The sequence below is a fragment of the Thiohalocapsa halophila genome (assembly GCF_016583825.1).
Lineage (GTDB): Bacteria > Pseudomonadota > Gammaproteobacteria > Chromatiales > Chromatiaceae > Thiohalocapsa > Thiohalocapsa halophila.
Genome location: NZ_NRRV01000005.1, coordinates 57672 through 115342, shown reverse-complemented (window position 1 = coordinate 115342; position 57671 = coordinate 57672). Strand labels below are relative to the sequence as shown.

Below are 57671 nucleotides of genomic sequence, written 5' to 3'. Positions count from 1 at the left end.
CAGCTCTTTGAGCCAGGGCTGCAGCTGCGGCTTGCCGGACACGGCAGCCACCTCAAAGCAGAGCTTGGCGAGGATGGCTATCGCAATGGCGCCGACGCCGCCGCTGGCGCCCGTGACCAGGATCGGGCCCATCTCCGGGCGCTGGTCGTTGCGCAGCAGCCGGTGCACCGCCAGCGCCGCGGTGAAGCCGGCGGTGCCGAGCAGCATGGTCGTGCGGGTATCCAGCCCGTCCGGCAGCTTCACCAGCCAGTCGCCGGGCACGCATAGATGTTCCGCATAGCCGCCGTCGTGGTCGAAGGCCATGCCGTGGCCGGTGGCGACGACGGCATCGCCCGGCGCGAAGTCCGCATGCTCGGAGCGCTCCACGACGCCGGCGGCGTCGATGCCGCCGGTGAGCGGAAAGCGCTTGATGACCTTGCCCTTGCCGGTGCCGCCGAGGGCGTCCTTGTAGTTGACGCTGGCGTAGTCGATACGCAGCAGCACCTCACCGGCCGCGGGCTCGGGGACATCGATGGTCTCGACGCCGGCGCGATAGCCGGTGTCGTCGTTGTGGATGCGAAAGGCGCGTTGGGTCGGCATGGGCTCCCCCTGCTGATTGGCGCAGCCGGCGGTGGAACCGGCGGGGTCGGCAGTATGCCGCATCGGCGCGGGCCATGCTGGTGCTGACGGGTATTGCGACGCGGCATAAGCCCGCACCGCGCTCGACCCCCGCTGCCACACCGGCGACAGGTACGCTCGTGACACCGCTCCCGCGGTGTCACGCTTCGCCAGGCGCTCTGCGCCCTGAAGCACGCGTGCATATCCTAGGCTAAGCTCCATCCCAGTCGAGCACGGAAGGAGTATCGCCATGGCCCGCAGTCGCTATCGCTTCGCCGAGCACGACCGTCCGCACTTCCTCACCGCCACGGTGGTGGAATGGCTCCCGGTGTTCACCCGACCGCAGGCGGCGCAGGTGCTGTTCGATGCCTGGGCGCACCAGCAACAGCATGCCGGCCTGCGGTTGTATGGCTTCGTGGTGCTGGAGAACCATCTGCATGCCGTCGCGCAGGCACCGGACCTGCCGAAGACCTGGGGCGCCTTCAAGTCGTTCACCGCGCGCCGGCTCATCGACCTGCTGCGCAGGCACGGCGCGACGCGGCTGCTGGACCGCATGGCCTTCGCCCACAAAGCGGGCCGGGATGATCGGGCGCATCAGTTCTGGCAGGAGGGCTCGCATCCCCAAGGGATCGAGGGGGAAGCAATGCTGTGGCAAAAGCTGGAGTACATCCACAACAACCCGGTCAAGCGCGGCTTCGTGGACAGGCCGGAGGATTGGCGGTGGTCGAGTGCGCGGAGCTATCAGGGCCGCGAGGGGGTGGTGGAGGTGTTCACGGGCTGGTGAGGCGTCTGGGCGCGGAGCGCCCGGCGGCGCGTGACACCGCGGGAGCGGTGTCACGAGACAGAGAGCATCGCGTCTCGTGGCATCGCTCTGCGGTGCCAGGCGTCGTGCGCCGCTCTGCGGTGAGGGGCGGAGCGGGCGTCGGCGCTACTCGACGGCCACCGGGATTTTGCCGATCCGCGAGCGCCACTCCGCGGGGCCTGTCTGATGCACCGACTGGCCGCGGCTGTCCACGGCGACGGTGACCGGCATGTCCTCGATCTCGAATTCGCGGACGGCCTCCATACCGAGGTCCTCGAACGCGACCAGCCGCGACGACTTGATGGCCTTGGCCACCAGGTAAGCCGCGCCGCCGATGGCCATCAGATACACGGCGCCGTGGCGCTTGATGGCCTCGATGGCGGCTGGTCCGCGCTCGGCCTTCCCGATCATGCCGATGAGGCCGGTCTGCGCCAGGATCTGCTCGGTGAACTTGTCCATGCGCGTGGCCGTGGTAGGGCCGGCGGGGCCCACCACCTCGTCGCGCACCGGGTCCACGGGGCCGACGTAGTAGATGAAGCGGTTGGTGAGGTCGACGCCCTCCGGCAGGGGCTCGCCGCGATCCAGCAGATCCTTCAGGCGCTTGTGGGCGGCATCGCGGCCCGTCAGCAGCTTGCCGGACAGGAGCAGGCGCTCGCCGGGCTCCCAGGCGGCGACGTCGTCGCGGGTGACGCTGTCGAGGTCCACGCGGCGGGCGCCGGCGGTGGGGTCGTAGTCGAGCGCCGGCCAGTCTTCGAGCTTTGGCGGTGTCAGCTCCGCGGGGCCGGTGCCGTCGAGCTGGAAATGGATGTGCCGGGTGGCGGCGCAGTTGGGGATGATGGCCACTGGCAGGGACGCGGCGTGGGTCGGGAAGGTGTTGACCTTCACGTCCAGTACCGTCGTCAGCCCGCCGAGCCCCTGGGCGCCGATGCCGAGGGCATTGACCTTCTCGAACAGCTCCAGCCGCAGCTCATCGACGGCGCTCTCGGGGCCGCGGGCCTTCAGCTCGTGGATGTCGATGTCCTCCAGCAGCGCCTCCTTGGCCAACAGCATGGCCTTCTCGGCGGAGCCGCCGATGCCGATGCCGAGCATGCCGGGCGGACACCAGCCGGCGCCCATGGTCGGGAGGGTCTTGAGCACCCAGTCCACCAGGCTGTCGCTCGGGTTCAGGATGGTGAACCGGGACTTGTTCTCGGAGCCGCCGCCCTTGGCCGCGAGCCGCACGTCGAGCTGGTCGCCCGGCACCAGCTCCACGTGCACCATGGCCGGGGTGTTGTCGCCGGTGTTCTTGCGGGCGCCGAAGGGCGGGCTCACCATGGAGGCCCGCAGCACGTTGTCCGGGTGGGTGTAGGCGCGGTGCACGCCCTCGTCCACCAGCTGCTGAAGCCCCGCATTGGCGTCCCAGTCTGCGTCCCAGCGCAGGTCCATGCCCACCTTGACATAGCCCACCACCAACCCGGTGTCTTGGCAGATGGGACGATGGCCCTCGGCGCACATGCGCGAGTTGACCAGGATCTGGGCCATGGCGTCCTTGGCGGCCGCCGACTCCTCCGCCTCGTAGGCATGGTCGAGGGCGCGGATGTAGTCCGGCGGGTGGTAGTAGCTGATGTATTGCAGGGCGTCGGCGACGCTCTGGATCAGGTCCGATTGGCGGATGGTGGTCATGGGTCGAGCTCGCTGAGTGTCTCGAAATCGATATCGTTGTAGGTATAGGTATCGGTATCCCACTCGGCAATGCCATCCGAGGCGACACCAACAGACGCCATCGACGCTCAGGCACCGTCCCGATCCCCCGTCTGCGCCCGCAGTCGGGCCAGCTCGGCCTCGGCCTCCCGGGCACGGCGCTCGGCCTCAGCGCGGGCCTCGGCTTCGGCATCGGCGCGGTTGGTCTCGGCCTCGGCGCGCTCGGCCTCGGCCGCCGCCCGCTGGGCTTCAGCTTCGGCCCGCTGCGCTTCGGCCTCCGCCCGCTCGCGGTCCTCGCGCCACTTGGGCAGCACGAAGTCCGCATACACCGGGTCATCGCGCAGTGCCTCATCCTCGGGCTGCTCGACGAGGTCGGAAAGCCGGAACTGGAAGCCGGGCAGCACCCGGGAGGCGAGGACGCCGTCCTGCGGCTCGATGGGCGCATAGATGCCCGCGTCGTTCAGGCGGTAGAAGCGCTGGTACTTGGGCTCCCTGTGCAGGATGAAGTACTCGGGCACGCCGGCCGCAGCGTACTCCGCCTTCTTGGTGAGGGTGTCGCGCTCGATGCTGCGCCGGTCCTGATCCGACAGTCCTTCCAGGCAGATGTCGAAAATGCCGTGGTAGCTCCTGTCGTGGAAGAGCAGGGGCTGCAGGTTGTCGTTGTGCACAATGCCGAGGTCCGGCTTGCGGATGACCACGCGGTCGCGCAGGCGCATCCGAAAGCCCATCTCCAGCCCGACATGCCTGGCGATGGGCCGCGTCTTCAGGAAATGGCTCAGCAGTAGCAGGAGCCAGTGGCAGACGCAATAGGTCGCGTAGTCGGACACCGGCTTCTCCTCCAGGCGGCCGTCGTTCCATTCGTAGTGGATGTCGGACTCGAAGTAGTAGTCGCGCCAGTAGGTGTCCTCGGAGACGAGGCGACCCGCTTCCGACTCCGGTGTCGGCGGTGGGTCGTCGGGTCCGGCGATGCGGGGATCGGCGACGGCGGTGCTCGACATGGACTTGATCTCCCATTGCAGGGGCCTGGCCGAGCCTAGCACGGGTCGGCGTGCGATGAGCAGCCTTGGGTGACAGTCACTTGGCGTCGCTGGCCCAAAGCCGGCGGCCTCGCGGCTTGCCTCAGCCCTGATCGCTCGCCGCACAGGGCCCGCGGAACTGCTCCGGCACGTCCGCCGGGCACTCGCCGCAGGCCTCGTTGCCGGGCACGGCGAAGTCGATCTTGCGCGGGTAGGGCAGGTCGAGCCCGTCCATCAGCGCCACGAAGTCTTCCTTGCCGCGGCCGCCGCCCAAGCGCGGGTTGCGCGCCTTCTCCTGGGCGATGCTGGAGACGAAGCGGTGCTCGTAGTCGTGGCCCGGGTAGACCAGGGTCTCGTCCGGCAGCGAGAACAGCTTGTTGTGGATGCTGTTGTAGAGATCCCCCGCGCTGCCGGACTGGAAGTCCGTGCGCCCACAGGCCTCGATGAGCAGCGCATCGCCGGTGAAGACGAACTTCTGAATCGGCGTGTCGATGAGATAGGCGTGGTGGTGATCGGTGTGGCCCGGCGTGAATAGCGGATGCAGGCTCACCGAGCCGACCGCGAAGGTCTCGCCCTCCTGCACGCCGATGTCCTGGCAGGGCAGGCCGAGCATCTTCGGATAGGCCGTCTTGCAGCCGGTGCGGCCCTTCAGGCGCTTGGCGCTGGTGAGGTGGTCCGCGTGGACATGGGTCTCCAGCGTGGCGGTCAGGGTCAGGCCCAGGTCCTTCAGCACCTGCAGGTCGCGCTCCACGGTGTCCAGCACCGGATCGATGAGGATGGCCTGGCGGGTGTCCTCGCAGCCGATGAGATAGGTGTAGGTGGAGGAGTCTGCCTCCAGGAGCTGTTTGAAGATCATGGTCACTGTGCCTCTGCATGGGTTTTTCAATGGATCGGGCCGATTGTCGGGGGCGGCCCGCTGTGGCACAACCGCGGCCAAACCGTCCTTGGGAATGTTCGATGCCAGACACAGGCCCCGCCGGTAGATCTGATGTCCCGCGCTCGCGTCGCCGGTGCTTGCCGGCCTGCGCCCTCGCCGCTGCGCTGCTGGCCGGTGGCAGCAGCGCGCCCGCCGGGCCGCCGCAGCCGCCGCTGTTCGACGCCCACCTGCACTACACCGGCATCGATGTTGCCGCGCTGCCGCCGACGGAGATCATCGCCATCTTCGATGCCGGCGGCGTCACTCGCGCCGTGGTCTCCGGGATGCCCACCAGCGCCGTGGAGCGCCTGCACGCGGCAGCCCCCGAGCGGATCATCCCCTTTCTGAATGTCTACAACGCACCGGGCGCTAAGCGCGACTGGATGCACGATAAGACCCTGCCGGAGCGGGTCGCCGAGCTGCTGGACGCGGCGGGCGGCATCTACCGCGGCATCGGCGAGCTGCACATCTTCGCCGAGGATGCGCAGAGCCCGGTGCTGATGGCGCTGGCCGACATGGCCGCCGAGCGGGGGCTGATGCTGCAGATCCACGGCGATGCTGAAGTTATCGATGCCGTCTTCGCGCGCCGGCCCAGGGTTACCGTACTCTGGGCACACTTGGGCACCAAGCCGAGACCGCAGGCCATCGCACCTGTGCTGGCCCGACACCCAAACCTATACGCGGATACCTCGGTGCGCGATGGGCGCTTCGTGGACGAGCAGGGGCGGCTCAAGCCCGAATGGCGGGCGTTCTTCACGGAGCACGCCGATCGCGTGCTGGTGGGTGTCGACACCTTCTGGACCCGCCGCTGGCGGCGGTTCGACGAAGTCGCTGCGGAGATCCGCGGCTGGCTTGGACAGCTGCCGCCGGCGGTGGCCGACAAGCTCGCGCACGGCAATGCCGAGCGGCTGTTCGACGACGGGGCACAGCCTGGGCCGCTCCGCTGAAGCCCTGCTGCCGCCGCGGGTTGCGCGTCAGTCGCCCTGCGCGTCGTCGAGCCGGGCACGCAGGCGGGCGAGGGCCGCCTCGGCGTCGCGGGCGCGGGCTTCCGCGTCGGCCCGCGCCGCGCCCTCGGCCTCGGCGCGGGCAGCTTCGGCCTCGGCCCGCTCGCGGTCCGCTCGCCAGCCCGGCAACACGAAGTCGGCATACACCGGATCATCGCGCAGCGCCTCGTCGTCGGGCTGCGCGGTCAGGTCTGAGCCGCGGAACCGGAAGCCCGGCAGCACCTGCGAGTGGATGACGCCGTCGGCGGGCTCGATGGGGACGTACAGGCCCGACTCGGTGCGGGTGAAGAAAGCCTGGTGCTCGGGGTCGGCATGCAGGATGTAGTACTCGGGCACGCCGGCGGCGGCGTATTCGCCCTTCTTGGTGACGGCATCGCGCTCGATGTCGCGCCGCTTGAGCTCGGGCAGGGCCTCGACGCAGAGGTCGAACACGCCGTGGTAGCTCGCGTCGTGGGGCAGCAGCGGCTGCGGATTGTCGTGACGGACCACCCCGAAGTCCGGCTTGCGGACCACCACCCGGCCGGGCAGCCGCAGGCGAAAGCCCATGTTCAGCGTCACGTAGGTGGCGATGGGCCGGGCCTTCAGGTAATGCCTGAGCAGCGCCATCAGCCATTGGTAGACCAGGATGGTCGCGTAGTCGGACACCGGCTTCTCCTCCACGCGGCCATTATTCCATTCGTATTGGATGTCGGACTCGAAGTAGTAGTCTTCCCAGTAGGTCTGCTCGGAGACGTATCGGCCGTCTTCGGAGCCCGGCGTGAGTGTCCGGTCGGTGTCTTCCACAAAGTCCGGAGGGTCGGCCAGGTCGGCGCCGGCGCGGCGCTCGGTGGCAGCATGGGCGGCGTTGTCTGCGGCGGTTGTGGGCATGGTGGGGCGTGATTCCCGACGGCCGGCTTGAGTCGAGACTAGCATGCGCCGGATCGGATCGTGCAGGACAGGGCGCCTGTCGCGACGCGCCTCGGAGAGCTCCCCAGGACGCAGTCCTGCCTCACGGGGGATACGCTTCGCTTATCCACCCGATGCGTGACACCGCGGAGCGGTGTCACGAGAGAGCGCGAGCCTAGCGGCTCAGGCGCTGGCCCATGGCTGGCGTGAAGCGTGGGCGCCCTGGGGGTGCCGAGCTTCACTCGGCCGCCCGCCGCAGGCGGGCTCGTGCACAGGCTGCACATCGCCGCCGGCGGGGACTTCCTCAATCCGGCAGCAACAGATTGCGAAAGGGCTCGCGCTGCTTCCAGCGGTAGGCCCGGGAGTCGCGCCGATCCGTGCTCAGGATGCGGCCGTCGCCGAGGTGCTCGGCGAGCAGCACGGCGGAGGCGTCGGCCAAGTCCATGGGCAGTGCGGCGTAGCGGCGCATCAGCAGTGCCGCCCGCGCCGGCGCATCCGGCGGCAGGTCCCAGACCTGGAAGGCGCGTCCGGCGCGCTCCAGCAGCGCAGGCGCGGCATCGGGGCTGACGCGCCGTGCGAGCAGATGGCTGGTCTCGGTGAGGATGGGCCAGGTGGTGATGAGCTGGCCCCGGAAGCGCTCATAGGCTTCGGCGGCAAGCGCATGGTGGCTGTCGCGCCGGAACAGCAGCGCGACCCAGAAGCCGGTGTCGGCGATGATCATCCGGCGGCGCGGCTAGTTTGGCCGTCATCGCCGCTGTCCGGTGCCGAGTCGTCGGCCCAGAGGTAACGCTTGTAGTCCGCGGACAGATCGGTGGGGGCGTCAGCGCTGCCATCGAAGGCGCCCACCAGCGCGTCCAGGCCCGCGGCGTCGCGCTCGGCCCGGTGGCGGACCTCGGCGTAGTAGTGCTCGATGGATTCCCGCACCACGTCAGATAGGCTAAGGCCGGTCTGCTGCTGGAGATAGTCGAGCTTGTCCGCCGCGTTGTTGTCGAGACGGGCGTTGATGCGCATGTTCGGACACCGGTCGGCTGCGACATACGCTGTATGCTAGCCTGATGCTGCAATAGGTGCAAGACGGCCAGGGGGCGGATCATGCGATCATGCCCATACCGTTGCGTGGATGCGCCGGGCCGGGTTATAGTGCGCAGCTTGCAGGCGCGTAGCTCAGCTGGTTAGAGCACCACCTTGACATGGTGGGGGTCGGTGGTTCGAGTCCACTCGCGCCTACCACACTCGGGCCGCCGGCCTCCTGGGCTTGGCGGCCTTCCTTTTTCTACCAAGGCCCCGGATGCAGTGTCGCGCTCGTCGCCTTCATCGGCGGCCCGAGGCGATGGGGGCGAAGCCGAATCACGCGATCCCTCGTATCGATCGCCACTGAACGCAGTCGAGGCAGCAGCCATGCCCCAGATCACCCTCCCCGACGGCTCCGTGCGGAGCTTCGAGCACCCCGTGACGGTGCAGGATATCGCCGCGAGTATCGGCCCCGGGCTCGCCAAGGCCACCCTTGCCGGGCGCGTTGACGGCAGGCTGGTGGATGCGAGCTTTGTGGTGGATGACGACGCCGAGGTGGCCATCGTCACCAGCCGCGACGAGGACGCCCTGGAACTGCTGCGCCACGACGCCGCGCATGTGATGGCCCAGGCGGTGCAGGAGCTCTACCCCGGCACCCAGGTCACCATCGGCCCCGCCATCGAGAACGGCTTCTACTACGACTTCGCCCGCGACGAGCCCTTCACGCTGGAGGACCTGGAAGCCATCGAGCAGCGGATGCACGAGATCGTCAAGCGCGACCTACCGATTCAGCGCGAGGTCTGGGACCGCGAGGAGGCTAAGCGCGTCTTCGGCGAGTTGGGCGAGGCGTATAAGGTCCAGATCATCGACGAGAACATCCCCGAGGGCGAAGACGTCTCGGTCTACCGCCAGGGCGAGTGGTTTGACGTCTGCCGCGGCCCGCACCTGCCGAGCACCGGCAAGCTGGGGCAGGGCTTCAAGCTGATGAAGCTGGCCGGCGCCTACTGGCGCGGCGATGCCGGCAACGAGATGCTCCAGCGCATCTACGGCACCGCCTGGCGCGACAAGAAGGAGCTCAAGGCCTATCTGCACCGCCTGGAAGAGGCCGAGAAGCGCGACCACCGCAAGCTCGGCAAGCAGCTGGACCTGTTCCACTTCCAGGATGAAGCCCCCGGCATGGCCTTCTGGCACCACAAGGGTCGGGTCATCTACCGCGAAGTCGAGCGCTACATGCGCAGCAAGCTGGACGAGTACGACTACCAGGAGATCGAGACGCCGCAGGTGCTGGACCGCTCGCTGTGGGAGCGCTCGGGCCACTGGGAGAAGTTCGCGGACGACATGTTCACGACGCAGCTGGACGACCACGACTTCGCCATCAAGCCCATGAACTGCCCCGGGCACATCCAGATCTTCAACCAGGGTCTGAAGAGCCACCACGACCTGCCGCTGCGCCTGGCGGAGTTCGGCGTCGTGCACCGCAACGAGCCCTCGGGCACCCTGCACGGGCTCATGCGCGCGCGCCGCTTCACCCAGGACGACGCCCATGTCTTCTGCACCGAAGATCAGCTCCAGGCGGAGGTGGCGACTCTCATCGACATGGTCTTCGAGACCTACCGGGACTTCGGCTTCGATAGCATCGAGCTGGCGCTGTCCCTGCGCCCCGATAAGCGTGTCGGCAGCGACGAGCTCTGGGACAAGGGCGAGGCGGCGCTGGACCAGGCGCTGCGCGACAAGGGTCTGGATTTCAAGGTGCAGCCGGGGGAAGGCGCCTTCTATGGGCCCAAGATCGAGTTCACGCTGCACGACAGCATCGGCCGCGCCTGGCAGTGCGGCACCATCCAGGTGGACTTCTCCATGCCGGGGCGGCTCGGGGCCGAGTATGTCGCCGAAGACAACACCCGCCAGGTGCCGGTGATGATCCACCGCGCGATCCTCGGCTCCATGGAGCGTTTCATCGGCATCCTCATCGAGCACTATGCGGGCGTCATGCCGGTTTGGCTGGCGCCGGTGCAGGCCGTGGTCATGAACATCACCGACCGCCAGGCCGATTACGTGCGCGAGGTCACTAAGACGCTGCATGACAAGGGATTCCGCGTGGAGCTCGACTTGAGGAATGAGAAGATCGGCTATAAAATCCGCGCCCACACGCTGCAACGGGTACCCTACCTGCTGGTGGTCGGTGACCGCGAGGTGGAGCAGGGCGAGGTGGCCGTCAGAGATCGCAAGGGGCGGGACCATGGCGCGATGCCGGTGACGGCCTGCATCGACATCCTGAGCGCCGCCGTCGCCGAGCGGACCTGAGCGCATCGCCCCCGGCCCGGGGGCTATTCGGCGACGGCCGGGTGACTATCGCGCCCCGTTCGCTTGCTTGTTTCGAGTTCCGTAAGGAGGAGCCTGCTATCGCTGCACCAAAACGCAATCGCGTCAACGACGAGATCACGGCCCAGGAGGTCCGCCTGATCGGCGCGGACGGGAATCAGGTCGGGGTTGTGGACCTCGGCACCGCCAAAGAAAAGGCCACAGAGGCCAGTCTCGATTTGGTGGAGATCGTGCCGAATGCCGAGCCGCCGGTCTGTCGGCTCATGGATTTCGGACGCTTCCTGTTCGACCAGAAAAAGAAGAAGTCCGAGGCGCGCAAAAAGCAGAAGCAGGTACAGGTCAAGGAGGTCAAGTTCCGTCCCGGAACCGACATCGGCGACTACCAGGTCAAGCTGCGCAATCTGCAGCGCTTCCTGAGCGAAGGGGACAAGGCCAAGGTGACCATGCGCTTTCGCGGTCGCGAGCACGCCCACCGCGAGCTGGGGCTCGAGCTCCTGCGTCGCGTGGAGAGCGACCTCGCGGACATCAGCACCGTGGAGCAGCAGCCCCAGATGGAAGGGCGGCAAATGGTCATGGTGCTGGGGCCGCGCAAGAAATAGCGCCGGCGCATCGCGCCGGTCGCGCCGGTGCGCCAAGCGCGCCGGCAGCAAAGGCTCGCAGGTAGCGCGAGCCCACAACCAGCGGCCCCGGGCCAGGGCTTCCGGCAAGCCGCATCCAAAACCCGATAAGCCGAAAACCGAGCGGCAGCCCGGTTTTGGCTTAATAGACGGAGAATCCAAATGCCCAAACGCAAGACCAACCGCGGCGCGGCGAAGCGATTCGCCCGCACCGCCTCCGGCGCCTTCAAGCGCATCGCCTCGCACCGCCGGCACATCCTCACCAAGAAGAGCAGCAAGCGCAAACGCCATCTGCGCAAATCGCACCTGCTCGACCAGGCCGATGTGCGCGCGGCGCGTCGCATGATCCCTTACTGCTAGCCGGAGGTCCGTCCCATGCCAAGAGTCAAACGCGGCGTCACCGCTCACGCCCGCCACAAGAAGGTCCTGAAGGAGGCCAAGGGTTATTACGGTGCCCGCAGCAAGGTCTACCGGGTCGCCAAGCAGGCCGTCATCAAGGCCGGGCAGTACGCCTATCGCGACCGCCGCCAGCGCAAGCGCGACTTCCGCTCCCTGTGGATCCAGCGCATCAATGCTGCCGCGCGCATGAACGGCCTGTCCTACAGCCGCTTCATGAACGGCCTGCAGAAAGCCGGCATCGACATGGACCGCAAAGTGCTCGCCGATATCGCCTATCACGACGAAGCCGCCTTCTCGGCCATCGCCGAGCAGGCCAAGGCGGCGCTCGGCTAGCGCGATCCTGCGGGGCCCGCGCTCGGCAAGCAGGTGCAGCGCGCCGCACTGGCCCGGCGCTCGGCCTGGGTTGGCCGCGCGCTGCCGGCCCTCACTGACACGGGCTCGACGGCCGGCGAGGCACGCTCCCGGCAGTACCTGCGGCGTTGTACCGGCGTCGCTCGAGGGGGTGGCGTTTGCGCCTGCCCTAGAGCCAAACTCCAGAGCAGTCCCAGCGCCTACTTTTCCAGCGCTACGAATCAGGACCTATGAGCGACGGCAACGCCACCGACCTCGATGCCCTGCATCGCGCCGCTCTCGCGGCCATTGCGGCCGCCGGCGACCTGACAGCGCTGGATAGCGTTCGGGTCGAATACCTCGGCAAGCAGGGCCGCCTGACCGCGCAGCTCAAGTCGCTCGGCACCCTCCCGAAAACGGAGCGACCGGCCGCCGGGCAGGCCATCAACCGGGTCAAGGCGGAGCTTCAAGCGGCGGTGGAGGCCCGCAAAGCCGAGCTGGAGCAGGCGGGGCTGACGGCGCGGCTCGCCACCGAGCGCATCGACGTCACCCTGCCGGGCCGCGGTCAGCGCATCGGCGCCGCCCACCCGGTGACCCGCACGCTGGAGCGCATCGACCAGCTGTTCGCCAACGCCGGCTTCAGCGTCGAGGAGGGCCCGGAGGTCGAGGACGATTACCACAACTTCGAGGCCCTCAACATCCCGGCGCATCACCCCGCCCGGGCGATGCACGACACCTTCTATTTTCCGGACGGCCGGCTGCTGCGCACCCACACCTCGCCGGTGCAGATCCGGGTCATGGAGCATCGGGAGCCGCCGTTTCGGGTCATCGCGCCGGGGCGGGTCTACCGTTGCGACTCGGATCTGACCCACACGCCCATGTTCCATCAAGTGGAAGGCTTCCTGGTGGACGAACAGGCGACTTTCGCCGACTTGAAGGGCGTGCTCTACGATTTCCTGCGCAACTTCTTCGAGGACGACGCGCTGAAGCTGCGCTTTCGGCCCTCGTATTTTCCGTTTACGGAGCCCTCGGCCGAGGTGGACGTGCAGTGCGTCAAATGCGGCGGCAGCGGCTGCCGGGTCTGCAAACAAAGCGGCTGGCTGGAGGTGCTGGGCTGCGGCATGATCCATCCGGCGGTGCTCGGCCACGTGGACATCGACGCCGAGCGCTGGCTCGGCTATGCCTTCGGCATGGGCGTCGAGCGTCTGGCGATGCTGCGCTACGGCATCGACGACATCCGTTTGTATTTCGAGAACGACCTGCGTTTCCTGCGGCAGTTCGCGTAATCGGGCCGGACAGCGGCGTCGCACGCGTCAGCGAGCCGCGGGTGAGTATCGTCATCGTTGTCGATGATCGGGCTCCCTGACACGGACGCTTGCGCCGACGACGACGAAGCGCCGGCAGTTCCAATTGCAGCCGTGCGGAGTCAGGCGCCCAGCGCCCAGCGCCCGCGGTGGAGCGGGCTTCGCCCCCTTAATAGAGCTGCGGCGCCGCGCAGAGCCGCTTGCCTCAGTGGAGATGTGATCCATGCGCTTCAGCGAAGCCTGGCTGCGGGAATGGGTCGACCCGCCGCTCGACACCCAAGCCCTCGCCGATCAGCTGAGCCTTTCCGGACTGGAAGTGGATGCCCTGGAGCCGGCGGCCCCGGCCTTCAGCGGTGTTGTCGTCGGCCATGTGCAGGCCGTGGAGCCGCATCCGGACGCGGCCAAGCTGCGCGTCTGTCAGGTGGACACCGGCGACGGCGAGCTGCTCGGCATCGTCTGCGGTGCGGCCAATGTCGCCGCCGGCCAGCGCGTGCCCGTGGCCACCGTCGGCGCGCGGCTACCGCGGGACTTCAAGATCAAGCGCGCCAAGCTGCGGGGTGTAGAGTCCCACGGCATGATCTGCTCGGCGGCGGAGCTCGGCCTCGCTGAGAGCGCCGAGGGCATCATGGTGCTGCCCGGCGATGCCCCTGTCGGCGAAGACCTGCGCGCCTGGATGGCGCTGGACGACCAATGCATCGAGCTGGACCTGACGCCGGATCGGGCGGACTGCCTGAGCGTCGCCGGCGTCGCCCGGGACGTGGGCGTGCTGAACCGCGTGGACGTGCGCGCACCGCGCATGGCGCCGGTGCCGCCGGCCATCGACGCTGCCGTGCCCGTCGAGCTGACGGCGCCCTCGGCCTGCCCGCGCTACCTGTGCCGGGTGGTGCGCGGCGTGGACCTGCGTGCGCCGACGTCGCTGTGGATGCAGGAGCGCCTGCGCCGCAGCGGCCTGCGCCCGCTCGGCATCGCCGTGGACGTGACCAACTATGTCCTGCTGGAGCTGGGGCAGCCCATGCACGCCTTCGACCTCGCGCGAGTCGACGGCGGCATCACGGTGCGCCTGGCCCGGGACGGGGAGACGCTGGCTCTATTGAACGGCGAGACGGCGACCCTGCGGGCGGACACCCTGGTGATCGCCGACCGCGCCAAGGCGCTGGCGCTCGCCGGCATCATGGGCGGTGCCGACAGTTCCGTCGGCCCGGGCACCTGCGACATCCTGCTGGAGAGCGCCTTCTTCGCCCCCGCCGCCATCGCCGGCAAGGCGCGCAGCTACGGACTGCACACGGACTCTTCTCATCGCTTCGAGCGTGGTGTGGACCCCACCGGCTGCGCCCGCGCCATGGAGCGCGCCACGGCGCTGCTGCTGGCGGCCGGCGGCGGCGAGCCCGGCCCCGTGGTGGCGGCGGCCGCCGCCGATCAGCTGCCCGAGCCGCCGGCGATCGCGCTGCGCCGCCGCCGCATCGAGCAGGTGCTGGGCTTGGGCTTCGAGGACGCGGCGGTGACGGACATCCTCGGGCGACTCGGCATGCAGCTGACGGCCACCGATGACGGCTGGCAGGCCGTGCCGCCGGCGAGCCGCTTCGATATCCAGCTGGAAGTGGACGTCATCGCCGAACTCGGGCGGGTGCACGGCTATGACCGCATCCCGGTCACCCATGCCCGCTCCGCTGCGGTGACCCGGGCGCCGCTGGAGATGGCCTATGACCCGGCGCGCTCGCGGCGGCTGCTGCTGGATCGCGGCTGGTTCGAGGCCGTCACCTACAGCTTCGTGAGCCCGGAGCTGATGCGGCTCGTCGATCCGGATCAGACCCCCTTGGCGCTCGCCAACCCACTATCCGCGGAGCTGTCGGTGATGCGCACCAGCCTCTGGCCCGGATTGCTGCAGGCGCTGCGCCAGAACCTGGCCCGGCAGCAGTCACGGGTGCGGCTGTTCGAGGCCGGGCTGCGCTTTCGCCCGGACGGCGAGGACCTGCACCAGGAGCCCATGCTGGCCGGGGCGGCGGTGGGGCCTGTGCTGCCGGAGCAATGGGGCGCACCGGGGCGCGAGACGGACTTCTTCGACGTCAAGGCGGACGTGGAGGCGCTGCTGGCTGTGGCGGGCTGTGCCGAGGCGGTGCGCTTCGAGCACGCCGAGCATCCGGCACTGCACCCCGGGCAGTGCGCGCGCCTGGAGCGCAACGGCGACGCCTTGGGCTGGGTCGGCGCCATTCACCCGTCCCTGGCCGCGCAGCTCGACCTGCCGGCGACGGTGCAGCTGTTCGAGCTCGCCACGGCGGGGCTCGGCGGCGGACCGCGGCCGGCGTTCGACGCGTTGTCCAAGTTCCCGTCCATCCGCCGGGACCTCGCCATTGTCGTCGACGCCAACGTCACCTTCGAGACTTTGCGCCATGTTGTACAAGCCGCCGCCGGCGATTTGCTGCGCGAAGTGGTGCTGTTTGATGTGTACGTTGGCGAAAAGGTCGATTCAAGTCGAAAAAGCATGGCGTTGGGATTGATTTTACAAGACGTTTCTCAGACACTTACGGATGATGACGTGGCCGCGGTCGTCAAGCGGGTGTTAGCGGCCCTGCGCCGCGACACCGGGGCCGAGCTGCGGGCCTGACGCAGCCGTCGCGGCCCGGCCGCGATGCCCCTGGGCTTGCTGGCTCCGACCCGCGCGCTGCCAGCTCAGCCACGCCACCGCCGCAGGCAGCATTGCAACGAGACGCTCTATGGCATTGACGAAGGCAGACATGGCCGAGTACCTCTACGAGGAGCTCGGCCTCAACAAGCGCGAGGCGAAAGAGGTCGTCGAATCCTTCTTCGAAGAGATCCGTACGGCGCTGGAGGGCGGTGAGCAAGTCAAGCTCTCGGGCTTCGGCAACTTCGATCTGCGGCAGAAGAAGCAGCGCCCCGGGCGTAATCCCAAAACCGGCGAGGAGATCCCCATCACGGCCCGCCGCGTGGTGACCTTCCGACCCGGCCAAAAGCTCAAGTCGCGGGTCGAAGCCTATGCCGGACTCGACCGATAGCGTCGACGATCTTCCGCCGATCCCCGGCAAGCGCTATTTCACCATCGGTGAGGTCAGCGAGCTGTGCGACGTCAAGCCGCACGTGCTGCGCTACTGGGAGCAGGAGTTCCCGCAGCTGAAGCCCGTCAAGCGCCGCGGCAACCGCCGTTATTACCAGCGCCATGACGTGGTCACGGTGCGCCAAATCCGCTCGTTGCTCTACGAGCAGGGCTTCACCATCGGCGGCGCGCGCCAACAGCTCTCCGGGGAGAACGCCAAGCACGACAGCTCACAAAGCCACCAGATCATCCGCCAGATGCGCCTGGAGCTCGAAGACCTGCTGCACGACTTGAAGCGGCGGCAGCACTAGCAGGCCGCGTCCGCGCAAGCGGGCTTTCGCAATATTGCAGATGCCGGGGCTGCTTGCGTATACTGGGCGGCTTCCGGGCGTAGCGCAGTCTGGTAGCGCACCACAATGGGGTTGTGGGGGTCGCAGGTTCGAATCCTGCCGCCCGGACCAAACAAGAACGCGGCCTTGGCTGGCGCCAAGGCCGCGTTTTTTGTGCGCGCCTGCGGCGCTCCGAGGGCCTCGATCACAGCTCCGACCATTCGGGCAGGTGCAGGGCTTAGGTCGTAGGGCGTAGGGTGGACAAGCGCAGCTCCGTCCACCAGTGGCCCGGGGTGGACTTCGCTGTCGCTCGTCCACCCTACCGGTCGCGCTGACGACCAAGCCCCGCGGGCGCACCCTGCGTAGCCGGGGCTTTCAACCTTGATTGTGGCAGGCCAGTATGGCCTGACTACGCAGTCAGCGCCCAAGGCGGTCGGAGTTATGATCAAGGCCGCTGCGAGAGCTTCTCTTAAGCCTGGTAAGAGCAGTTCACCACGAAGCACACGCAGATCACGAAGAGCTCCTGCGATATCGAGTCCGGGAATCATCAGCGCAGCGCGCTGGTCCATAGCGACATGGCGAAGACACCAGCACCGCAGGGCGAGTCCGCATCCGACGACGCGGGCGCGCTGATCCGCGTGCGCGGACTGGTGCAGGGCGTCGGCTTCCGGCCCACAGTCTGGCGCTTGGCCCGGGCGCTCGGGCTCGCCGGCAGCGTGCGCAATGACGGCGACGGTGTGCTGATCCGTGCGGCGGGCTCCGCGCCCGCCATCGACGCCCTGTGCCGGCGGCTGCGGGCGGAACAGCCGCCGCTCGCGCGCATCGACAGCATCGAGCGGAGCGTCTGGGGCGGAGCCGGCGCGGTCGGGGCCGACTTCGTCATCGAGCACAGCGCCGCCACCGGCGTGCACACCGGCGTGGTGCCGGACGCCGCCACCTGCCCGGCCTGCCGGGCGGAGATCGCCGACCCCGCCGATCGCCGCCATCGCTATCCCTTCACCAACTGCACCCACTGCGGCCCCCGGCTGTCCATCGTCCGCGCCATCCCCTACGACCGCGCCAACACCAGCATGGCCGTGTTCCCCATGTGCCCGGCCTGCCAGCGCGAATACGAGGACCCGGCAGATCGGCGCTTCCATGCCCAGCCCAACGCCTGCCCGGTGTGCGGACCCAGGGTCTGGCTGGAGGATGCCGCGGGTAACGCGCTGGACCCGACCGCCGCGGGTGCCGCGGACGCGCTCGCCGCCGCGAGCGCGATGCTGGCGGCAGGCCGCATCCTGGCCATCAAAGGCATCGGCGGCTTCCACCTCGCCTGCGACGCCGCCAATGCCGAGGCGGTCGCCGAGCTGCGCCGCCGCAAGGGCCGCTATGCCAAGCCCTTTGCGCTGATGGCCCGCGACCTGGATGTCATCGCCGGCTACGCCGAGCTGGAGCCGGGCTCGGCAGAGCTGCTCGCGCAGCCGGCGGCGCCCATCGTGCTGCTGCCGGCGCGGGCGCCGGCCGGTCTCGCTCCGGGGGTGGCGCCGACGCAGACGACGCTCGGCTTCATGCTGCCCTACAGCCCGCTCCACCACCTGCTGCTGGCGGACTGGGATCGGCCCGTGGTGATGACCAGCGGCAACCGCAGCGACGAGCCCCAGTGCATCGACAACGCCGACGCCCGCCGACGCCTCGGGGGCATTGCCGATGTGCTCGTGCTGCACGACCGCGACATCGTCAACCGCGTGGACGACTCGGTGGCGCGCATCATGGACGGCGCCCCGCGGCTGCTGCGCCGCGCCCGCGGCTTTGCGCCGGCGCCCCTGACTCTGCCGAAGGCCATGGCGGCGCTGCCGCCGGTGCTCGCCATGGGCGGCGAGCTCAAGAACACTCTCTGCCTGCTCCAGGACGGCCAGGCCGTGCTCTCCCAGCACTTGGGCGATCTCCATGACGCCGCCACGGCGCGGGAGTTCGAGCACACCATCGAGCTCTATCGCCGGCTCTACGAGCACAAGCCCGCCGCGGTGGCCGTGGACGCACACCCGAGCTATCACGCCTCCCGGGTGGGCCGGGGTCTGGGCGCGGAGCTTGGTGTGCCCGTCCTCGAGCTCCAGCACCACCGCGCCCACATCGCCGCCGTGCTCGCGGACAACCAATGGCCGGCGGACGGTCCGCCTGTGCTCGGCGTCGCGCTCGACGGCTCCGGCTACGGCGACGACGGCAGCGTCTGGGGCGGGGAGTGGCTCGTCGGCGGGTATACGAACCTGCTCCGGGTCGCGCATCTGCGACAAGTGCCGCTGCCGGGGGGCAGCAAGGCCATCCTGGAGCCCTGGCGGATGCTCTTCGCCCATCTGGACGCCGCCTTCGGCTGGGATACCTTCGTGCTCGAGCATGCGGACCTGCCTTTGGCACAGGACTTGGCCGCACGCCCGGTCGGGCTGCTCCGACGCATGCTGGCGGGCGACATCAACGCCCCGCTGACATCGTCCTGCGGGCGGCTCTTTGATGCGGTCGCGGCGGCAGTGGGCATCTGCACGGACGCCATCGCCTACGAGGGCCAGGCGGCCATCGAGTTGGAGACCCATTGCGGCCCCCTGGAAGAAGCCACCGGCTATCCGTTCGCATTCACGGATCAGGCCGGTGCACGCGTACTGGACCCGGCGCCCATGTGGCGGGCCCTGTGCGACGACCTCGCCGCCGGCGCCGATGCGAGGCAGGTGGCGACGCGCTTCCACGGGGGCCTCGCCGATGCACTGACCGAGCTGTCGGTAGAGCTGGCGGCGGCCCATGGCGTAGCGACCGTCGCCTTGTCCGGCGGCGTGCTACAGAACCGCACCCTGTTCGAAGCGCTGTGCGCACGGCTGCGGGCAGCGGGTCTGGACGTGCTCACCCACCACCGCGTGCCGAGCAACGACGGCGGGCTCGCCTTGGGCCAGGCCGTCGCCGCTGCACTCCTGATGCACTAGAACGACGGGCCGTGGCCTTGCTGCTGGTCAAGTCGGGCGTTTGTGCATACACTCGGGCTCACGGATATCGACTTCGCGTGGTACGAGATCAAGCGCCAGGCGAATCGGCGCAAGCACGGAGTCGACTTCGCGGATGCGGTGGAAGTCTTCTACGACGACCTGTCCTGCTCAATGCGGGACCCTGACCACCACGCGGAGCAGCGCTTCCTGATCACCGGTACGGACGCCTTCGGCCGCGTGCTGCTGGTGGTCTACGCCCAACCCGACCACCAGATCATCCGCCTCATCTCCGCGCGCCCGGCAACGCCTGCCGAGCGCCGGCACTACGAGCAAGGCTGAACCCATGCGCGACGAGTACGACTTCACCGACAGCCAGCGCGGCGCCATCGTCAAGAGCAACAAGGAGCGGATCACCATCCGTCTCGATCCGGACATCATCGAGTGGTTCCGCGGACGGGTTCGCGGCGGCGGCAACTACCAGAGCCTCATCAATGAGGCCTTGCGCGAGCACATCGAGCGCAAGAGCGGCGCCGACCTCGAGACAACGCTACGTCGCGTCCTGCGCGAGGAGCTGACCGCCGCCAATCTCTGACGCACTCCGTCAGTCAAGCGTCGACCCTGGCGGTCAGCCTATGGCCGGGCTCGCCTCGCGGAAGCGCTCCGCCGCCGACCCCTGCTGTGCTGCCGCCGGCGCTATTGCCCGCCGCCGAGCACCTGGTCGAGCGTCAGCTCGATGGCGTCGAAGGGCGGGATGCGGACGCGGCGGCGGTTCGGCTCCTTGAGCGTGGCGATGACCTGGTAGCTAACGACGGGCTGAACCAAGATTGTTAAAGCGACAAGGGGCAATTTGCCGCGAGAATCCGTATCAGGGGTCCGAGCCCGGCACCGGGGCGATGTCGGTCTGGGAGAAATCTTGGCCTTTGAACAGAAGGGGCAGGCCACGCACCTTGGCCAGAGCGTAGCTGAAGATGTCGCCGAAATTGAGCCTGGCTGGGTGCCCGCTGCCTTTGCCGTAGGCAATGGATGCGGCGAACGCGGCATCCGCTTCCGGCGGTCCGGGCGGAACGATCTCGAAGTCTGGCAGCCGCAGAAGATCGTTCAGCAGCACGACCGCGGGCTCGCCGCTTCGACCGTGTACGACCATGCGGGTCTCCACGGCCGATACGCTGGTGAGCAGGACCTTGTCGGCCTCCTGGATGGCCCTGAGAAAGGCATGGCGGTCGGGCTCGGCAAAGACAATCGCCACCAGCGCTGAGATATCGGCGACGATCACGCCAGCGGCGCTCACTGGGGCAGACCGTGACTATCCCAATCCAACGGATCGAAGGCGTCGGCGCGGTCGGGGAGGCGGTCGATCTGCTGAAGAAGGGCTGCCATCTGGGCGGCCGAATTTGCCGGAGCGACGGTCTCGGCGAGCAACTGGTCGACGGCCCGCTCGACGGCGGCTGTCTTTGACAGGCCGGTTAGCTTCGCTAACTGCTCCACCCTCGTCAAGCAGCGCAACCTAACCTAGCCACCGCTCCGGCCGCGGCCGATACCGATCCGGAATCAGCAGCGTCGGGCTCAGCTGGGTCGCGTCCGGCAGCGGGTGATCCAGGGTGTAGTGCAGGCCGCGGCTCTCGCGGCGGCGCTGGGCGGATTGGACGATGAGGTCGGCGACTTCCACCAGATTGCGCAGCTCCAGCAGGTCGGTGTCGACGCGGAAGTCGCTGTAGTTCTCGATGATCTCCTGGCGCAGCAGGTCGATGCGGCGCTTGGCGCGCATCAGGCGCTTGTTGGTGCGCACGATGCCGACGTAGTCCCACATGAAGCGCCGCAGCTCCTCCCAGTTGTGGGAGATGACGACTTCTTCGTCCGGCACGGTGACGCGGCTGGCATCCCAGGGCGGGGCCGCCGGGGGCTCGGGCCAGCCGTCGGCAAGGGATTCGATGTCCTGCGCCGCCAGCTCGCCGAACACCAGGCACTCCAGCAGCGAGTTGCTGGCCATGCGGTTGGCGCCGTGCAGGCCGGTGTAGCCGGCCTCGCCGATGACGTAGAGCCCGGGGCGGTCGGCGCGGGCGCGCGCGTCGGTGACGATGCCGCCGCAAGTGTAGTGCGCCGCCGGCACCACCGGCAGGGGCTCGGTGGTCATGTCGATGCCGAGCTCTAGGCAGCGGGCGTGGATGGTGGGGAAGTGCTCGCGGATGAATTCTGGCTCGCGGTGGCTGATGTCCAGCAGCACGTACTTGCTGCCGATGCGCTTCATCTCGTGGTCGATGGCGCGGGCGACGACGTCGCGCGGCGCCAGCTCGGCCCGCTCATCGAAGCGCGGCATGAACCGATCACCGTTCGGCAGCAGCAGCCGCGCGCCTTCGCCGCGCAGGGCCTCGGTGATGAGAAAGGACTTGGCCTTGGGGTGGTAGAGACAGGTCGGGTGGAACTGGATGAACTCCATGTTGGCGGTGCGGCAGCCGGCCCGCCAGGCCATGGCGATGCCGTCACCGGTGGCCACGTCCGGGTTGCTGGTGTAGAGGTAAGCCTTGCTGGCGCCGCCGGTGGCGATGACCACGAAGCGCGCGAGGAAGGTCTCCACCTCACCACTGACGCTGTTGAGGCAGTAGGCGCCGATGCAGCGGTGCTCGTCGGCGCCGACGCGCAGGGCGTCGATGAGATCGATGGCGGTATAGTGCTCGAACAGATCCACGTTGGACCGTGCCCGCACCTGCCCTTCGAGGGTGTCTTCGACGGCGCGTCCGGTGGCATCGGCGGCGTGCACGACCCGGCGGTGGGAGTGGCCACCCTCGCGCGTCAGGTGATAGCCCTCGGCGTCTCGGTATTGCTCGCCACGGGTAAATTGCACCCCTTCGCCCAGCAGCCAGCGGATATTTTGCGGGCCCTGCTCGACCACGAGGCGCACCATGGTCTCGTCGCAGAGTCCGGCGCCCGCGCTCAGTGTGTCCTGCACGTGCGACTCCACCGAATCCGCGGCGTCCAGCACGGCCGAGATACCGCCTTGGGCGTAGAGCGTGTTGCCTTCGCGCAGCTCGCGCTTGGATAGAACAGCGACGTTGAGCTCGGGGTGGAGCCTGAGTGCCAGGCTCAAACCGGCGGCACCGCTGCCGATGATGAGCACGTCGTGGCGGTGGGGTGTCGTCATGGGCGGGTCCGAGGATGGGGTTACGGCGATCATCGCACGACAGGGCGCAGCATCGGCAGCCGGGGCCGCACGGTGGGCAGGCGGCTCGTCCTGAGCCGGGGTGCGCGCGGCACAAGCTAGCGTAACTGCTGGCGGCCCGTGGATCGGTCAAGGTCGCGAGGCCTGGCGGCTCAGCCTTTGTTTGGCGGCTCGAGTACTGCGTCTGGTTTCTGGGTAGACAAAGTTTTGACATGTTTCGATATAGCATGGTCAAAGCCTGAAAAACCGCAAGAGACCCATTTTGATGCAATGGTTTGCCCGCATGTAGCTGAGCATCAACTCGGGTGGCGCGCGTCGCTGACGGTGCGCGAGCCTACACGCGACGGGGCGCTGGCTTTGCGCTGTGTCAGTCTGGATGCGGCGGCGTGCGAACTTAACTGTGCTGGTGAGTGTCAATGGCAACATGCAACAGGCGCGGTCCGGCTCGCCGCTCATGCGGTGCCGGGAGGCGCCATGAGTGAGCGGGAAGCGGACCAGGCGCTGGTGGAGCGGGCGCAACGCGGCGATGGGCGTGCCTTCGACTTGTTGGTGCTCAAGTACCAGCAGCGTGTGTCGGCGCTGATCGCCCGCTACTTGCGCGACAGCAACGAAGTCATGGACGTGACACAGGAGGCCTTCCTGAAGGCCTACCGTGCGCTGCCGGGCTTTCGGGGCGAAAGTGCGTTCTACACCTGGATCTACCGCATCGCCATCAACACGGTGAAAAATTATATGGTCGCCCAGGGTCGGCGGCCGCCGGGCGATGACGTCGAGGCCGAGGTGGCGGAGCAGATGGATGTTGGCATCCGTCTGCGCGAGCAAGCGACGCCGGAGCGCGAGCTGCTCACCGACGAGATCGCCGAGAACGTGCAGGCCGCGCTGGACGGCCTGCCGGAGGACCTGCGCACGGCCATCGTCCTGCGCGAGCTCGAAGGCATGAGCTACGAGGAAATCGCGACGGCCATGTCCTGCCCCATCGGCACGGTGCGCTCACGCATCTTTCGGGCGCGGGAGGCGATCGACAAGCGGCTGCGGCCCCTGCTGATGTCCTGAGACGGGGCTGCGCCGGATCAACGCAAATGCAGAGGCCGCCCGCCCGACGCGGCCGGTCCTTGAAGGTCCGAGCGCAGTCGGCATGATGTGCAGCCGACGCAGAAGACCATCGTCACACAACTGAAAGCCTTTTCCGGGGGTTCGATATGAGCACGGAGCAGCAGCGGCAGCGTGTCTCGGCCCTAATGGATGGTGAGGTCGGTCGGTTTGAGGCCGCCGCCGCCGTCAACGATTTGATGCGCTCGCCGGATCTGGCCGGGCGTTGGGAGCGCTGGCACGTGATCGGTCGCGCGCTGCGCCACGAGCCGAACGACATCGCCGCACGGGAGACGGCCGCACGGGTGCGGGCGTCCATTGATGACGACAGTCGGGTACCGGCGGTGTCGTCGACGACGCGCGCCGCCAACTGGATGCGGCGGCCGGTGGTGGGAGCCGTCGCCGCAGGGCTGTTGGTGCTGGGCCTCGCCGTCGTGCTGAGGAGCCCGTTGCTGCCGTATCTGGATACGCCCCGTCTCGCGGCAGCCGATACGGCGGAGCGCTGGCAGCAGCCCGATCCCGCCGTGCGCGCCAGACTCGACCGGCTGTTGGTGACGCACCAAGAGCAAGCCGCAGGAATCGGCCGCTCGGGCGTCGCCGCTTACGCCGCGGTCATCGGCTACGAGCGTCGGCCCTAATGCGGCGAGCGACCATGCCGACGGTCCGAGCACGCGTTGGCGCGCCGATGCGGCTCTGGTGTCGCGTGCGGCGCGAGCTGCGACCCCTGCCACTAGCCGCCCTGGCCTCGCTCTGGCTGCTGTGGACGGCAAGCGCCCATGCCGGCGGCGACCCGCGCCTGTTGCTCGAGCGCATGAATCAGGCGCTGGAGCAGGTCCAGTTCGAAGGCACGCTGGTTTACCTCCACGGCGGGGACCTGGCGGCTTTGCGTGTGAGTCACCGCCTGAACAACGGAATGCCGGGTGACAGCCTGTTGTCGCTGACAGGGCCGGTGCGCGCACTCTCCCGCCATGCGCAGGGGGTCACCTGCATGCTGCCGGACGCCGCGCCGCTCACGGTCCGCAAAGGCCACGGGCACAGCCGCTTCCTGCGCAGTGTGCCCTTGGACTTCCCGCAGCTGCGCAGACACTATCGGATCGAGTCCCTGGGGCGTTTTCGCATCGCCGGTCGCGACACCAGGGTAGTGGGTGTGCACGCGAAGGACGACTATCGCTACGGCTACCGCTTCTACATCGACGAAGCGAGCGGCCTGCCGCTGAAAGTGGACCTGCTCACCGGCGACGGCCAAGCGATCCAGCAGATCATGTTTACGGACATCGATATCGACCTCGACGCTGCCGGCGGCCAGCGAGCCTTTGCGCCCCCGGTGGATGCGCCGTCGCAAGCACCGGCAGCGATGACCGGGTCGGAGGCTGAGGCGCCGCAGCAAGCGGGCGTCGTGGCGACGCAGCTGCCGCCGGGCTTTCGCATCATCTCCCGCGATCGGTTGGTGCGGGACGACGGCAAGGACATCCACCAGCGCGTGGCCAGCGACGGCCTGGCGTCCTTCTCCATCTACGTGGAGCCCCCGATGCACGGCGCTTTGATGGGACAATCCCGGCTCGGCGCCGTCACCGCTGCTGGCGGGCGGGTCGGCGGCCATCAAGTCACCGTGGTGGGGGAGGTGCCACCGGCGACTGCGCAGATGGTGTTGGAGCATATCGAGGTTGCGGATTCTCCGTGAGCGAGGCGTATCCTGCGCTCGGGCGTTGCGCCCGGGTGTTGCGCCCGCCTGGCGCGGTGCCGTCGCCGGCGGCTGATTGCTGCGCATTGCGCGCGCCGCCGCGCCGACCTATCCTGCTGCCATACCTGCTGCCATAGAAGAAGCCCGCCGGGATGAATCGCCCTTGATCGAAGAACAAGCTACAGTCGTGCGCGCGACCCACGGCACTGCATGGGTCGAGGCGGTGCGCAGCAGCACCTGCGGCAGCTGCAGTGCCGCCGCGGGCTGCGGCACGTCGCTGCTGGATCGCTTCCTGGGCCGGCGCCCGCTGCGATTGGAAGTCGCCAACAGTCTCGACGTGGCCACCGGGGATCAGGTCATCGTCGGCGTGCCCGAAGGGGCCATGCTGCGGGCTGCTGCAGCGGCCTATCTCGCCCCGCTGCTCGGCTTGATTCTGGGGGCCGTCCTCGGACGCCATCTGCCGCTGCTGTGGGCAGCGCCCCCGACGCCCGGCGGTCCGGAGTGGCTGAGCCTGCTGGGCGGAGGCCTCGGCTTCTGGATGGCGCTGCGGTGGGTCGCGCGCTACAGCCGCTCGCTGGCGCAAGACCGGCGCTTTCGCCCCGTGCTGTTGCGACGCGCGCCGCCGGCTGCCGTCAGCGTCTCCTTCGGCTGAGCCGCCAGCCGGTCGCGGGGCCGGCATTCGGGGCATCAGCACCCGCCTGATCAAGCCCCAGCGCCAATACCGGGCCGAGCACCAGGCCGAGCACCAGGCCGAGCACCAAACCGAGCACTGGCCCAAGGCAGGGTCGGGGTGCCGGCTCGCCATCCTCGGTCCGCTGTCCAAGCCCGCCGCTCGACCCCGCTGCCGGGCCGGACTGCGGCGCTCGGCGTCCCGCCGCCCCTACGCTCTGTTATCTTTGTCGGTCCGCTCGGGCAATGACCGCCGAGCGGTCATGTCGCTTCCTCATCGCCAGCTCAAGCGAGTGCCAGAGATGCCTCGATGTCCATCGTGATCCGCTCACTGCTGTGTTTGTTGTTGCTCGCGCCCGCCATGCAAGGAGCTGCGTCGGACGAGCCCGGCGTGCCGGCGGTGCGCTTCGGCTTGCCGGACTTCACCGTGTTGGTGGAACGCTATGGACCGGCGGTGGTGAACATCAGCACCAAGCAGAGCGCCCTTTACGGCCCGCAGGACTTCGGCAAGGAAGAGGGACTCGGCGAGGACAGCCCGCTCTATGACTTCTTTCGCCGCTTCTTCGGCGAGGAGGGACCGCTGCCGGAGGACGGCGAGAACGGCCGCTCCCTGGGCTCGGGCTTCATCCTGTCGCCGGACGGCTATGTGCTGACCAATGCTCATGTCATCGAGGCCGCCGATGAGATCATCGTGCGCACCAGCGATCGGCGCGAGCTCATCGGCAAGGTGATCGGCGCCGACGAGCGCAGCGATATGGCGCTGCTCAAGGTGGACGGCACCGATTTGCCCGCGGTGGAGATCGGCTCGGCGTCGGACCTGAAGGTGGGGGAGTGGGTGCTGGCCATCGGCTCGCCCTTCGGCTTCGAGCATTCGGCCACCGCCGGCATCGTGAGTGCCAAGGGCCGCTCCCTGCCCACCGAGGACTATGTGCCCTTCATCCAGACCGACGTGGCCATCAACCCGGGCAACTCCGGCGGGCCCCTGTTTGACCTCGACGGCAAAGTGGTGGGGGTCAACTCGCAGATCTACAGCCGCACGGGCGGCTTCATGGGGCTGTCTTTCGCCATTCCCATCGATGTGGCCATGGACGTGGTGGCGCAGCTCAAGGACAAGGGCCGCGTCAGCCGCGGCTGGCTCGGTATTCTGATTCAGGACGTCACCCGCGAGCTCGCTGAGACCTTCGGCATGCGCCATCCCAGTGGTGCGCTGGTGGCGCAGGTGCTGCCGGACAGCCCCGCCGCGGCCGCCGGCCTGCGCGCCGGCGACATCGTGCTCGCCTTCAACGGCAAGCAGGTCGCCACTTCCAGCAACCTGCCGCCCATGGTGGGCGCCGCCAAGGTCGGCACCGAGGCCGTGCTGACGGTGCTGCGCGACGGCGAAACCCTGGAGCTGCCGGTGCTGCTCTCGGAGCTGCCGGAGGAAGATGCCTTCACCGTCGTCTCCGGGCAGGTGGAGCAGGCGGCGGCGGACCGGTTGGGGCTGGTGGTGGCGGACCTGAGCGCGGACGAGCGCGAGCGCATGGGCCTCGGAGACCGGGGCGTCATTGTCGAGAGCGTCGAGAGCGGCCCGGCACAGCGAGGCGGCATCCGGGCCGGCGACGTCATCATCAGCTTCGACGGCGAGCCGGTGCCGGACACCCGCCGCTTTCGCGAGCTCCTGGACGCCGTCAAGCCGGGGAATGCCGTCGCCGTACTGGTGCAGCGCGGGGATGGTCGCATGTTCTATCCCATCCGCATCCCCGCGGACTGACGCGGGCGCCCAGCACCATCCGCCCAGCACCCTCCGCCCAGCAGCATCCGCCCAGCAGCACCCATCGCCGAGCGGCCCTCGGGCGCCGCGCCAACCAGGACCGAATCCAACCCATGCCGGACCAGAAACATATCCGCAACTTCTCGATCATCGCCCATATCGACCATGGCAAGTCGACGCTGGCGGATCGCTTCATCCAGCACTGTGGCAGCCTCACGGCCCGCGAGATGTCGGACCAGGTGCTGGACTCAATGGACCTGGAGCGCGAGCGCGGTATCACCATCAAGGCGCAGAGCGTCACCCTGGACTATCCGGCGGCGGATGGCGAGCTCTATGAGCTGAACTTCATCGACACCCCCGGCCACGTGGATTTCTCCTACGAGGTCTCGCGCTCGCTGGCGGCCTGCGAAGGGGCGCTGCTGGTGGTGGATGCGGCCCAGGGCGTGGAGGCGCAGAGCGTTGCCAACTGCTACACGGCCATCGACCTGGGGCTCGAGGTGCTGCCGGTGCTGAACAAGATCGATCTGCCCTCGGCGGAGCCGGAGCGGGTGATCAACGAGATCGAAGAGATCATCGGCCTGGAGGCCACCGACGCCCTGCGGGTGAGCGCCAAGACGGGGCAGGGCATCCCGGAGCTGCTGGAGATGCTGGTCAAGCATGTGCCGCCGCCGGCCGGGGATGCCGATGCGCCGCTGCAGGCGCTCATCGTCGACTCCTGGTTCGATCCCTATGTCGGCGTCGTGTCCCTGATCCGGGTGGTCAACGGCACCCTCGGCAAGAAAGACCGCATCCAGGTCATGTCCACGCAGCGGGTGCATCAGGTGGACCGGGTGGGCGTGTTCACGCCCAAGAAGACCGAGCGCCCGACCCTGGGCGTCGGCGAGGTCGGCTTTCTCATCGCCGGCATCAAGGACATCGACGGTGCGCCCGTGGGCGACACCATCACCAGTGCCGAGCGACCGGCGGCGGGGCGCGTGCCCGGCTTCCGCCAGATCCAGCCGCGGGTCTTCGCCGGGCTGTACCCGGTGTCTTCGGACGACTACGAGGACCTGCGCGATGCGCTCGGCAAGATCCGCCTGAACGACTCGTCGCTGTTCTACGAGCCCGAGACCTCCCAGGCGCTCGGCTTCGGCTTCCGCTGCGGCTTTCTCGGCATGCTGCACATGGAGATCCTGCAAGAGCGCCTGGAGCGCGAGTATGACCTGGAGCTGATCACCACCGCACCCACGGTGGTCTATGAGGTGGTCAAGCAGGACGGCGAGATCCTCAGCGTCGACAATCCGGCGAACCTGCCGGAGGTCGGTGCCATCGCCGAGATCCGCGAGCCCATCATCGAGGCCCACATCCTGGTGCCCCAGGCGCTGCTCGGCGGCGTCATGAGCCTGTGCATCGAAAAGCGCGGTGTGCAGAAGCAGCTCCAGTACCTGGGCGGGCAGGTGCAGGCCGCCTTCGAGCTGCCGCTGAACGAAGTGGTGCTGGACTTCTTCGACCGCCTCAAGTCCGTGAGCCGGGGCTATGCCTCCTTCGAGTACGAGCTCAAGCGTTTCCAGGCGGCAGATCTCGTGAAGCTCGACATCCTGATCAACGGCGAGCGCGTGGATGCCCTGTCGCTGATCGTCCACCGCAACAATGCCCAGTTCCGCGGTCGCGAGCTCACCGAGCGCATGAAGGAGCTGATCCCGCGGCAGATGTACGAGGTGGCCATCCAGGCGGCCATCGGCAGCAAGATCATCGCCCGCAGCAGCGTCAAGGCGCTGCGCAAGAACGTCACCGCTAAGTGCTATGGCGGCGATGTCACCCGCAAGCGCAAGCTGCTGGAGAAGCAGAAGGCGGGCAAGAAGCGCATGAAGCAGGTGGGTCGGATCGAGATCCCGCAGGAAGCATTTCTTGCCGTCTTGCAAGCCGGGAAGGATAATTAGGGGTTTTTGCGAGCCGATGAGTCGGCGCGAGCCTGCGTCGCGCTAGCGCCCGCAGGCACTGCGCGGCCGCACAGCCCTCTGCGCCCATGGCGTGAGGCGCCAGCGGGCAGCGCGCCCGCGCTGCCCCGCGCGGCAGCGACCGGTGCCCGGCAGCGCCCTGCGTCATCTCAGCACTCGTCCCGTCCACAGCGATCCGCCGAAACAGCATGAGCTTCGACTTCCCGACCTTTCTCGTCGCCGCGACGGCGCTCACCGGCGGCATCTGGCTGGTGGACGCGCTGGCATTCGCCCCCCGTCGCCGGCGTCTTGCGGCCGAGCAGGCCGCCGGCGGCGGTACCGAGGCCGCGGGCGGGATGGGTGCTCCGGCCGGGCAAGCCGAGGCTGCCCGGCGGCGCTATCGCGAGCCTGTGATCGTTGAGTACGCCCGCTCCTTCTTTCCGGTGATCCTGGCGGTGCTGTTGCTGCGCTCCTTCTTGGTGGAGCCCTTTCGGATCCCATCCGGGTCCATGATGCCGACGCTGCTGGTGGGTGATTTCATCCTGGTGAACAAGTTCGCCTACGGCCTGCGCTTGCCGGTGCTCAATACCAAATTCGTGGATCTGGGCGAGCCGGAGCGCGGCGATGTGGTGGTGTTCCGCTTCCCGCAGGACGAGTCCATCGACTACATCAAGCGCGTCGTCGCGGTGCCCGGCGACCAGGTCTACTATCGCAACAAGACGCTTTATCTGAACGGCGAGCCGGCGGAGCAGGTGCCGTTGCCGCCCTATGTGGGCGAGGGCTCGGGGCAGGGCCACACCGGTGCACTGCGTGCAGTAGAAGCCATCGACGGCATGGAGCACGAGATCCTGATCAATCCGCGCGCCCGTGATCTGCCCCCGGGCTGCACGGTCTTGGCGGACGGCCCGGTGACGGTGCCCGACGAAGCCTATTTCGTCATGGGCGACAACCGCGACAACAGCAACGACAGCCGCTGCTGGGGCTTCGTGCCGGACGGCAACCTGGTGGGCAAGGCGTTTGCCATCTGGATGCACTGGGACGGCGGGCGCGATGGCTTCCCGGTGGCCTTCGACCGCCTCGGCGATGTCATCCATTGAGCGCCGGTGCCGGAGCGCGTCGCTATGATCCGGGCCCGTGCGCATCCTGCGCCGTATCGCCAACGCGGCATGGGCTTGGGCGCGGTGCTGATCGTCATCGTTCTGGTGGTGTTCTTCGTGCGGGTCGCCATTGCCATGGTGCCCGCCTATGCCGGCTACTGGCAGGTGCGCTCCATCATGGACCGGATGCCGGAGAAGCCCGAGGTCATTGCCAAGGGCCCGCGGTCCATCCTGCAGAGCCTGGGCATGCAGCTCAACATCAACAACGTCGGCAACATCAGCCGCAAAGACTTCAAGCTCGAGCGCGTCGACGACGGGCTGAATCTGATGCTGAGCTACCAGGTGCGCGAGCACCTGATCGCCAATGTCGACGTCGTCATGACCTTCGACCACGAGGTACTGCTCGAGACGCCATGAGCGCGAACCCAAGCCTGCTCGTGCGGGCATTGCTCGGTGACGACACCCCTCTACGTACGGATTTGCTGGCCCTGGCTCTGACTCATCGCAGCGCCGGGCGGGCCAACAATGAGCGGCTCGAATTCCTGGGCGACGCCGCCCTCGGACTGGTGATGGCCGAAGCCCTGTGGTCGCGCTTTCCGGACGCCGACGAAGGCGAGCTGAGCCGGCGTCGGGCGGCATTGGTCAACAAGGACAGCCTGGCCGCAGTGGCCCGGGAGCTGCGCCTCGGCGATTATTTGCGTCTCGGGCCCGGCGAGCTGCGCACGGGCGGCCATGCCCGGGACTCCATTCTCGCCGATGCCCTGGAGGCCCTGATCGGCGCTGTCTACCTGGACTGCGGTCTGGAGCGCGTGCGCGACATGGTCCTGCGGCTGTTCGCCGAGCGCTTGGCCCGGGTTGCCGGTGAGGACGCCGTCAAGGACCCCAAGACGCGCCTCCAGGAATGGCTCCAGGGCCGGCGGCGTCCGGTGCCCGAGTACAGCGTCGTCGACGTCTCCGGTGCGGCCCACGATCAGCAGTTCGCGGTCACCTGCCGCCTGGCGGACACCGGCGCCGAGAGCCGGGGGCTGGGCAGCAGCCGCCGGCGCGCCGAGCAGGACGCCGCAGGCCGGATGCTCGCCGAGCTGCAGGCAGGCAGCCATGACTGACCGCTGCGGCACCGTCGCCATTCTCGGCCGGCCCAATGTCGGCAAGTCGACGCTGCTCAATCGTCTGCTGGGGCAGAAGCTCGCCATCACCTCGCACAAGGCCCAGACCACCCGGCACGCCCTGCTGGGCGTGAAGAGCCGCGACGACGGCCAGATCCTGTACGTGGACACGCCGGGGATGCACCAGCGCGGCGGCAGCGCGCTGAACCGCCTGCTGAACCGCACGGCGCGGGCGGCGCTCGCCGACGTGGATGTCATTCTGCTCGTGGTGGAGGCGCTGCGCTTCACCGATGAGGACGCGCTGGCACTGGAAGCCGCGGCCGCCGCCGGGCCGCCGGTGCTGGTCGCAGTGAACAAGGTCGACCGGGTGAAGGACAAGTCGGCGCTGCTGCCCTACCTGCAACAGCTCGGCGAGCGCCATGACTTCATCGAGATCGTGCCCCTGTCGGCCCGCACCGGTGATCAAGTCACGCTGCTGGAGGACCGTATCCTCGCGCGGCTGCCGTCAGGGCCGCGGCTGTTCCCGGACGACCAGCTCACCGACCGCTCCGAGCGCTTCTTCGCTGCCGAGCTCCTGCGCGAGCAGCTGACCCGCCGCTATGCCCAGGAGCTGCCCTATGCGGTCACCGTCGAGATCGAGCGCTTCGAAGAGCACGACGGGCGCTACCTGATCCATGCCATCGTCTGGGTGGAGCGCGAGGGACAGAAGGCAATCATCATCGGCCGCGGCGGCGACGCGCTCAAGGCGACGGCCACACAGGCGCGCCGGCAGATGCAACAGATGTTCGCCTGCCCGGTGCACCTGGAGGTCTGGGTCAAGGTCAAGGCGAGCTGGAGCAGCGACGACGCGGCGCTGGTGAGCCTGGGTTACGGCGACTAGCGCGCTCGCGGGCGCCGAGCGCTGGCCGATGAGCCCGATGCGTCGATCCGAGCCCGTCCTGCGATGAGTCGCGATCAGCTGCAAGCGGCCTATGTGCTGCATCGTCGGGACTACGGCGACACCAGCCTGCTGCTGGAGGTCTTCACGGCGGCCCGGGGCCGGCTGCCGCTGGTGGCCAAGGGCGCTCGCCGCGGGCGCCGGGCCGGCGGCAGCCAGGCGGCGCTGCTGCAGCCCTTCACACCGCTGCTCATCGCCTGGCGCGGGCGGGGCGAGGTCTGCACCCTCACCCATGCCGAGCCCGCCGACCGTGCCGCGGCGCTGGCGGGTGAGGCGATCTATTGTGGCTTCTATGTCAACGAGCTGCTGCTGCGGCTCCTGGGTCGGGATGAGGCCGACGAAGTGCTGTTCGGTGCCTACCAACGCGCCCTGGCGGAGCTGGCGGGCCCCGACGGCGCCGACACGCCGCTGCGGCGCTTCGAGCTCAGCCTGCTGGAGCAGCTGGGCTATCGGCCTCCGCTGGATCGCGACGCCGACAGCGGCGCCGCGGTGCAGCCGCAACTGCGCTATGTTTGCGAGCCTGAGCGCGGCCCCGTGCGGGCGGCCCGAGCAGACGACCCGAGCGCCGTCAGCGGCGCGACCCTGCTGGCGCTGCACCACGGGCATTCCCTGGTTGGCGCCGGCGCTCGCGAGGCCCGGGACCTGTTGCGTCGGCTCTTGGCGCCGCACCTGGGCGAGAAGCCGCTGCGCAGCCGCGCCCTGTTCACCGCGCGCCGCCGGCGCGCCTGAGCGCGTGCGGCTGCCCGCGCCCCGGTCGCCCGACATCCGGGCTGCCAGCCGGGCTGACAACCAACACCCAATGCAAGGAGCCGACGAATCATGTCCGCATCCGACGACGGCGCACCCATCCTGCTCGGCGTCAACATCGACCATGTGGCGACGCTGCGCGAGGCCCGCGGCACCCGCTACCCGGAGCCGATCCAGGCCGCCCTGGTGGCCGAGCAGGCGGGGGCGGACGCCATCACCCTGCACCTGCGCGAAGACCGCCGCCACATCCAGGACCGGGATGTGGAGCTGCTGCGGGACATCCTGCACTCGCGCATGAACCTGGAAATGGCCGCGACCGCGGAAATGGGCCGTGTTGCGAGCCGGCTGCGCCCGGCAGAGTGCTGCCTGGTGCCGGAGCGCCGGGCCGAGCTCACCACCGAGGGCGGACTCGACGTCGCCGACCACCGCAGCGAGCTGAGCGATTTCTGCGCCATGCTCGCGGAGGCGGGCGTGCGCGTGTCGCTGTTCATCGACCCGGATCCGACGCAGCTCGACGCCGCGGCCGAGGTGGGCGCACCCGTGGTGGAGATCCACACCGGGCGCTATGCCGACGCCGAGACGCCGACGGCCCGCGCCGGCGAGCTCGCGCGCATCGCCGGTGCCGTGGAGCACGGCCTGAGCCTCGGCCTGCAGGTGAATGCCGGACACGGGCTGGATTATCACAACACCGCGGCCATCGCGGCGCTTTCCGGTGTGCGTGAGCTCAACATCGGCCACGCCATCATCGCCCGGGCGGTCTTCTCGGGCCTCGCCGCCGCCGTCGCGGACATGAAGGCCGTCATGCTGCGGGCGGCGGCGACCCGCGCCTGAGCGCGCATCCGCGCGCGGCTACGGCGCGGCAGCGCCCGCATGCCGCCGCGATCCCCGCCGGCGACTCCCCGCCGGCGACTCCTGGCATCGAGCCTCGGTACAGCACAGCGGTTTGCGCTACCCCCATGGAGGAAAGCCACAGGCTGCGTTTCTGCGCCGCCTGGCTATGCTGTTTCGCCAAGCAGACATCGCCGGCGGCCGGTGAGCCGCGGCCAGCGTTGTTTTCGCCCCAGCTTTCGCCCCAGCTCTTGCCCCAGTCCTTGCCCAAGCATCGCGCATGACGCACCGATAGGGTGCAGTGCACGCCCCGGTGCTACGGGTGCATTGCGGGGCCAGCAGCGTCTTTGTTGAGAGCGGCGCGTGACGAAAGTGGCGGCACGAATCTTGCGCTTATCAGTTGGACACTTTCGGCAACCGCAATCTTCAGCGGAGAATCCCATGAGCCAGTCCGATACAACGCCGACGACCGCAGGCTCGGAGCCGGCCGAGGCGCCGGCCAAGCCCGTGGTGCTGGTGATCCTGGACGGCGTCGGCGTCAATCCCAGCAAGCTCAACAATGCCGTGGCCCAGGCGCAGACGCCGCGCTTGGACGAATACTTCTATCGCTACCCCTTCACCATGCTCAACGCCTCCGGCGGCGGCGTGGGTCTGCCGGACGGGCAGATGGGCAACTCCGAGGTGGGCCACATGACCCTGGGCAGCGGCTGTACCGTGCGCCAGGATCTGGTGCTCATCGACGACGCCATCGCCGACGAGCGCTTCTTCGACAACGCCGCGCTCATCGCGGCCGCCGATGCCGCCAAGGCCGCGCGCCGGCCGCTGCACCTGCTCGGGCTGGTGTCCGAGGGGGGCGTCCACTCCCATGTGCGCCATCTCATGGCCCTCATCGAGCTGTGCCGGCGCCGCGGCGCGAAGCCCCTGCTGCATATGATCACCGACGGCCGCGACACGCCGCCCAAATCCGCCCTCAACGAGCTGGGCGAGCTGGAGCAGGCGCTGGCGAGCGCGCGCGGCGGCTTCGCCACCGTCAGCGGGCGCTACTACGCCATGGACCGCGACCGCCGCTGGGAGCGCACCGAGCGCGCTTGGCGCGCCATCGTGCTCGGCAAAGGCCGCGGTGCCGCCGATGCCCGAAGCGCCATCAATGCCGCCTATGCTGCCGGCGAGACCGACGAGTTCATCCACCCGAGCGTCATCAACGGCTACGACGGCATGGAGCCCGATGATCCGCTGGTGCTCTTCAACTTCCGCAAGGACAGACCGCGGCAGATCGCGGCGGCCCTGGCGTTGGCGGACTTCGACGGCTTTGACCGCGGCAGCGCGCCGAAAGCGGCCATCACCTGCATGATGGACTACGACAAGACCCTGGGCCTGCCCTTTGCCTTCTCGCCGGAGGTGCCGGCGGTGGCCCTGAACCGTTATCTGAGCGAGTGCGATATCCGCCAGCTCCACTGCGCCGAGACCGAGAAGTACGCCCATGTGACCTTCTTCTTCAACGGCGGCATCGAGGCGCCGGCGGCGGGCGAGTCGCACCAGCTGATTCCGTCCCCGTCGGTGCGCACCTATGACATGAAGCCCGAGATGAGCGCACCACAGGTGGCGGACACCGTGGTCGAGGCCATCGCCGGCGGTGACTATGGCTTTGTCGTGGTCAACTTCGCCAATGGCGACATGGTGGGCCACACCGGCGACATGACCGCCGCCGTGCGCGCCATGGAAGCGGTGGACACCCAGGTCGGGCGGGTGCTCGACGCTGCCGTGGCCGGCGGTTATGCGGTGCTGCTCACCGCCGACCACGGCAATTGCGACATGATGACGGACCCCGAGACCGACGAGCCGCACACCCAGCACACCACGCATCCGGTGCCCTTGCTGGTGGTCGACCAGCAGCGCTGGCTGCTGGCGCCGAGCGGTACACTGGCGGATGTGGCGCCATCGGTGCTGACCCTGATGGGGCTCCCGGTGCCCGAGGGGATGACCGGGCGCTCGCTACTGCTGCACCCGCTGCCCTCCCAGCCGACGGCAGTCATGGAAGAGCGGCGGCTGGCCAAGGCCGGGTGAGTCGGGCCATGCCTCGCGCCCCGGATGTGATCCGACAGCCGCAACCCCAACGGAGACTGCCCATGCTCTCGCCCGAGCGCCCGCATCGGCAGCGCCAGAGTGCCAACCGGCGCCGCCGGCACGGGCTGTCCACGCTACTGCACCGCCTCGCGCTGCTGCTGACATTGGCCGTCGGCGGCGGTGCTTTGGTCTACAATGCCGTCAGCATCGTCAGCGGGGCGGGCGGCCTGGTAGGTCTGTGATCGATTGTCGATCCCGGCCCGGATGACGGACGGCCCCGTCGCCGCGGCCGAGGCGACAGCGCCGCAGCCAAGCCGCCGCGGCCCGCTGCTCGGCATCGCCCACGGCGGGCAGTCGGGCCGCTCTCGCCCGACATGTCCGATCCTGGCACCGGCCTCGACCGGGCCGACGCCTTGCACGCCTGCGCGCGACCCCCTTCAGCGAGCATCATGCCCAGCGCCACCCTGACCTTCATTTTCGCCATTGAGCGCGGTGCCCCCGCACCGCTGACCCAGCAGCGCACCAAGGCGGCAGTGCCCTTCGCCGGGAAATACCGGGTCATCGACTTCACGCTGGCCAATTGCCTGCATTCCGGGCTGCGTCAGGTCCTGGTGCTGACTCAATACAAGTCGCATTCGCTGCAAAAGCACCTGCGCGACGCCTGGTCTCTGTTCAATGCGGAGCTCGGCGAGTTCATCACCGCGGTACCGCCGCAGATGCGCACCGGCGGCGACTGGTATGGCGGCGTACTGGATGCACTGCGGCAGAATCGGTATCTGATCGAGCGCTCTCGCGCCGAGCAGGTGCTGTTGCTCGACGGCGGGCTGGTCTATCGCATGGATTATGCGGAGCTGATCCGCGCCCACCGTGAGCAAGCGGCCGGGGTGACCTGCGCCGTACGCCCGGCGGGCGCGGCCGCGGCGGACGGCGTGGTGGCGCTGCACTGCGATGACGGCGAGCGCCTTCAGGGACTGACCCATCGGCCGACCCTGGATGCGGACACTCCCTTCGATGCGCCCATGGGCGTCTACGTGGTGGACAAGGCGTTACTGCTGCGCGAGCTGGATGCCCTGGCCGCCGCCGAGGCGGAAGCTGCATCCGCCGCCGACCCCGCGAGCCCGCCCGGCGCCGGGGCGGACCTTGCCACCCATCTGCTGCCGCCCCTGCTGGAGCGCGAGACGGTCCATGCCTATCGCTTCGGCGGCGAGCGCGGGCGGGTGACGCCGGACCGCTACTGGAGCGACCTCGGCTCCACCGATGCCTATTTCCGCGCCAACATGGCCTTGCTGGAGGCCGAGCCGCCGCTGGATCTGTATCAGCCGGACTGGAATATCCTCACCTACCAGGGTCAGTACCCGCCAGCGCGCACCGTGCCCGGGGCTCGGTCGGGCAACGAGGGCATCTTCGTCAACTCCATGCTGGCCGCCGGCAGCGTCATCCGCGGCGGCGGCGTCAGCCACTCGGTGCTCTTTCCGCTGGTGGAGGTGGAAGACGGCGCCATTGTCGACGAGACCATTTTGTTCGAAGGGGTCAAGGTCGGCGAGGGCGCGCAGATTCGCCACTGTATCTGCGATAAGGACGTCATCGTTCGCCCCGGCGCGCGCATCGGCTTCGACCGCGCCGCCGACGAAGCGCGCTTCGATGTCTCGCCCGAGGGCATCGTGGTGGTGCCGAAGGGGGAGCAAGTCTGAGGATGCCGCGCCGCAGGACCACCCGCCGCTGTCCCCGGCCGTTCGCTGCCGGCCCGAGCGCCGGTTGATGCCGTCTCGATGACCGTCGAAGGTCCGACGGCGCCGTCGGCTGCTCGCGGCGACGGCGACGGCGCGGACGAGACTCTGCGACGGGTGTTCGAGCGCCTGCTCGCGGCGCATGGCCCCCAGGGCTGGTGGCCCGCCGAGACGCCCTTCGAGGTCATGCTGGGTGCCATCCTCACGCAAAATACTGCCTGGACCAATGTCGAGAAGGCCCTGGGCCATCTCGCCGCCCGCATCCCCTTGACGCCGGAGGCCGTGCTGGCGGTCCCGGAGGCCGAGCTCGCCGCGCTGCTGCGCCCGGTGGGCTATTTCAACGTCAAGGCGGCGCGCCTGCGGGCCTTCTGCAGTGCCTTGCTCGCCGCCGGCGGCGAGGCGGCGCTGGCCGCCGAAGACACCGCCAGCCTGCGCCGCCGCCTCCTCGCCATGCATGGGGTGGGTCCGGAGACGGCGGACGATATTCTGCTCTACGCCTTCGCCCGGCCGGTCTTCGTCGTCGACGCCTACACCCGCCGGCTCTTCGGCCGCTTGGGTCTCCTCGACGGCGGCGAGGGCTACGAGGTCATCCGCGCCCTGTTCGAGCAAGCTCTGGGAGCGGACACTGCGCTGTTCAACGAATACCACGCCCTCATCGTCCGCCACGCCAAGGACATCTGTCGGGCGCGGCGGCCGCTGTGCGCTGACTGCCTCCTCCGCGACGCCTGTCCCAGTGCGGCTTGATCCGCCAGCGCCGGAACCTCGGAAGCGGGTTACAGCCTCGTCGTTGGCGTTATCGGCTATTGGGATGGTGACTATTGGCTGGGCGCTCTTGTGGCGAGGCTGAGGCGCCTATAACCTGCTGCGCTGCACAAAAACTGCGAGGCCGTTGTTGCGGGGGCCGTGGCGGCGTTGCGCTAAGCACAGACCAGCGCCCAGAGACCAGTCCCTAGAGATCAGCCCCCAGAGACCAGCGAACAGAGACCGGATAAACTGCCCGGACTTCGGTTGCCACGGGCACGAAAACGAACCGCGCGCGGCGCGGTCACACCACCTGTAGATGGTCGCGCCGGCGGCCGTCTTACTGCCGAGGAGACAATGACAACACATCGACCTGTCTTTCTGGAGCTGTGGCGCATCCGCCTGCCGATCCCGGCGGTGGTGTCCATCCTGCACCGTGTCAGCGGCGTACTGATGGTGCTGTCCATCCCGGTCTTTGCCTGGCTGTTCGCGCAGGCGCTGGCGAGCCCGGCGGGGTTCGCGGCGTCGGCGGCTTTCCTCGGCCACCCGCTGGTGCAGCTGGTCCTGGTGGTGATGGCCTGGGCATTGCTGCACCACCTGATCGCTGGTGTCCGCTATCTGGTCATCGATTTGGGCCTGGGCGTGGATCGCCCGACGGCCCGGGGCACCGCCTGGACGGCACTGGCGGCGGCGCTGGTGCTGACGCTGGTCGTCGCCGGGGGGATGGTGCTATGAGCCGGCGTGCATCCGGACTCAAGGCCTGGTTTCTGCAACGGACGACGGCGGTCTATCTCGGCCTCTTCGGCAGCTACCTGGCGCTGTATTTCATGCTCTCGGCGCCAGCGAGCCATGCCGAGCTGGTCGCCTGGGCGGCGAGCCCCTGGGTAGCGCTGGGGCTGCTGCTGTTCATCCCGATTCTGCTGGCGCACGCCTGGGTCGGCATCCGGGACGTGCTCATGGACTACATGAAGCCCATTGGGCCCAGGGCGACTGCCATGACGCTGGTGGGCTTCGTGCTCCTGGCCTCCGGTCTCTGGGCGGCGCAGGCCATCATCGCCGCCCGCGCATTCCAATAACCACGGCTGGAGGTCCGCATGCCCATCCCTCATCGCCCAATTCCGCATCGCAGGTTCGATGCATTGATTATCGGCGCCGGCGGCGCCGGGCTGAACGCGGCGCTGCGCCTGGCCAGCGCCGACCTGCGCGTCGCCGTGGTGTCCAAGGTGTTCCCGACCCGCTCGCATACGGTGGCAGCCCAAGGCGGCGTGAATGCGGCGCTCGCTAATGTGCTGCCGGACGACTGGCACTGGCACATGTTCGACACCGTCAAGGGCTCCGACTACCTGGGCGACCAGGACGCCATCGAGTACATGTGTCGTGAGGCCATCCCGACGGTCTACGAGCTGGAGCACGCCGGCGTGCCCTTCTCCCGCATCGACGACGGGCGCATCTACCAGCGCGCCTTCGGCGGGCAAAGCCAGGATTTCGGCGGCGACCAGGCGGCGCGCACCTGTGCGGCGGCCGACCGCACCGGCCATGCCATCCTGCACACGCTGTATCAGCAGAACGTGCGCGCCCGCACGCACTTCTTCGATGAATACTTCGCCATCGATCTGATCCGGGACGAGGAGGGCGTCGTACTCGGCGCCCTGGCGCTGGAGATCGAGACCGGCGAGACCTTGGTCATCGAGGCCAAGGCGACCCTGCTGGCCACCGGCGGCCACGGCCAGGTGTTCCGCACCACCACCAACGCCTTCATCAACACCGGCGACGGCATGGCCATGGCGCTGCGCGCCGGCGTGCCGCTGATGGACATGGAGTTCTACCAGTTCCACCCCACCGGCGTCGCCGGCAAGGGGATGCTCATCACCGAAGGCGCCCGCGGCGAGGGCGGCTACCTGATCAACGGCGACGGCGAGCGCTTCATGGAGCGCTATGCCCCGCGGGCGCTGGACCTGGCGAGCCGCGACGTGGTCGCCCGCTCCATGGTGACGGAGATCCGCGAGGGCCGCGGCTGCGGGCCGAGCAAAGACCACGTGATGCTGCGCCTGGACCACCTCGGCGCCGACGTGGTCCACCACCGCCTGCCGGGCATCACGGACATCTGCCGGGTATTTCTCGGCCTCGACCCCGCCGAGCAAGGCATCCCAGTGTTTCCGACTGCGCATTATGCGATGGGCGGCATCCCAACGGACCGCTATGCCCGGGTTGTCGCCCCGGCGAGGCACGGACCGGAAGAGGTGGTCCCCGGGCTCTACGCCGCCGGCGAGTGCGCCTGTGTCTCGGTGCACGGCGCCAACCGCCTCGGCGGCAACTCGCTGCTGGACATCCTGGTGTTCGGCCGCGCCGCCGGCACGGATATCCTGGACTACGTCGCCGAGAACCCCAACCACAGGCCCATGCGGGAGGCCGACATCGAGCCGGCGCTGACCCGCCTCGGGCGCTGGGACCGCACCGGCGAGGGCGAGTCCGTGGCAGCGGTGAAGGCCGATCTGCGCAAGCTCATGGAAGACCACTGCGGGGTCTTCCGCGAGGACGCCACCATGGCCGAAGGGGTCGAGAAGCTCAAAGCCCTGCGCGAGCGGGTCGAGCGCGTGCGCCTGCAGGATCAGAGCCGGATCTTCAACACCGCCCGCATCGAGGCGCTGGAGCTCGACAACTTGGTGGACGTGGGCATGGCGACCCTGATGTCGGCCTATCACCGCCAGGAAAGCCGCGGCGCCCATTCCCGTGTGGATTATCCGGAGCGCGAAGACGAGCAGTGGATGAAGCACAGCCTCTACGCCCGCGACGGCGATCGCATGGACTACAAGCCCGTGCGCACCAAGCCGCTGACGGTGGAGAGCTTTCCGCCGAAGGCGAGGGTCTATTAAAGGCAGGGCTGAGGGCTGAGGGCTGAGGGAGGGCGCCGCCTGTCTTTCGCCGCCGCCCCTCAGCCCCGGGCCCTCAGCCCTTTTCGCGCCAGGCCGGCGCCGGACAGACGCGCTTCACCGATCCGCTTAATGACGCGAAAGCCAATCGAGAACAACGATGCAGATCAGCATTTACCGTTACCACCCCGAGCAGGACCAAAAGCCTCGCATGCAGACCTACGAGGTCGAGGAGCAGCCGGGCATGATGCTGCGCGAGGCCCTGCTCGCCATCAAGGAGCAGGACGAGACCTTCGCCTTTCGCCACTCCTGCGGCGAGGGCGTGTGCGGCTCCGACGGCATGAACGTCAACGGCACCAACAAGCTCGCCTGCGTCACGCCGGTGTCGGAGCTGAAGCGCCCGATCCAGGTGCGCCCGATGCCGGGCCGCCCGGTGATCCGGGACCTGGTGGTCGACATGACCCAGTTCTACGAGCAGTACCGCAATGTCCAGCCTTATCTCATCCGCAAGGAGCCGCTGCCGGAGCAGGAGATTCGCCAGTCGCCGGAGGACCGGGAGAAGCTGGACGGCCTCTACGAGTGCATCATGTGCGGCGCCTGCTCCACGGCCTGCCCGTCGTTCTGGTGGAATCCGGAGAAGTTTCACGGGCCGCAGGCCCTGCTGGCGTCCTGGCGTTTTCTCGCCGACAGCCGCGACCAGGCCACCGAGGAGCGCCTGGATGCACTGGAGGGGCCCTACAAGCTCTTCCGCTGCCACACCATCATGAACTGCGTCGAGGTCTGTCCGAAGGGCCTGAACCCCACCCGGGCCATCGGCAAGATCAAGGACCTGATGCTCGAGAAGTCCATCTGAGCCCGCGCCGGCACGCTGTCATGGATCCAACCGATGCCGCCACCGCCGAGATCACGACGCATACCGCACGTCTGCGCTGGCAATGCCGGCGCGGGATGTTGGAGCTGGACCTGCTGCTGAGCCGGTTTCTGGAGGTGGGCTTCCCGGCGCTGGACGCTGCCGGCCGCGCAGACTTCGTGCGTCTGCTGGGCTATCAGGATCAAATCCTGCACGACTGGCTCATGGGCCAGGCGGTGCCGGCGGATGCGGCCATGCGGCGGCTAGTCGGGCAGATCCGGGCCGCGATGCGCGACGATGCGGCGGTGTTGTAGCAGGCGGCGCGTCGCAATGGGCGCCGGGCACGCCCGCCGTCAACCCACCTGTGGCGGCAGACGGGATACCAGCTCGTCCCAGCGGATGCTCACCTCGGGCAGCGCCGCTACGGGCGTCTCGCCGGCCAGCTCCTGCACGTCGGGCTTGCCGTAGCCCGCAGGCCCGAGCCGGTAGACGGTGACCATACGGTCGCCCGGGTGCACCAGCCAGTATTCGCGTACACCGGCGCGCTCGTAGACGCGGCGCTTTTTCACATGGTCGTGGCTGGCCGTACTGGGGGAGAGGACCTCCACCACCAGATCCGGGCCGCCGCGCACGCCGCGGCGATCGAGCTTGTGCTCTTCGCACACCACCAGCACGTCCGGCTGCACGACGGTGTCGATGAGCTCGTCCGCCTCGTCCCCCTTCGGCAGGCGCACGTCCACCGGGGCGATGTAGACGCGGCAGGGTTTGTCGTCCAGCGCTAAACGCAGCTGCAGATACAGCTCTCCGGCGATGTCCTGATGCTCCAGCGTCGGCGCCGGCGCCATCAGGTAGGCGACGCCGTCGATGAGCTCATAGCGCACGTCCTCGGGCCAGGTGACGTAATCGCCGTAGGTGTGGTGCTCGGTATCGCGTTGCGGCAGTCCCATGGGTCGCCTCCGTGGTGTCTGTCGGGCCGGCGCAGGGCAGCGGCGGGTGCAGTAGGATTGGGGCGCTGTGCGCCGGTCGTCCGCGCTCGCGGGTCATCTTAGTGCCTCGCCCCATCGGTCAACAATGCACCTGATCGACACCCACTGCCACCTAGACGTCGCCGATTTCGATGCCGACCGCGATCGTGTGCTCGCGCAGTGCCGGGTGCAGGGCGTGGGCGATATCGTGGTGCCGGCCATCGAGCGCGCCGGCTGGCCGAAGCTGCTGGCGCTCTGTGCCGAGCATGGCGAGCTGCACCCGGCACTCGGTCTGCACCCGGTGTTTATGGACCGCCACGGCGATGCCGACCTGCCGGCGCTGGAGGCCGCACTGGCCGAGCAGCCGCCGCTGGCCGTCGGCGAGATCGGCCTCGATTTCGCGCTGGAGCAGGACGCCGGCGCCCGCGAGCGCCAGCGTGAGCTCTGCGCGGCGCAGCTCGCTATTGCCGCCAACGCCGGACTGCCGGTGCTGCTGCACGTGCGCAAGGCCCATGACACCATGCTCGGGCTGCTGCGCCGGGCCGGTGTCCAGGGCGGCATTGCGCACGCCTTCAACGGCAGCCTGGAGCAGGCGCGAGCCTATCTGGACCTCGGCTTCAAGCTCGGCTTCGGCGGCATGCTCACCTTCGAGCGCTCCGCCAAGCTGCGGCGGCTGGCGGCGGCGCTGCCCCTGGACGCCCTGGTGCTGGAGACGGACGCGCCGGACCTCACGGTCGCCTCCCACCGCTACCAGCGCAACAGCCCCGAGTACTTGCCCGAGGTGCTGACGGCACTCGCCGAGGTGCGTCAATCCGAGCCCGCGGAGGTCGCGGCGGCCACCACCGCCAACGCCCGGGCCGTGCTCGCCCTGCCGGCGCCCGCGGCCGCGTGAGCCCGGATAATCCCCTCTGCGAGCGCACGGCGATCCTCATCGGCGCCGCTGGCTGCGAGCGCCTGGCGGCGGCCCATGTGCTGCTGGCCGGGCTCGGCGGCGTCGGCTCCTTCGCCGCGGAGGGCCTGGCGCGCGCCGGCATCGGGCGGCTCACCATCGCTGACTTCGATGCGGTGGCGCCGTCCAACCTCAACCGCCAGCTCTGCGCCCTGCGTAGCACCCTCGGGGCCAAGAAGGCCGAGGTCGTCGCCGCACGCATCGCCGACATCAATCCGGACTGCCGGCTGAGCATTCGCGATGATTTTCTGAGCGTCGATGCCATGCCGGCGCTGGTGGGCGAGGGCGCGTTCGATCACGTTGCCGATGCCATCGACAGCCTGAGCAGCAAGGTGGCCCTGCTGGCCGCGGCGCTCGAGGCCGGTGTCCCGGTCGCCGCCAGCATGGGCGCCGGCGGCCGTCTGGACCCTACGCGCCTGCATGTGACGGACCTGATGGACACCCGCGAGTGCGCGCTCGCGCGCGCAGTGCGCAAGCGCCTGCGCCGGCAGGGTCACGATCGCGGCGTGCTGGCCGTTTGGTCCGATGAGCCGCCGCTGGCGCCATTGCCGCCGGCCCCTTCGGTCCGCGGGCGCGACCGCGCCGTCAACGGCACCATCAGCTACATGCCTGCGCTGTTCGGACTCACGCTCGCGGGAACGGTCGTGCGGCGGCTACTCGAATAGCCGCGGGTAACCGCCTGCTCGCGGCCCGGCTGTGACGCTCTTCTGCCCAACCCAGCCGTCGCATCAGCTTGGCGTAGGCGCCGGCGAGGGTCTCGTCAATCACGGTGGCCTTGCCGTGGGGTTGCGTGGTCCCGTGGGATGGAGGATCATCACGCGCCGTATAGGGGGATCACCCTAGGGGCCTTGGGGGCTTCTTGGCAGGGGGGTGCCCAAAGCGGGCGACAAGCTCGCACCACGGCATAGGCGAGATCATCATGTCTCAACGGGCTCGTGCGGTTGTCGTCGCCCTTTGGCGGCTGTCCCTGGCTCCCCTCCTGGCTCCCCCCGGGGCTCCCTCCGGGACTCCCCTGACACCGCGGGTAGAGGCCCCCTCCCTCGCCGAGCCGCCGCTCCCCGCCCGACCGAGACCACACCGTCTTTGGCTCTTCGGCCTGCTGTGGGTGCTCTCCGGCGCCGCTGCGGCCACCACCACCATCAACCATGGGTTCAGCCCGGCGACCATAGACCAGGGCGACGCCTCCAGTTATCGCATCACCGTCGCCAACGACGCCCAGGTCGCGCTGACCGACGCTGCGGTGACGGTACTGTTGCCGTCGGCCATCGTCATCGCCGACCCGCAGTCGATCGGCACCAACAGCTGCGGCTTCACGGTGAGCGCCGCCGCGCCGGGCACAAGCCGGGTCTATCTCACCGCCGGCACCATCCCGGCCAGCACCGGCGCCGTCGACGGTATTTGCGAGTTCGAGCTGGGCGTGCGCTCGGTCACGCCGGGCAATCACGTCGCCAACATCCCGGCCAATAGCACGCCGGATGCGAGCACCGCCGGTTACCGGGCGCTGGAGAGCGGCACGCCGGTGTTCAACAGCACCGACGCCAACGCGACGCTGTCGGTCAGCGGCTTGCAGCCGCCCACGGGCGGCAAGTCCTTCACGCCGTCCCCGGCCATCGCCGGCGATGCGACCCGGCTGAGCATCACGCTGAGCAACCCAAACCCGGGCGCGAGCATCCCGCTCACCAGCTTTACCGACACCTTGCCCACCGGCATGGTGATCGCCGACCCGGCTGACGCCAGCAGCAGTTGCAGCGGCCCCGGCGCGGTGGACGGCAGTCTTGCAGCCGGCGTCGGCGGTGACAGCATCACGCTCACCGGCGGCACCATCGGCGAAGGAGGCAGCTGCACCATCGGCGTCGATATTGTCGCCGAGGCCGTCGGCAGCTTGACCAACAGCCTGGCCGAGGGCGCCATCGGTAATACCCGCGGCCTCACGAGCCCGGCCTTCTCCGCCGACCTGACGGCGACAACGCCCATCGGTGTCAGCAAGTCCTTAGGTGCAGACCTGATTCCGGCCGGACAGCCGGTGCCGATGACCATCGGCATCGCCAACAACAGCCTGACCGCGCCGCTCGACATCACCAGCTTCACCGATGACCTGACCGGCACCACGCTGCTGATCCGCGACACCCTGAGCAGCCCGGCGGCGCCCGCCAACCCGACGGTCACCTGTACCGGGTCCGGGGCGGTCAACGGCAGCCTGGGCTACATGGCGGATACCGAAGACACGGCCCTGACGCTCACCGGCGCCATCGCCGGCCCCGGCGGTACTTGCACCATCAGCGCCTATGTCACCTCACTGGTCGACGGCGAGCACACCAACGCCATCCCGGCAGATGCGGTCCAGAATCCCGGCAACTTGCCGAGCCCCGCCGCCAGCGCCAGTGTCACCGTCAATGCAGAGTTGACGGTGGACAAGTCGGTCTCGCTCAGCAATGTCGCCCCGGGGCAGTGGACGCGCTTCACGGTGACCATCCGCAACTGGTCCAGCGGGCCCGTCGACAATGTCAGCTTCGTGGACGACCTGCCGGCCGATGGCGGCAACCAGATGGTGCTGCGCGGGAGCAATCCCGTCAGCAGTGTCGGCTGCCAGGGCGGCACCTTCACCGGCGCGGACGGCGAAACCCAGCTCAGTTGGTCCGGCGGCACTATCGTCGCCGGTAGCGGCCTCGATCCGGGGGTCTGCACCGTCGTCTTCGATGCACGCCTGCCGGCGGATGCACCGAACGGGCTGACTTTCACCAACCAGATCCCGCAGGGCGGCATCTGCGGGGAGGATGTCGACGGGGAGCAGATCTGCAACACCGGCCCAAGCCCGGCCGTCAATACCCTCAGTGTCAATTCCGTCGCCGTCAATAAGTCCTTCAGCCCGGCCAGCATCCCGCAGGGGGGACAGTCCACCCTCACCATCCGCATCCGTAATCGGGTGGTGGAGCAGCTCACGGATGTGGACCTCACCGATACCCTGCCGGCAGGGGTCACGCTGGCCGCGAATCCGGCCGTCACCAACACCTGCGGCGGGACGCTCCAAGCCTTTCCGAATACGGGTGAGCTGATCCTGACCGGGGGCAGCGTTGCGCCGCGGCCGGATGCGCAGGAGTCCAGCGACTGTGCGATCACGGCGCAGGTCACCGGTACCCTGGTGGGCAACTACCAAAACGTCATCACGCCGAGCGATTTCAGCTCGTCAGCGGGCTCGATCCCGGCGAATGTGACAGCGACCCTCGGTATCGACACCGGTCTGTCCGGGACCAAGGGCTTCACCCCGACTGCGGTGGTGCCCGGCGGTAAGGCGCGGGTCAAGGTCACGCTGCTCAACGGCTTCAATGGCGTGCTCACCAATGTCTCGGTGACCGATCCGCTCGACGCCGGACTGACCGTTGCCAACCCGGCCAACGCCAGCACCAACTGCGCCGGCTCGCCGAGCCTGGTCGCCAATCCCGGCGCTGCCAGTGCCGAATTGCTCGGGGCGACCCTGCCGGCCGGCGGCAGTTGCGATTTCTTCTTCGATGTTCGCACCAGCGGCACCGGACCCTGGAGCAACACCATCCCCGCCGGCAACATCACGAGTGCCGAGGGGCCGGTCAGCACGAGTGCCATAAGCGCAACGTTGGCGCAGGCGACGGCAGAGCTGAGCGTCAACAAATCCTTTGACCCGGTCATCGTCACCGGCGGTGTGCCCTCGCTGCTGCGCATCGACCTGATCAACCCCTCGGCCATTACCATGGAGGGGGTGGGCCTCACCGATACCTTCCCGTTCGGCATCGAGGTCTACTCGGTGCCCGATGCCAGCACCAACTGCCCGGGCGGACAGGTCACGGCGATCCCGGGCGACAACAAGGTGGTCCTGTCCGGCGCCCGAATTCCGCCGGACGCAACCTGCCAGGTCTTCGTGACCACCACCTCGGTGAGCTTCCTCAACCTGACCAACAGCATCGCCGCCGGTGCCGTTGTCACGGATCAGGGCTACACCAACCCGGAAGGCACGGTGGCCACGCTGTCCACCCTGCAGGGCCTCGGCGTCACCAAGGGCTTTTCGCCGGATGTGATCGGTACCGGGCAGACAGCGCGGCTGCGCATCCGCCTCATCAGCACCCTGGACCCGAACTCCGCCACCCCGCGTGAGCTGACGGGTGTGAGCTTCACCGACGAATTGCCCGACGGCCTGTTCATCGCCGCTGCGGCGAATCCCGCCACCACCTGCGCCGGCAGTGGGCCCGGAAGTGCTCCGGTCATCGATACTTCCAACGCTGCCGAGCACGGCGTGATCACGGTCTCCCAAGCGACTGTTCCGCCCGGCAGCAATTGCCTGATCGAGCTGGATGTCCGGGCAGACGCCCTCGGCGCCTACACCAACATCATTCCGGAGCGGGGTGTCGTCAGCGATCAGGGCGTGCTCAATGAGTCGCCGACGCAATCGACCCTCAACGTTGTCGAGAGTCCGACCATCGCCAAGGCCTTCGCTGCGGCGTTCCGCAACCCCGGCGAGCCGAACCGCCTCACCGTCACCATCAACAACAACGACCCCACGCTGGCCCTCACCGGCGTGGCGCTGACCGACACGCTGCCGGCGGGCCTGGCCATTGCCAGCCCAACGAATGCGGCCACGACCTGTAGCAATGGTCAGATCGTTGCCAGCCCCGGAGAGGCCACGCTGGAGCTGATCGACGCCACCCTGGCAACAGAGAGCAGCTGCACCTTCTCGGCCGACGTCGTGGGCAATGACCCGGGCGAGTACACCAACTTCATCGACGCCGCGACGCTCCTGAGCGACCAGGGTCTGACCAATACCGGCACCGCGCAGGCAACCATGGGGGTCGGCGCACCGCCCGCCATTGCCAAGGCCTTTGCGCCGGTCGGCATCGCACCGGACGCGACCGCTACCCTCACCATCACCCTGACCAACCCCAACGCCGCGGCCATCAGTCTCACCGAGCCGCTGATCGATGCGCTGCCCGGCAACCTGTTCGTCGCCGCCCAGCCGAACGCCGGCACCAACTGCGGCAACGGGGCGGTCACCGCCGCCGCCGGCGGCATCAGCGTGACCCTGGACACCGGCGCGGAGATCCCGGCCGGGGGCAGCTGCACCGTCACCGTCGACGTCACGGCCAGCGAGGAAGGGCTGTACGAGAATGTCATCGCCGCCGGCCAATTGCAGACCACCACCGGTAGCAACCAGGCCCCGGTGACCGCCAGCCTGGCGGTCTCGCAGACCGATCCGTTGGTGCCGCCGACGGTGGGCAAGTCCTTCAGCCCGGGGACCATCGCGGCCGCTGACACGGCCACGCTCACCCTGAGCCTGGGCAACCCGAACGCCAGCCCGCTGACGCTCATCGCGGACTTCATCGACACCCTGCCGAGCGGCGTCGCCGTTGCCGATCCGGCCGACATCGGCGGCAGTTGCTCGGGCAGCGTCACGGCGCCCGTCGGCGGCGACAGCATCACCTACGCCAGCGGTGCGCAGATCCCGGCCGGTGGCTGCACCATTACCGTCGCGGTGACGTCCGATACCGGCGGCAGCTACACGAACACCATCCCCGCCGGCGCCCTGGACACCGACGGCGGCGCCAACGGCGACCCCGCCAGCGCCGGGCTCGTGGTGACCACACCGACGCCGCCGACGGTGGAGAAGGCCTTCGCGCCCAATACCATCAACCCCGGTGATGTCGCCCGCCTGACCATCGGCCTCGGCAACGCCAACAACGCCGCGATGACGCTAAGCGCGGACTTCGTCGACACCCTGCCGGCCGGTGTCACTGTCGCCGACCCGGTCGACCTCGGCGGCACCTGCACCCTGAGCAGCGTCACGGCGAGCGCCGGCAGCAGCACCATTACGTACGCCAACGGGGCGGAGATCCCGTCCGGCGGCTGCACCATCGCCCTGGATGTCACGGCGAGCGACAGCACCGCCTCCCCCTACGTCAACACCATCGCGGCCGGTGACCTCCAGACCAGCGTCGGCAACAACGGCGCCGAGGCCACGGCCAGCCTGTTCGTTAATCCGCCGCAGCCGCCGAGCCTCAGCAAGTACTTTTCGCCGTCCGGCATCGTCGTCGGCGGCACCTCCACCCTGACTCTGTCCTTCGGCAACGGCAATCTGGCCGGCACCACGCTGACGGCGGACCTGGTGGACACGCTGCCGTCCGGCGTTGTGGTTGCGGATAACCCCAACATCCAGGCGACCACCGGCTGCAGCGCCGGCTCGGTGTCGGCGAGCGCGGGCGGCAGCACCGTCACCGTCCAGTCCGGCGCGCCCATCCCGGCCGGCGGCTGCTCCATCTCGGTGGACGTGACCTCGAGCGCGCCCTCGGAGAGCGGGCACCTGAACAGCATCGAGGCCGGCGCGCTGCAGACCGGCTTCGGCAACAACGCCGTCGCCACCAGCGCAAGGCTCAAGGTCAGCCCCCTCGGCATCGCCAAGGCGGTGGACAGCGGCACCGGGCCCTACGCCATCGGCGATGAGGTGACCTACACCGTCAGCATCACGGTGCCGGCCGGGATCGACACCCTGAACCCGTTCGTCGTGCAGGACCTGACGCTGACCGATGCGCTGCCGGATGGGCTGGAGTATCTGACCGGCAGCTATGTGCTGACCCAGAGCCCGGACCTGGACTATGCCGGCCCCTTGCCGTCGGACTTCATCGTCGATGGCAGCAACCTGACGGCGAACCTGGGCACGGTCACCAATGCCAGCGGCGAGGCGCAGACCTTCACCATCGGCTACAGGCTGCGGGTCGAGGACATCCCGGGCAACGTCGCGGGCACCGACCTGACCAACACGGCCACCGTCGGAAGCGCCGATACCACGAGCACCTGGGACGACGACGCCACCGTCACGGTGGGCGAGCCGGCGCTCGGCATCGTCAAGGCGATCTCGCCCGACACCGACCTGACGGCGGGCGATGAGGTCACCATCACCCTGACCGTCACCAACAGTGGCAATGTCCCGGCCTTCGATGTCGTGGTCGCGGACATCCTGAACGACGGCACCGACAACGACCTGTTCGACCTCGCCGCGGCCGGCATCAGCGACACCAGCACCGGCACCGGCGCCGACGACTTCGACTTCGCCTATGTCGAGGGTACCGGCACCGTCACCTACACCGCCAAGGACGGCGTGAGCCTGGCCGCGAACGGCGGCCAGGTCATCTTCACCTTCACCGCGACAGTCGGCCCGGACATCCGCACCGGCTGGACCTACAGCAACGCGGCGAGCGCCGTCGGCAACAGCCAGGACGGCGGCACCAACGGGCGGGAGACGCCCCAGGCCGACTCCAACACCGCGACCGTCAGTACCGGCGTCGGCGCTGTCTCTAAGGTGATCGACACCAGCTCCGAGAGCTGGACGACGGGCTCCCAGCTCGCCATCGGCGAGGTCGTCACCTATCGCCTGAGCTATACCGTCCCGGTCGGCGAGATCGTGAGCCCCCTCGACGCCGCGATCTTCGCCGACGCCCTGCCGGCCGGGCAGCAGTTCCTGACCGGCACGGCGAGCATCCAGGCCTCCGCCGACGGTGTTGTCACCGCCGACTTCGGCGCGGTGCCGACCAGCCCGACCGCGGTCGCCCCATCGGTCGCCGGCCAGGATCTGGGCTTCGATGTCGGCACGGTGTCGAACACCGGCACGGCGCCGGCACAGGTGGTCATTCTCTTCGATGCCCTGGTGCTGAACACGTCGGACAACAACCACAACGACAGCAAAACCAACACCGCGACGCTCAACTACGTCAATCGCGACGACACGACTCAGTCGCAGACAGACACCCAGCAGACGACCGTCGTCGAGCCGCTGCCCGCGACCACCAAGTCCGCCTCCCCGACCACCGCCAGCGGCGGCGATACCGTCACCTTCACCGTGGTGGCCAGCGCCGCGACCGGCAGCAATCGCACCCGTCTGTGGGATGCCGTGGTCACCGATACCCTGCCGGCGCGTTATCAGAGCCCCATGCTCACGGACGCGGAGCTGAGCCGCGGCAATGTCGATGTCACGAGCTGCGGCGGCTTCGTCGGCCAGACGCTGACCCTGACCATGGACTGCCTAGCCGCCGACCAGCGCTACCTCGGGCCGGGCGAGAACATCACGCTGACCTATACCGCGACCCTCGACCCGGCCATCGACTTCGAGGAAACGGTCACCAACACCGCCGAGCTGCAAGGCACCAGCCTGCCGGGCAGCAACGGCACCGGCGATGCGACCCCGGGCGCCCCGGACAGCGACACCGGCGAGCGCACCGGCTCCGGCCAGAACAACACCAGCGGCCAGGCGGTCAACGACCTCAGCGCCACCGACAACGCGACCCTGACCGCGAACCGCCCGAGCGTCACCAAGACCGTCGGCCAGGATGCGCTACAGATCGGCGCCACCACCACCCAGACCATCACCGTCTCGGTGCCGGTGGGGCAGACCGACAACTTCGTCATCACCGACGAGCTGCCCGACGGGCTGCGCTACACCGGCACGCCGATCACGATCGATCTGCCAGCGAGCGATTTCTCGACCACCAACAGCCCGCCGACGGAGCCGGGTGCGGACACCGATCCGCTGGTGTTCAACTTCGGCACCGTGCAGAACAGCGCGGCCACCAGCCAAGACATCGTGATCAGCTACGAGGTCGAGGTCGAGAACGTCATCGGCAACCAGCGCAACGCCCAGCTGGTCAACACCGCGACCCTGATCTACAGCGGCGCAAGCCAGCCCTTCCCGGCGGACGATGCGACCATCACGGTACGCGAGCCGGCGCTGGCGCTCAGCAAAACCATCACCGACGGTACGCCGGCGGTCGCGGGCGACGAGGTCAGTTATCAGCTCACCGTCAGCAACACCGACGGCTTTGCGACCGCATACCAGACGGACCTGACCGATGTGCTCCCGGCCGACCTGCTGGGGGCCAACGGCGGCGCTGGTCCGTACTTCGCCAATGTTGCTGTGGACAACGACAGCGACGCCGTCGTCAAGAGCGATGGCGGAGATCCGCTGACGGCCGCCGATGCCGATCAGACGACGGCGAGCGATACCCTGGCCTGGCCGCTCTTCGACCTGCCGCCGAATACGACCCTGACCATCACCTATACCGCCACCGTCGTCGATGGCGCGGTGACCGGCGCGATCCTGACCAACAATGTCGAAGCCGCTTACAACAGCCTCCCGTTCGGCAGCGACGGCCGCAACGGCAGCGATGTGCTGGACGACACCGACGACACCCAGCTCAACAACTACGGCCAAACCACCAGCCGCGACCTGACGCTGGATGCCAACATCGCGCTGCAAAAGACCCTGACCACGGGCCAGCCGGATGCCAACTTCGCCATCGGCGAAGAGGTGCTGTTCGATGTGAAGGTCTCGCTGCTGGCGGGCGTGACCAACAACGTCGTGGTCACCGATACGCTCCCGGACGGTCTTCAGTTCCTCGAGCTGGTCGGCATCAATGCCGAGTCGGGCATCAGCTACGACGGCGCCGGCACGGCGGTGGAGAACCCCACCGGCACCGTGACCGTGGATCTCGGCAACGTGACCATCGCGCCCGCGGTGGCTGACAAGTCCCTGACCCTCCAGCTCAGGGCACGGGTCGACAACATTGCGTCCAACCAGAACGGCGTGGACCTCACCAACGGCGCCGAGGTCACCAGCGACATCGGCACCGCGTCCGATTCCCTGGATGTCACCGTCGCCGAGCCGGTGCTGCAAGTCACCAAGACGCCGGATACCACCGTGCCGGCCCTCGGCAACCAGGTCACCTACACCGTCGAGGTCAGCCACACGGCGGCGAGCACCGCCGACGCCTACCAGGTCGAGCTGACCGACCTGATCCCGACCGGCTTGACCTACCAGACCGGCTCGACGACGGGTCAGGCGAGCGTCGATGAGAGCGATCCCGCCGCACCGGTCTTCACCCTCGGCCAGCTCGCGAACGGCGACACCAAGACCTTCAGCTACCGCGCCGAGGTCGATCTCGACGCCGTGGTCGGCAGTGCGCTGCAGAATGTCATCGACGGCACCTTCGCCAGCACCGCGGACGCCACCGGCGCGCCGGATAGCGGCCGCACCGGCAACGACGGCGCGGGCGGGCTCAACGACTACGTCTTCGACACCACCGCCGACGTAACACCGGCGACCACCGCCTTCCTGTACCCGGTCAAGACCGTGGCCTTGGTCGTCGACGGCGGCACCAGCGGGCAGGTCGACCCCGGCGACACGCTGGAATACACCATCGCGCTGAGCAACGAGGGCGCCGACGCCACTGGCGTGGTCTTCACCGACCCGATGCCGGCGAACACCACCTATGTCGCCAACAGCGCGACGCTGGACGGGAGTCCGGCCGGGACCTTCGCGAGCAACACGCTGACCATTGACATCGGCGACCTCGCCGCCGGCGCCACGGCCACCATCACCTTCCAGGTCACCGTCGACGTCGGTACCCCGGATGGGACCGTGCTCAGCAACCAGGGCTCGGTGGACTCCGAGCAGACCGTGCCGACGCCCACCGATGCGGACGGCGTGCGCGACAACGGCTTCGAGCCCACCGACATCCCGGTGGGCGGGCAGCCGGCGGTGCAGAGCCCGCTCTACGCCGAGAAGCGTGTCGTCCTGCTCACCGACGTGGCGGGCAATGGCGTTGTCAATCCCGGCGACACCCTGCGCTACACCCTGGTGCTGACCAACAACGGCGATGAGTCGCTGACCAACGTCTCGCTGACCGACACCATCCCGACCGGCCTGACCTATGTCGCCGGCACTGCCAGTGCGACCGCCGGCAGCGCCGACATCAGCGGCCAGTCGCTGGACTGGACGCTGTCGCCGCTGGCCGCCGGGGATTTCGAATTCCTGGTCTTCAACGTTGCGGTGGACAGCCCGCTGCCCGGCGGCGTGACCGACTACACCTTCGAAAACCAAGGCGCCACCGACTCCGACCAGACCCAGCCGGGCGACACCGACGGCAACGGCGACCCGAGCGACGGCTTCCAGTCCACCGAGATCGACGCCACCACCGGCAGCGGCGCACCGCTGCTCGACGTGCAGAAGCGCTGGAGCCTGGCCGAGGACGGCAATGGCAACGGCCTCGCCAACCCCGGCGACACCATCGGCTATGTCATCAGCGTGATCAACAGCGGCTCGGCGGCAACCGTCGATGCGCGCTTGAGCGATGTCATCCCGGCTAATACCGCCATCGTGCCCGGCTCCGTGACCACCGACATCGGCGTGGTCACCGGCACCGACCCCATCGCCATCAACCTCGGCAGCCTGCTGCCCGGCGAAGTGGCAACGGTACGCTTCCAGGTCACCATCGACGGCGGTGTCGCCGGCGGCACCCTCATCGAGAACCAAGGCACCGTCAGCGGCGCCAACTTCGCTGACGTCCTGAGTGACGACAACGGCAACCCCGCCGACGGACGCAACCCGACCCAGACCCCGGTGGTGGACGGCGACCCGAGTGTCGGTACCCCCGGCGGTCTGACCAAGACCCTGGACGAGACCTCCGAGGCCGCCAGCACCGGCACCGATGTGCTCATCGGCGAGGTGGTGACCTACCAGGTGGGCGTGCAGGTGCCGCCCGGCACCCTGCGCGAGGCCCAGATCGAAGACGTCCTACCCGCCGGCCTGGGCTACCTGCCCGGCAGCGCCAAGCTCAGCCGCACCTTCACGACCGGCCTCAACGCGGCGCAGAACCCCGGCGACATCAACGCCGCCGCCAGCGACGTGTTCGTGGATCTGATCGACGGCAGCGAACTGCAACAGGACGGCCAGACCCTGAGCCTGCTGCTCGGCGATGTCATCAACTCCGACGCCACGGCCGCCACCTACACGCTGCAATATCAGGCCGTCGTGCTCAACGCCGACGCCAACGTCGCCGGCACCACACTGGCGAACGCCGCCACGCTGCGCTGGCTGACGGCCTTGAATCAACCGGCCAGCCTGACGCCGGTGACTCAGACCCTGACGGTGCTGGAGCCGGGGCTCGTCATCGCCAAGACCGCCGATCCTAGTGTGATCGTGCCCGAGGGTACGACCACCTTCACGCTGACCCTGACGCATCCGAGCGGCGGCAATCGTGCCACCGCCTACGACGTCCAGCTGACCGACCTGTTCGATAACTGGGACAGCATCGACCCGAGCAGTATCACCACCGCACCCAGCGGCGGTGTGAGCGCTGTCGACACCAGCGCCAGCACCACCAGCGAGCTGAACGTCAGCGTCGGCACCTTCCCGGTGGACGGCCAGCTCGTCATCACGGTGGAGGCCACCGACAACGGTGTGCGTGACGACTTCGTCGACAACACCGCCAACCTCACCTGGACCAGCCTGCCGGGCGATCAAGGCACCAACGACGCCACCCCGGGCGCCCCGGGCGAGGCCGACGGCGAGCGCACAGGCAGTGGCGTTGCCCCCAACAACTACGCCGACAGCGCCACCGAGCGGGTGCGAGTCGTGGACGTGAACTTCGTCAAGGACCTGGACAACGCCCAGACGCGCTATGCCATCGGCGACGAGGTCGAGTACCGCGTCACCGTCACGCTGCCGCCGGACCTGGATGACTTGGACAAAGTGGTCCTGGAGAACAGCGTTGTCACCGACGTGCTCGACGCCGGGCTGGTGTATGTGACCGGCTCCCTGGACGCGACGCTTCAGGATAGCGACATCACCGCGGACCCGGCGCTGCCGACGGACTTCACGGTATCCGCGGATACGCCGGAGCCCGGGGAGACGACCCTGACGCTCGACGCCGGCACGCTGACCAACACCAACACCACCGAGGCCCGCACCCTGGTGCTGACCTACCGCGCGCGCGTCGCCGACGTGCCGGGCAACATCGCCAATCACACACTCGACAACGCCGCGACGTTCGACTTCCAGGTGCAGGGCAATCCGAGCGCCGAGCAACTGAGCGACGCCGAGCAGGTGCAGGTGGGCGAGCCGGACATCACGCTGGTCAAGACCATCACCAGCCCGACCACCAATCTGGACGCGGGCTCGACGGTGAGCTTCCAGGTGGTCGCCAGCAACGGCGGCACCACCGTCGCCTACGACACGGTGCTCGGCGACACGCTGCCGACGGGGCTGCGCGACATTGTCAACCTGCAGGTGACGGCGACCAGCGGCGGGGCGGCCACGCCGACCTTCAGCACCTTCACCGAGGGCGACCAATCGTTCGCCAGCGACGCCTTCGACCTGCCGGTGGGCGGCTCGGTGACCATCACCTTCGACGCCACCCTGACCGACGACGTGCAGCAGGGCCAGACCATCCAGAACCAGGTGCTGGCCGCCTACGACAGTCGCACTGGCGATGACCCGAACCAGCGCACCTACAGCGCCGACGACCTCTCGCCGGTGATCA

The 57671-nt window shown here is 68.6% G+C and carries 49 protein-coding genes and 2 tRNA genes (2 of these 51 cut by a window edge); 39 read left to right on the top strand and 12 right to left on the bottom strand.

From position 1 onward, the window contains the following. A protein-coding gene (locus CKO31_RS03620; RefSeq protein WP_200234141.1) for a YhdH/YhfP family quinone oxidoreductase crosses the window boundary here: on the bottom strand, positions 1-579 show its 5' portion. The gene continues 420 nt to the left of window position 1, outside the view; 579 of the gene's 999 nt are visible here — the first part of the coding sequence; its start codon is at positions 577-579; its stop codon lies beyond the left edge, outside the window. A gap of 268 nt (positions 580-847) precedes the next feature. On the opposite strand from CKO31_RS03620, the gene CKO31_RS03615 reads away from it, so the two are divergent. Continuing rightward, positions 848-1381, top strand: a complete 534-nt coding sequence (locus CKO31_RS03615; protein ID WP_200234140.1) for an REP-associated tyrosine transposase — start codon at positions 848-850, stop codon at positions 1379-1381. Positions 1382-1525: 144 nt separating this feature from the next. Here CKO31_RS03615 and CKO31_RS03610 read toward each other — a convergent pair whose 3' ends face one another. The 3 genes from CKO31_RS03610 to CKO31_RS03600 all read right to left on the bottom strand — a co-directional run bounded on the left by CKO31_RS03610 (position 1526) and on the right by CKO31_RS03600 (position 4951). Next, positions 1526-3061, bottom strand: coding sequence for a fumarate hydratase (locus tag CKO31_RS03610; protein WP_200234139.1), 1536 nt, complete (start codon positions 3059-3061; stop codon positions 1526-1528). Between the two features lie 107 nt (positions 3062-3168). Then, on the bottom strand, positions 3169-4077 hold the full coding sequence (locus tag CKO31_RS03605; protein WP_200234138.1) for a Uma2 family endonuclease: 909 nt from the start codon (positions 4075-4077) through the stop codon (positions 3169-3171). Positions 4078-4198: 121 nt separating this feature from the next. Next, positions 4199-4951: an MBL fold metallo-hydrolase gene (locus tag CKO31_RS03600; RefSeq protein WP_200234177.1), complete on the bottom strand. Its 753-nt coding sequence runs from the start codon at positions 4949-4951 to the stop codon at positions 4199-4201. Positions 4952-5109: 158 nt separating this feature from the next. On the opposite strand from CKO31_RS03600, the gene CKO31_RS03595 reads away from it, so the two are divergent. After that, on the top strand, positions 5110-5958 hold the full coding sequence (locus CKO31_RS03595; RefSeq protein ID WP_200234137.1) for an amidohydrolase family protein: 849 nt from the start codon (positions 5110-5112) through the stop codon (positions 5956-5958). Positions 5959-5985: 27 nt separating this feature from the next. Here the strand turns inward: CKO31_RS03595 and CKO31_RS03590 are convergent, their stop codons facing one another. From CKO31_RS03590 to CKO31_RS03580, 3 genes are all read right to left on the bottom strand, one after another. Continuing rightward, a complete protein-coding gene (locus CKO31_RS03590) occupies positions 5986-6882 on the bottom strand; it encodes a Uma2 family endonuclease (protein ID WP_200234136.1) in 897 nt (298 codons plus the stop codon). Positions 6883-7204: 322 nt separating this feature from the next. After that, positions 7205-7621, bottom strand: a complete 417-nt coding sequence (locus tag CKO31_RS03585; protein ID WP_200234135.1) for a type II toxin-antitoxin system VapC family toxin — start codon at positions 7619-7621, stop codon at positions 7205-7207. Continuing rightward, a complete protein-coding gene (locus CKO31_RS03580) occupies positions 7618-7911 on the bottom strand; it encodes a ribbon-helix-helix protein, CopG family (protein ID WP_200234131.1) in 294 nt (97 codons plus the stop codon). Before CKO31_RS03580 ends, CKO31_RS03585 begins: the two co-directional genes overlap by 4 nt. A 142-nt stretch (positions 7912-8053) precedes the next feature. Between CKO31_RS03580 and CKO31_RS03575 the strand changes: the two genes are divergently transcribed. From CKO31_RS03575 to CKO31_RS03515, 13 genes are all read left to right on the top strand, one after another. Then, positions 8054-8130 (top strand) — tRNA-Val (locus CKO31_RS03575). Between the two features lie 168 nt (positions 8131-8298). Next, on the top strand, positions 8299-10212 hold the full coding sequence (gene thrS, locus CKO31_RS03570) for a threonine--tRNA ligase (protein WP_200234129.1): 1914 nt from the start codon (positions 8299-8301) through the stop codon (positions 10210-10212). Between the two features lie 41 nt (positions 10213-10253). Further along, on the top strand, positions 10254-10829 hold the full coding sequence (gene infC / locus CKO31_RS03565) for a translation initiation factor IF-3 (protein WP_438873999.1): 576 nt from the start codon (positions 10254-10256) through the stop codon (positions 10827-10829). A 180-nt stretch (positions 10830-11009) separates the two neighbouring features. Beyond that, positions 11010-11207: a 50S ribosomal protein L35 gene (gene rpmI, locus CKO31_RS03560; protein ID WP_200234127.1), complete on the top strand. Its 198-nt coding sequence runs from the start codon at positions 11010-11012 to the stop codon at positions 11205-11207. Between the two features lie 15 nt (positions 11208-11222). Continuing rightward, positions 11223-11579 carry a 50S ribosomal protein L20 gene (gene rplT, locus CKO31_RS03555; protein WP_200234125.1) on the top strand — a complete coding sequence of 119 codons (357 nt, stop codon included), beginning with the start codon at positions 11223-11225 and terminating at the stop codon, positions 11577-11579. Between the two features lie 248 nt (positions 11580-11827). Then, positions 11828-12862: a phenylalanine--tRNA ligase subunit alpha gene (pheS, locus tag CKO31_RS03550; protein WP_200234123.1), complete on the top strand. Its 1035-nt coding sequence runs from the start codon at positions 11828-11830 to the stop codon at positions 12860-12862. Positions 12863-13103: 241 nt separating this feature from the next. After that, the gene (gene pheT / locus CKO31_RS03545) at positions 13104-15482 is read left to right on the top strand and encodes a phenylalanine--tRNA ligase subunit beta (protein ID WP_200234121.1); all 2379 of its coding nucleotides are present in this window, start codon (positions 13104-13106) and stop codon (positions 15480-15482) included. 109 nt (positions 15483-15591) lie between these two features. Next, complete coding sequence (ihfA, locus tag CKO31_RS03540; RefSeq protein WP_200234120.1) at positions 15592-15891, top strand: integration host factor subunit alpha; 300 nt, start codon at positions 15592-15594, stop codon at positions 15889-15891. After that, the gene (locus tag CKO31_RS03535; RefSeq protein WP_200234119.1) at positions 15872-16240 is read left to right on the top strand and encodes a MerR family transcriptional regulator; all 369 of its coding nucleotides are present in this window, start codon (positions 15872-15874) and stop codon (positions 16238-16240) included. The genes ihfA and CKO31_RS03535 overlap by 20 nt, the downstream gene beginning before the upstream one ends. Before the next feature lie 73 nt (positions 16241-16313). Continuing rightward, a tRNA-Pro gene (locus tag CKO31_RS03530) sits at positions 16314-16390 on the top strand. Positions 16391-16833: 443 nt separating this feature from the next. Then, a complete protein-coding gene (gene hypF / locus CKO31_RS03525) occupies positions 16834-19203 on the top strand; it encodes a carbamoyltransferase HypF (protein ID WP_200234118.1) in 2370 nt (789 codons plus the stop codon). Positions 19204-19245: 42 nt separating this feature from the next. Next, on the top strand, positions 19246-19542 hold the full coding sequence (locus CKO31_RS03520; protein WP_322789084.1) for a BrnT family toxin: 297 nt from the start codon (positions 19246-19248) through the stop codon (positions 19540-19542). Between the two features lie 4 nt (positions 19543-19546). Continuing rightward, positions 19547-19795, top strand: a complete 249-nt coding sequence (locus CKO31_RS03515; RefSeq protein WP_200234117.1) for a BrnA antitoxin family protein — start codon at positions 19547-19549, stop codon at positions 19793-19795. Positions 19796-19896: 101 nt separating this feature from the next. On the opposite strand, the gene CKO31_RS27150 is transcribed toward CKO31_RS03515, so the two are convergent. From CKO31_RS27150 to nadB, 4 genes are read right to left on the bottom strand one after another with little or no spacing between them, the layout of a single operon-like run. After that, on the bottom strand, positions 19897-20025 hold the full coding sequence (locus tag CKO31_RS27150; protein WP_274607686.1) for a hypothetical protein: 129 nt from the start codon (positions 20023-20025) through the stop codon (positions 19897-19899). Between the two features lie 43 nt (positions 20026-20068). Continuing rightward, a complete protein-coding gene (locus CKO31_RS03510) occupies positions 20069-20476 on the bottom strand; it encodes a type II toxin-antitoxin system VapC family toxin (protein ID WP_322789083.1) in 408 nt (135 codons plus the stop codon). Between the two features lie 11 nt (positions 20477-20487). Beyond that, a complete protein-coding gene (locus CKO31_RS03505; RefSeq protein ID WP_322789086.1) occupies positions 20488-20688 on the bottom strand; it encodes a type II toxin-antitoxin system VapB family antitoxin in 201 nt (66 codons plus the stop codon). Positions 20689-20707: 19 nt separating this feature from the next. Beyond that, complete coding sequence (gene nadB, locus CKO31_RS03500; RefSeq protein WP_200234114.1) at positions 20708-22339, bottom strand: L-aspartate oxidase; 1632 nt, start codon at positions 22337-22339, stop codon at positions 20708-20710. Positions 22340-22831: 492 nt separating this feature from the next. Between nadB and rpoE the strand changes: the two genes are divergently transcribed. The 21 genes from rpoE (at position 22832) to CKO31_RS03395 (ending at position 42743) form a co-directional block, all read left to right on the top strand. Beyond that, positions 22832-23410 carry an RNA polymerase sigma factor RpoE gene (rpoE, locus tag CKO31_RS03495; RefSeq protein WP_200234112.1) on the top strand — a complete coding sequence of 193 codons (579 nt, stop codon included), beginning with the start codon at positions 22832-22834 and terminating at the stop codon, positions 23408-23410. 146 nt (positions 23411-23556) lie between these two features. Continuing rightward, positions 23557-24084: a sigma-E factor negative regulatory protein gene (locus tag CKO31_RS03490; protein WP_200234110.1), complete on the top strand. Its 528-nt coding sequence runs from the start codon at positions 23557-23559 to the stop codon at positions 24082-24084. Positions 24085-24098: 14 nt separating this feature from the next. Further along, positions 24099-25127 carry a MucB/RseB C-terminal domain-containing protein gene (locus CKO31_RS03485; RefSeq protein ID WP_200234108.1) on the top strand — a complete coding sequence of 343 codons (1029 nt, stop codon included), beginning with the start codon at positions 24099-24101 and terminating at the stop codon, positions 25125-25127. 163 nt (positions 25128-25290) lie between these two features. Then, positions 25291-25779: a SoxR reducing system RseC family protein gene (locus CKO31_RS03480; RefSeq protein WP_200234106.1), complete on the top strand. Its 489-nt coding sequence runs from the start codon at positions 25291-25293 to the stop codon at positions 25777-25779. 327 nt (positions 25780-26106) lie between these two features. Further along, positions 26107-27546 (top strand): DegQ family serine endoprotease, encoded by a 1440-nt coding sequence (locus tag CKO31_RS03475; RefSeq protein WP_200234104.1) that lies wholly within the window; start codon positions 26107-26109, stop codon positions 27544-27546. 113 nt (positions 27547-27659) lie between these two features. Then, positions 27660-29465, top strand: a complete 1806-nt coding sequence (lepA, locus tag CKO31_RS03470) for a translation elongation factor 4 (protein WP_200234102.1) — start codon at positions 27660-27662, stop codon at positions 29463-29465. Positions 29466-29671: 206 nt separating this feature from the next. Next, on the top strand, positions 29672-30559 hold the full coding sequence (gene lepB / locus CKO31_RS03465) for a signal peptidase I (protein ID WP_200234101.1): 888 nt from the start codon (positions 29672-29674) through the stop codon (positions 30557-30559). A 24-nt stretch (positions 30560-30583) separates the two neighbouring features. Continuing rightward, on the top strand, positions 30584-30976 hold the full coding sequence (locus CKO31_RS03460; RefSeq protein WP_200234100.1) for a DUF4845 domain-containing protein: 393 nt from the start codon (positions 30584-30586) through the stop codon (positions 30974-30976). Continuing rightward, entirely contained in the window at positions 30973-31665 is a 693-nt protein-coding gene (gene rnc, locus CKO31_RS03455; protein WP_200234099.1) for a ribonuclease III, read from the top strand. The genes CKO31_RS03460 and rnc overlap by 4 nt, the downstream gene beginning before the upstream one ends. Further along, complete coding sequence (era, locus tag CKO31_RS03450; RefSeq protein WP_200234098.1) at positions 31658-32545, top strand: GTPase Era; 888 nt, start codon at positions 31658-31660, stop codon at positions 32543-32545. Before rnc ends, era begins: the two co-directional genes overlap by 8 nt. Positions 32546-32608: 63 nt before the next feature. Further along, complete coding sequence (gene recO / locus CKO31_RS03445; protein WP_200234097.1) at positions 32609-33331, top strand: DNA repair protein RecO; 723 nt, start codon at positions 32609-32611, stop codon at positions 33329-33331. Between the two features lie 90 nt (positions 33332-33421). Continuing rightward, a complete protein-coding gene (gene pdxJ / locus CKO31_RS03440) occupies positions 33422-34180 on the top strand; it encodes a pyridoxine 5'-phosphate synthase (RefSeq protein ID WP_200234096.1) in 759 nt (252 codons plus the stop codon). A gap of 438 nt (positions 34181-34618) precedes the next feature. Next, positions 34619-36241 (top strand): 2,3-bisphosphoglycerate-independent phosphoglycerate mutase, encoded by a 1623-nt coding sequence (gene gpmI, locus CKO31_RS03435; RefSeq protein WP_200234095.1) that lies wholly within the window; start codon positions 34619-34621, stop codon positions 36239-36241. Positions 36242-36303: 62 nt separating this feature from the next. Next, positions 36304-36483 carry a hypothetical protein gene (locus tag CKO31_RS03430; RefSeq protein ID WP_200234094.1) on the top strand — a complete coding sequence of 60 codons (180 nt, stop codon included), beginning with the start codon at positions 36304-36306 and terminating at the stop codon, positions 36481-36483. Positions 36484-36690: 207 nt separating this feature from the next. Further along, positions 36691-37932, top strand: a complete 1242-nt coding sequence (locus CKO31_RS03425) for a glucose-1-phosphate adenylyltransferase family protein (RefSeq protein ID WP_200234093.1) — start codon at positions 36691-36693, stop codon at positions 37930-37932. 78 nt (positions 37933-38010) lie between these two features. Next, entirely contained in the window at positions 38011-38712 is a 702-nt protein-coding gene (locus CKO31_RS03420) for an endonuclease III domain-containing protein (RefSeq protein WP_200234092.1), read from the top strand. Between the two features lie 354 nt (positions 38713-39066). Then, the gene (gene sdhC, locus CKO31_RS03415; protein WP_200234091.1) at positions 39067-39444 is read left to right on the top strand and encodes a succinate dehydrogenase, cytochrome b556 subunit; all 378 of its coding nucleotides are present in this window, start codon (positions 39067-39069) and stop codon (positions 39442-39444) included. Next, positions 39441-39785, top strand: a complete 345-nt coding sequence (gene sdhD, locus CKO31_RS03410; RefSeq protein WP_200234090.1) for a succinate dehydrogenase, hydrophobic membrane anchor protein — start codon at positions 39441-39443, stop codon at positions 39783-39785. The genes sdhC and sdhD overlap by 4 nt, the downstream gene beginning before the upstream one ends. Before the next feature lie 18 nt (positions 39786-39803). Then, positions 39804-41582 carry a succinate dehydrogenase flavoprotein subunit gene (sdhA, locus tag CKO31_RS03405; RefSeq protein ID WP_200234088.1) on the top strand — a complete coding sequence of 593 codons (1779 nt, stop codon included), beginning with the start codon at positions 39804-39806 and terminating at the stop codon, positions 41580-41582. Between the two features lie 157 nt (positions 41583-41739). Next, positions 41740-42432 (top strand): succinate dehydrogenase iron-sulfur subunit, encoded by a 693-nt coding sequence (locus CKO31_RS03400; RefSeq protein ID WP_200234086.1) that lies wholly within the window; start codon positions 41740-41742, stop codon positions 42430-42432. 20 nt (positions 42433-42452) lie between these two features. After that, positions 42453-42743 (top strand): FAD assembly factor SdhE, encoded by a 291-nt coding sequence (locus CKO31_RS03395; protein ID WP_200234084.1) that lies wholly within the window; start codon positions 42453-42455, stop codon positions 42741-42743. Positions 42744-42782: 39 nt separating this feature from the next. Here the strand turns inward: CKO31_RS03395 and CKO31_RS03390 are convergent, their stop codons facing one another. After that, positions 42783-43376 carry a Uma2 family endonuclease gene (locus CKO31_RS03390; protein ID WP_200234082.1) on the bottom strand — a complete coding sequence of 198 codons (594 nt, stop codon included), beginning with the start codon at positions 43374-43376 and terminating at the stop codon, positions 42783-42785. A gap of 124 nt (positions 43377-43500) precedes the next feature. Here CKO31_RS03390 and CKO31_RS03385 point away from each other — a divergent pair, with 124 nt between their 5' ends. The 3 genes from CKO31_RS03385 to CKO31_RS03375 all read left to right on the top strand — a co-directional run. Further along, positions 43501-44286 (top strand): TatD family hydrolase, encoded by a 786-nt coding sequence (locus CKO31_RS03385; RefSeq protein ID WP_200234080.1) that lies wholly within the window; start codon positions 43501-43503, stop codon positions 44284-44286. Then, on the top strand, positions 44283-45008 hold the full coding sequence (locus tag CKO31_RS03380) for a tRNA threonylcarbamoyladenosine dehydratase (protein ID WP_200234078.1): 726 nt from the start codon (positions 44283-44285) through the stop codon (positions 45006-45008). Before CKO31_RS03385 ends, CKO31_RS03380 begins: the two co-directional genes overlap by 4 nt. A gap of 440 nt (positions 45009-45448) precedes the next feature. Continuing rightward, positions 45449-57671: the 5' portion of a DUF7933 domain-containing protein gene (locus tag CKO31_RS03375; protein ID WP_200234076.1), read on the top strand. 8894 nt of this gene lie beyond the right edge of the window; 12223 of the gene's 21117 nt are visible here — the first part of the coding sequence; it begins with the start codon at positions 45449-45451; the stop codon falls past the right edge of the window.

Coding starts and splice junctions, on each gene's coding strand:
- CKO31_RS03615 (WP_200234140.1), top strand. CDS start 848: ATGGCCCGCAGTCGCTATCGCTTCGCCGAGCACGACCGTCCGCACTTC.
- CKO31_RS03610 (WP_200234139.1), bottom strand. CDS start 3,061: ATGACCACCATCCGCCAATCGGACCTGATCCAGAGCGTCGCCGACGCC.
- CKO31_RS03605 (WP_200234138.1), bottom strand. CDS start 4,077: ATGTCGAGCACCGCCGTCGCCGATCCCCGCATCGCCGGACCCGACGAC.
- CKO31_RS03600 (WP_200234177.1), bottom strand. CDS start 4,951: ATGATCTTCAAACAGCTCCTGGAGGCAGACTCCTCCACCTACACCTAT.
- CKO31_RS03590 (WP_200234136.1), bottom strand. CDS start 6,882: ATGCCCACAACCGCCGCAGACAACGCCGCCCATGCTGCCACCGAGCGC.
- CKO31_RS03585 (WP_200234135.1), bottom strand. CDS start 7,621: ATGATCATCGCCGACACCGGCTTCTGGGTCGCGCTGCTGTTCCGGCGC.
- CKO31_RS03580 (WP_200234131.1), bottom strand. CDS start 7,911: ATGCGCATCAACGCCCGTCTCGACAACAACGCGGCGGACAAGCTCGAC.
- thrS (WP_200234129.1), top strand. CDS start 8,299: ATGCCCCAGATCACCCTCCCCGACGGCTCCGTGCGGAGCTTCGAGCAC.
- rpmI (WP_200234127.1), top strand. CDS start 11,010: ATGCCCAAACGCAAGACCAACCGCGGCGCGGCGAAGCGATTCGCCCGC.
- rplT (WP_200234125.1), top strand. CDS start 11,223: ATGCCAAGAGTCAAACGCGGCGTCACCGCTCACGCCCGCCACAAGAAG.
- pheS (WP_200234123.1), top strand. CDS start 11,828: ATGAGCGACGGCAACGCCACCGACCTCGATGCCCTGCATCGCGCCGCT.
- pheT (WP_200234121.1), top strand. CDS start 13,104: ATGCGCTTCAGCGAAGCCTGGCTGCGGGAATGGGTCGACCCGCCGCTC.
- ihfA (WP_200234120.1), top strand. CDS start 15,592: ATGGCATTGACGAAGGCAGACATGGCCGAGTACCTCTACGAGGAGCTC.
- CKO31_RS03535 (WP_200234119.1), top strand. CDS start 15,872: ATGCCGGACTCGACCGATAGCGTCGACGATCTTCCGCCGATCCCCGGC.
- hypF (WP_200234118.1), top strand. CDS start 16,834: ATGGCGAAGACACCAGCACCGCAGGGCGAGTCCGCATCCGACGACGCG.
- CKO31_RS03515 (WP_200234117.1), top strand. CDS start 19,547: ATGCGCGACGAGTACGACTTCACCGACAGCCAGCGCGGCGCCATCGTC.
- nadB (WP_200234114.1), bottom strand. CDS start 22,339: ATGACGACACCCCACCGCCACGACGTGCTCATCATCGGCAGCGGTGCC.
- rpoE (WP_200234112.1), top strand. CDS start 22,832: ATGAGTGAGCGGGAAGCGGACCAGGCGCTGGTGGAGCGGGCGCAACGC.
- CKO31_RS03490 (WP_200234110.1), top strand. CDS start 23,557: ATGAGCACGGAGCAGCAGCGGCAGCGTGTCTCGGCCCTAATGGATGGT.
- CKO31_RS03485 (WP_200234108.1), top strand. CDS start 24,099: ATGCCGACGGTCCGAGCACGCGTTGGCGCGCCGATGCGGCTCTGGTGT.
- CKO31_RS03475 (WP_200234104.1), top strand. CDS start 26,107: ATGTCCATCGTGATCCGCTCACTGCTGTGTTTGTTGTTGCTCGCGCCC.
- lepA (WP_200234102.1), top strand. CDS start 27,660: ATGCCGGACCAGAAACATATCCGCAACTTCTCGATCATCGCCCATATC.
- lepB (WP_200234101.1), top strand. CDS start 29,672: ATGAGCTTCGACTTCCCGACCTTTCTCGTCGCCGCGACGGCGCTCACC.
- CKO31_RS03460 (WP_200234100.1), top strand. CDS start 30,584: ATGATCCGGGCCCGTGCGCATCCTGCGCCGTATCGCCAACGCGGCATG.
- rnc (WP_200234099.1), top strand. CDS start 30,973: ATGAGCGCGAACCCAAGCCTGCTCGTGCGGGCATTGCTCGGTGACGAC.
- era (WP_200234098.1), top strand. CDS start 31,658: ATGACTGACCGCTGCGGCACCGTCGCCATTCTCGGCCGGCCCAATGTC.
- recO (WP_200234097.1), top strand. CDS start 32,609: ATGAGTCGCGATCAGCTGCAAGCGGCCTATGTGCTGCATCGTCGGGAC.
- pdxJ (WP_200234096.1), top strand. CDS start 33,422: ATGTCCGCATCCGACGACGGCGCACCCATCCTGCTCGGCGTCAACATC.
- gpmI (WP_200234095.1), top strand. CDS start 34,619: ATGAGCCAGTCCGATACAACGCCGACGACCGCAGGCTCGGAGCCGGCC.
- CKO31_RS03430 (WP_200234094.1), top strand. CDS start 36,304: ATGCTCTCGCCCGAGCGCCCGCATCGGCAGCGCCAGAGTGCCAACCGG.
- CKO31_RS03425 (WP_200234093.1), top strand. CDS start 36,691: ATGCCCAGCGCCACCCTGACCTTCATTTTCGCCATTGAGCGCGGTGCC.
- CKO31_RS03420 (WP_200234092.1), top strand. CDS start 38,011: ATGACCGTCGAAGGTCCGACGGCGCCGTCGGCTGCTCGCGGCGACGGC.
- sdhC (WP_200234091.1), top strand. CDS start 39,067: ATGACAACACATCGACCTGTCTTTCTGGAGCTGTGGCGCATCCGCCTG.
- sdhD (WP_200234090.1), top strand. CDS start 39,441: ATGAGCCGGCGTGCATCCGGACTCAAGGCCTGGTTTCTGCAACGGACG.
- sdhA (WP_200234088.1), top strand. CDS start 39,804: ATGCCCATCCCTCATCGCCCAATTCCGCATCGCAGGTTCGATGCATTG.
- CKO31_RS03400 (WP_200234086.1), top strand. CDS start 41,740: ATGCAGATCAGCATTTACCGTTACCACCCCGAGCAGGACCAAAAGCCT.
- CKO31_RS03395 (WP_200234084.1), top strand. CDS start 42,453: ATGGATCCAACCGATGCCGCCACCGCCGAGATCACGACGCATACCGCA.
- CKO31_RS03390 (WP_200234082.1), bottom strand. CDS start 43,376: ATGGGACTGCCGCAACGCGATACCGAGCACCACACCTACGGCGATTAC.
- CKO31_RS03385 (WP_200234080.1), top strand. CDS start 43,501: ATGCACCTGATCGACACCCACTGCCACCTAGACGTCGCCGATTTCGAT.